The organism is Buttiauxella noackiae ATCC 51607 (genome assembly GCF_001654865.1).
Classification (GTDB): domain Bacteria; phylum Pseudomonadota; class Gammaproteobacteria; order Enterobacterales; family Enterobacteriaceae; genus Buttiauxella; species Buttiauxella noackiae.
The window spans coordinates 1-48,065 of record NZ_LXEO01000054.1 but is presented as its reverse complement, the minus strand read 5'-3'; the positions used below and the strand labels follow the sequence as shown (position 1 = coordinate 48,065).

At 48.5% G+C, this 48,065-nt stretch carries 44 protein-coding genes; 26 read left to right on the top strand and 18 right to left on the bottom strand.

The genetic code is table 11. The features are described from left to right. A partial coding sequence (locus M979_RS17910; protein ID WP_167350283.1) for a glycosyltransferase family 9 protein occupies positions 1-697 on the top strand: 697 nt, incomplete at its 5' end. A gap of 1 nt (position 698) precedes the next feature. Continuing rightward, positions 699-1,940 carry an O-antigen ligase family protein gene (locus tag M979_RS17905; RefSeq protein WP_064555929.1) on the top strand — a complete coding sequence of 414 codons (1,242 nt, stop codon included), beginning with the start codon at positions 699-701 and terminating at the stop codon, positions 1,938-1,940. Between the two features lie 71 nt (positions 1,941-2,011). Here the strand turns inward: M979_RS17905 and M979_RS17900 are convergent, their stop codons facing one another. Then, positions 2,012-2,974 carry a polysaccharide deacetylase family protein gene (locus M979_RS17900; protein ID WP_064555928.1) on the bottom strand — a complete coding sequence of 321 codons (963 nt, stop codon included), beginning with the start codon at positions 2,972-2,974 and terminating at the stop codon, positions 2,012-2,014. Between the two features lie 159 nt (positions 2,975-3,133). Here M979_RS17900 and rfaQ point away from each other — a divergent pair, with 159 nt between their 5' ends. The 7 genes from rfaQ (at position 3,134) to coaD (ending at position 10,163) form a co-directional block, all read left to right on the top strand. Then, positions 3,134-4,210: a putative lipopolysaccharide heptosyltransferase III gene (gene rfaQ, locus M979_RS17895; protein ID WP_425338134.1), complete on the top strand. Its 1,077-nt coding sequence runs from the start codon at positions 3,134-3,136 to the stop codon at positions 4,208-4,210. Continuing rightward, entirely contained in the window at positions 4,207-5,334 is a 1,128-nt protein-coding gene (locus M979_RS17890) for a glycosyltransferase family 4 protein (RefSeq protein ID WP_064555926.1), read from the top strand. Before rfaQ ends, M979_RS17890 begins: the two co-directional genes overlap by 4 nt. Before the next feature lie 3 nt (positions 5,335-5,337). Further along, positions 5,338-6,438 carry a glycosyltransferase gene (locus tag M979_RS17885; protein WP_064555931.1) on the top strand — a complete coding sequence of 367 codons (1,101 nt, stop codon included), beginning with the start codon at positions 5,338-5,340 and terminating at the stop codon, positions 6,436-6,438. Between the two features lie 20 nt (positions 6,439-6,458). Then, on the top strand, positions 6,459-7,460 hold the full coding sequence (locus M979_RS17880; protein ID WP_034461460.1) for a glycosyltransferase: 1,002 nt from the start codon (positions 6,459-6,461) through the stop codon (positions 7,458-7,460). A 167-nt stretch (positions 7,461-7,627) separates the two neighbouring features. Continuing rightward, complete coding sequence (gene waaA, locus M979_RS17875) at positions 7,628-8,902, top strand: lipid IV(A) 3-deoxy-D-manno-octulosonic acid transferase (RefSeq protein WP_034461461.1); 1,275 nt, start codon at positions 7,628-7,630, stop codon at positions 8,900-8,902. Then, positions 8,902-9,678: a glycosyltransferase family 2 protein gene (locus tag M979_RS17870; RefSeq protein WP_064555925.1), complete on the top strand. Its 777-nt coding sequence runs from the start codon at positions 8,902-8,904 to the stop codon at positions 9,676-9,678. The genes waaA and M979_RS17870 overlap by 1 nt, the downstream gene beginning before the upstream one ends. Next, entirely contained in the window at positions 9,675-10,163 is a 489-nt protein-coding gene (gene coaD, locus M979_RS17865; protein WP_034461463.1) for a pantetheine-phosphate adenylyltransferase, read from the top strand. Before M979_RS17870 ends, coaD begins: the two co-directional genes overlap by 4 nt. 29 nt (positions 10,164-10,192) lie before the next feature. Here the strand turns inward: coaD and mutM are convergent, their stop codons facing one another. The 4 genes from mutM to radC form a co-directional block, all read right to left on the bottom strand. Beyond that, on the bottom strand, positions 10,193-11,002 hold the full coding sequence (mutM, locus tag M979_RS17860; RefSeq protein WP_034461464.1) for a bifunctional DNA-formamidopyrimidine glycosylase/DNA-(apurinic or apyrimidinic site) lyase: 810 nt from the start codon (positions 11,000-11,002) through the stop codon (positions 10,193-10,195). Between the two features lie 72 nt (positions 11,003-11,074). Further along, positions 11,075-11,242, bottom strand: a complete 168-nt coding sequence (gene rpmG / locus M979_RS17855) for a 50S ribosomal protein L33 (protein WP_002208990.1) — start codon at positions 11,240-11,242, stop codon at positions 11,075-11,077. Positions 11,243-11,255: 13 nt separating this feature from the next. Then, positions 11,256-11,492, bottom strand: coding sequence for a 50S ribosomal protein L28 (rpmB, locus tag M979_RS17850; protein WP_034461465.1), 237 nt, complete (start codon positions 11,490-11,492; stop codon positions 11,256-11,258). 216 nt (positions 11,493-11,708) lie between these two features. Continuing rightward, positions 11,709-12,386: a RadC family protein gene (radC, locus tag M979_RS17845; RefSeq protein ID WP_034461466.1), complete on the bottom strand. Its 678-nt coding sequence runs from the start codon at positions 12,384-12,386 to the stop codon at positions 11,709-11,711. Positions 12,387-12,550: 164 nt separating this feature from the next. On the opposite strand from radC, the gene coaBC reads away from it, so the two are divergent. The 3 genes from coaBC (at position 12,551) to slmA (ending at position 15,047) form a co-directional block, all read left to right on the top strand. After that, on the top strand, positions 12,551-13,762 hold the full coding sequence (gene coaBC / locus M979_RS17840; protein WP_157093269.1) for a bifunctional phosphopantothenoylcysteine decarboxylase/phosphopantothenate--cysteine ligase CoaBC: 1,212 nt from the start codon (positions 12,551-12,553) through the stop codon (positions 13,760-13,762). Further along, positions 13,740-14,198 carry a dUTP diphosphatase gene (dut, locus tag M979_RS17835; protein WP_034461468.1) on the top strand — a complete coding sequence of 153 codons (459 nt, stop codon included), beginning with the start codon at positions 13,740-13,742 and terminating at the stop codon, positions 14,196-14,198. Before coaBC ends, dut begins: the two co-directional genes overlap by 23 nt. A gap of 252 nt (positions 14,199-14,450) precedes the next feature. Further along, the gene (gene slmA / locus M979_RS17830; protein WP_034461469.1) at positions 14,451-15,047 is read left to right on the top strand and encodes a nucleoid occlusion factor SlmA; all 597 of its coding nucleotides are present in this window, start codon (positions 14,451-14,453) and stop codon (positions 15,045-15,047) included. Between the two features lie 30 nt (positions 15,048-15,077). On the opposite strand, the gene pyrE is transcribed toward slmA, so the two are convergent. Next, positions 15,078-15,719 (bottom strand): orotate phosphoribosyltransferase, encoded by a 642-nt coding sequence (pyrE, locus tag M979_RS17825; protein WP_064555923.1) that lies wholly within the window; start codon positions 15,717-15,719, stop codon positions 15,078-15,080. 123 nt (positions 15,720-15,842) lie between these two features. After that, on the bottom strand, positions 15,843-16,559 hold the full coding sequence (gene rph / locus M979_RS17820; RefSeq protein ID WP_034461471.1) for a ribonuclease PH: 717 nt from the start codon (positions 16,557-16,559) through the stop codon (positions 15,843-15,845). A 125-nt stretch (positions 16,560-16,684) separates the two neighbouring features. On the opposite strand from rph, the gene M979_RS17815 reads away from it, so the two are divergent. Both M979_RS17815 and M979_RS17810 read left to right on the top strand, forming a co-directional pair. Next, positions 16,685-17,548, top strand: coding sequence for a YicC/YloC family endoribonuclease (locus M979_RS17815; RefSeq protein ID WP_034461472.1), 864 nt, complete (start codon positions 16,685-16,687; stop codon positions 17,546-17,548). Between the two features lie 236 nt (positions 17,549-17,784). Then, positions 17,785-18,402, top strand: coding sequence for a trimeric intracellular cation channel family protein (locus tag M979_RS17810; protein WP_034461473.1), 618 nt, complete (start codon positions 17,785-17,787; stop codon positions 18,400-18,402). Here the strand turns inward: M979_RS17810 and ligB are convergent. After that, on the bottom strand, positions 18,396-20,087 hold the full coding sequence (gene ligB / locus M979_RS17805) for an NAD-dependent DNA ligase LigB (RefSeq protein ID WP_064555922.1): 1,692 nt from the start codon (positions 20,085-20,087) through the stop codon (positions 18,396-18,398). The two genes, M979_RS17810 and ligB, sit on opposite strands and share 7 nt — an antisense overlap. A gap of 256 nt (positions 20,088-20,343) precedes the next feature. Here ligB and gmk point away from each other — a divergent pair, with 256 nt between their 5' ends. Genes gmk through recG form a run of 5 tightly spaced genes read left to right on the top strand, consistent with a single transcriptional unit; the run spans position 20,344 to position 26,207 of the window. Next, positions 20,344-20,967 carry a guanylate kinase gene (gmk, locus tag M979_RS17800; protein WP_034461475.1) on the top strand — a complete coding sequence of 208 codons (624 nt, stop codon included), beginning with the start codon at positions 20,344-20,346 and terminating at the stop codon, positions 20,965-20,967. Positions 20,968-21,021: 54 nt separating this feature from the next. Continuing rightward, positions 21,022-21,297 (top strand): DNA-directed RNA polymerase subunit omega, encoded by a 276-nt coding sequence (gene rpoZ, locus M979_RS17795; RefSeq protein WP_034461476.1) that lies wholly within the window; start codon positions 21,022-21,024, stop codon positions 21,295-21,297. Between the two features lie 18 nt (positions 21,298-21,315). Then, positions 21,316-23,427 (top strand): bifunctional GTP diphosphokinase/guanosine-3',5'-bis pyrophosphate 3'-pyrophosphohydrolase, encoded by a 2,112-nt coding sequence (gene spoT, locus M979_RS17790; protein WP_034461477.1) that lies wholly within the window; start codon positions 21,316-21,318, stop codon positions 23,425-23,427. A 4-nt stretch (positions 23,428-23,431) separates the two neighbouring features. Continuing rightward, a complete protein-coding gene (gene trmH / locus M979_RS17785; RefSeq protein ID WP_064555921.1) occupies positions 23,432-24,121 on the top strand; it encodes a tRNA (guanosine(18)-2'-O)-methyltransferase TrmH in 690 nt (229 codons plus the stop codon). Between the two features lie 4 nt (positions 24,122-24,125). Continuing rightward, complete coding sequence (recG, locus tag M979_RS17780; RefSeq protein ID WP_034461479.1) at positions 24,126-26,207, top strand: ATP-dependent DNA helicase RecG; 2,082 nt, start codon at positions 24,126-24,128, stop codon at positions 26,205-26,207. A 4-nt stretch (positions 26,208-26,211) separates the two neighbouring features. Here the strand turns inward: recG and gltS are convergent, their stop codons facing one another. Next, on the bottom strand, positions 26,212-27,414 hold the full coding sequence (gltS, locus tag M979_RS17775) for a sodium/glutamate symporter (protein WP_034461480.1): 1,203 nt from the start codon (positions 27,412-27,414) through the stop codon (positions 26,212-26,214). A gap of 230 nt (positions 27,415-27,644) precedes the next feature. Here gltS and M979_RS17770 point away from each other — a divergent pair, with 230 nt between their 5' ends. After that, entirely contained in the window at positions 27,645-29,036 is a 1,392-nt protein-coding gene (locus M979_RS17770; RefSeq protein ID WP_034461481.1) for a nucleobase:cation symporter-2 family protein, read from the top strand. A 125-nt stretch (positions 29,037-29,161) separates the two neighbouring features. Next, a complete protein-coding gene (locus M979_RS17765) occupies positions 29,162-30,844 on the top strand; it encodes an AsmA family protein (protein WP_064555920.1) in 1,683 nt (560 codons plus the stop codon). Positions 30,845-30,866: 22 nt separating this feature from the next. Here the strand turns inward: M979_RS17765 and fabY are convergent, their stop codons facing one another. From fabY to typA, 5 genes are all read right to left on the bottom strand, one after another. Beyond that, positions 30,867-31,808, bottom strand: coding sequence for a fatty acid biosynthesis protein FabY (fabY, locus tag M979_RS17760; RefSeq protein WP_034461483.1), 942 nt, complete (start codon positions 31,806-31,808; stop codon positions 30,867-30,869). 44 nt (positions 31,809-31,852) lie between these two features. Further along, positions 31,853-32,290, bottom strand: a complete 438-nt coding sequence (gene dtd / locus M979_RS17755) for a D-aminoacyl-tRNA deacylase (protein WP_034461484.1) — start codon at positions 32,288-32,290, stop codon at positions 31,853-31,855. Then, positions 32,287-33,159: a virulence factor BrkB family protein gene (locus M979_RS17750; RefSeq protein WP_064555919.1), complete on the bottom strand. Its 873-nt coding sequence runs from the start codon at positions 33,157-33,159 to the stop codon at positions 32,287-32,289. Before M979_RS17750 ends, dtd begins: the two co-directional genes overlap by 4 nt. Further along, positions 33,156-33,752 carry a glucose-1-phosphatase gene (gene yihX / locus M979_RS17745; RefSeq protein ID WP_064555917.1) on the bottom strand — a complete coding sequence of 199 codons (597 nt, stop codon included), beginning with the start codon at positions 33,750-33,752 and terminating at the stop codon, positions 33,156-33,158. The genes M979_RS17750 and yihX overlap by 4 nt, the downstream gene beginning before the upstream one ends. A 153-nt stretch (positions 33,753-33,905) precedes the next feature. Then, the gene (typA, locus tag M979_RS17740) at positions 33,906-35,732 is read right to left on the bottom strand and encodes a ribosome-dependent GTPase TypA (protein ID WP_034461487.1); all 1,827 of its coding nucleotides are present in this window, start codon (positions 35,730-35,732) and stop codon (positions 33,906-33,908) included. Between the two features lie 343 nt (positions 35,733-36,075). Between typA and glnA the strand changes: the two genes are divergently transcribed. The 3 genes from glnA to glnG all read left to right on the top strand — a co-directional run bounded on the left by glnA (position 36,076) and on the right by glnG (position 40,219). Further along, a complete protein-coding gene (gene glnA, locus M979_RS17735) occupies positions 36,076-37,485 on the top strand; it encodes a glutamate--ammonia ligase (RefSeq protein ID WP_034461488.1) in 1,410 nt (469 codons plus the stop codon). Between the two features lie 266 nt (positions 37,486-37,751). Further along, positions 37,752-38,801 (top strand): nitrogen regulation protein NR(II), encoded by a 1,050-nt coding sequence (glnL, locus tag M979_RS17730; protein ID WP_034461489.1) that lies wholly within the window; start codon positions 37,752-37,754, stop codon positions 38,799-38,801. Positions 38,802-38,809: 8 nt separating this feature from the next. Then, a complete protein-coding gene (gene glnG, locus M979_RS17725) occupies positions 38,810-40,219 on the top strand; it encodes a nitrogen regulation protein NR(I) (RefSeq protein WP_034461490.1) in 1,410 nt (469 codons plus the stop codon). Positions 40,220-40,341: 122 nt separating this feature from the next. Here glnG and hemN read toward each other — a convergent pair whose 3' ends face one another. Beyond that, complete coding sequence (gene hemN, locus M979_RS17720; RefSeq protein WP_064555915.1) at positions 40,342-41,715, bottom strand: oxygen-independent coproporphyrinogen III oxidase; 1,374 nt, start codon at positions 41,713-41,715, stop codon at positions 40,342-40,344. Positions 41,716-41,864: 149 nt separating this feature from the next. After that, the gene (gene yihI, locus M979_RS17715) at positions 41,865-42,386 is read right to left on the bottom strand and encodes a Der GTPase-activating protein YihI (RefSeq protein ID WP_034461492.1); all 522 of its coding nucleotides are present in this window, start codon (positions 42,384-42,386) and stop codon (positions 41,865-41,867) included. 586 nt (positions 42,387-42,972) lie between these two features. Here yihI and yihA point away from each other — a divergent pair. Continuing rightward, a complete protein-coding gene (gene yihA / locus M979_RS17710) occupies positions 42,973-43,629 on the top strand; it encodes a ribosome biogenesis GTP-binding protein YihA/YsxC (protein WP_034461502.1) in 657 nt (218 codons plus the stop codon). Positions 43,630-43,725: 96 nt separating this feature from the next. Here the strand turns inward: yihA and spfP are convergent, their stop codons facing one another. Together spfP and polA are read right to left on the bottom strand one after the other, a co-directional pair. Next, a complete protein-coding gene (gene spfP, locus M979_RS24135) occupies positions 43,726-43,773 on the bottom strand; it encodes a small protein SpfP (RefSeq protein ID WP_071892919.1) in 48 nt (15 codons plus the stop codon). A gap of 153 nt (positions 43,774-43,926) precedes the next feature. Beyond that, positions 43,927-46,719, bottom strand: a complete 2,793-nt coding sequence (gene polA, locus M979_RS17705) for a DNA polymerase I (RefSeq protein ID WP_064555913.1) — start codon at positions 46,717-46,719, stop codon at positions 43,927-43,929. 446 nt (positions 46,720-47,165) lie between these two features. Between polA and M979_RS17700 the strand changes: the two genes are divergently transcribed. Beyond that, positions 47,166-48,050 (top strand): acyltransferase, encoded by an 885-nt coding sequence (locus M979_RS17700; RefSeq protein ID WP_064555911.1) that lies wholly within the window; start codon positions 47,166-47,168, stop codon positions 48,048-48,050. The last annotated feature ends 15 nt before the right edge of the window (positions 48,051-48,065 follow it).

Sequence of the window (48,065 nt, the reverse complement as noted above, 5' to 3'; positions counted from 1 at the left end):
GCCTGCCAGTTTGCATTTTCTGCGAAAAATAAAACCCAAAAATATAATTGGTTTTAATAAAGAAAATTATAATATATATAATAAAAATATTCCTTTTGATGGTTATCATAAACATATCAGCGCACGCTATTCACTTCTCATGGAGAATATGAAATTTAAAGGATACTCTATTGATTATGATTTATATATACCTGATAACATCAATACTCAGGTACTCAACTATCTTGAAGAACTCCCGGGTAAATATAATATTATTATCAATCCATTCACGGCTAGTGATAAAAGAGATCTTTCAGACTCGCAACTGCAAGACCTGGTGAACAAGCTTCATAAAAAATATAATCAAGTAAATATATTGGTAATAGGCCTTCCAGAGAGAATAAAAAATATTTCATTGCAAGGCATTTTCATACATCCAAATATGTCTATATATAGTGCAATGAGTTTAATCTATCATGCAAACTTGATTATTTCACCAGACACTTCCATCGTGCATATCGCCGCAGCATGGAAAAAACCCTTGGTAGCGCTTTATGGAAATGACAAGCACGGGATGTTTAATAATAACGATGTCTGGGGTCCTGGATACCCTGAAGCTATTCAAGTAACCACTCAAGACAAATATCACGCAATATCCACGATTTCAACTATTGAAATATTACAGGCTGTAGATACTGTTTTTTTTAAAGAGGATTAATATGTTAACCAACATATTGTTGATAAGTAAAAGAAAAATCACTCTATTAATTTTAGGGCTAATCTCAATTTCCTTAGTGTTAAATTTTATCAGCAGCTCCTGGGGTAGAGTTTTTTTCTTCGTTGCATCTTATCTTTCAATCGTGTCAATAATTTTACATTATAAAATAAAACCAACAAAAAACTTACTACTCCTTACCTGCGCGTTTATTCTGATCGGATTAAGTAAATATCTCTGGTTCTGTTTTGAATATATTGGAAATCCTGACTACAATAAATATAATTCATATTTCAATACCGGGCAAAGACTTATTTTGGGCGGGGTGATTTCCTATGCATTATTTTCCATGGTTGATAAACTCTCATACAGTAAAGCTAAAGTAATAGAATTAACTATTCTTGTCTCATTCTTCATTGCGACTATAATTGGTTTGGTGCAGGCAGTAAGAAGTCCGGGGCGGATAGACTTCTATTTGGGTTTTGCAACAGATAGTGCATATATGTATTCAACCCTATCTATTTGCTCAGTGATTTACTTGCAGCAATATAAATCATTGTTTTATCGGCTACTAACTGTTGCAGTATTGCTTGTATCACTATTCATGATATTTAAGACAGGCACTCGAAATATATTGATTAGCTATCCAATAATACTTACTATCTCTCTGCTGGTATGGAAAAAACATAGCTGGAGAAATATATTTTGGTGCGCGATTTTATTATCCGCAGCATTCGCCGCAGGTTATAATAACTATATTAAGCCGAAAATTAATGTGACGTTAAATGAAATTCAATCATATGAAGTAAATAACGGTAATTTTAACGGTTCGCTTACAGCCCGTCTTGCTATGTGGGCGGTTGGTTATGAAGCCTTTAAACATAACCCATTAAGCATGAGCCTTGAAAAAAGAGAAGATTTTTTCAAAAAAGAAGTCAATGAAACGAATAAAAATTCTTCTGCATTAGCATTTACACGGATACATTTGCACAATGAAATTATTGAAACAGCATCGCTGCAAGGCATTTTTGGCATCATCGCACTACTGCTTACCTATGCTTTATTATTAGCATGTTGCATACGTGATAAAAACAATGTTCTGCTTGGAGTTTCGTTGACAATCATTACAATCGGTTTGACGGACGTTGTATTTATTAGCCGTGAGCAGACCATATTCTTTTCTATTATTATTATTTTCGCTGCCCTACATCAGCATATAAAAAAGAAAGCTCAAGATAATAAATAAGAACGTCCCCCATCTTACTGTTTGGTTGTAAAAATAACCAGACAGCAAGATGGTCGTTGATAACATGCTATTCAGTATGTTTTATTTTTTCTTTCATAATACTCAGCCAGCGTCATTCCCACCGTTCTTTCAGCAAGCCAGGAAAATAACTTATCTAAATCCTTGTATAACTGCTCTATGTCCGCTTCATCTTTGAATGTTGGGCTACCACCGGGCATAAATTCCGACGAATGGAGCATAAACTCCACGTAGTCATTGCCCTCAGCTAATGTTTTTTCCGCAACTGCTATCATTTGCGCGGTATTTCCACCCGATGGGCGCAGCCAATTAACGGAAGGGCTGCGATATTTCCCACGAAGCCGGTCATAGCTTTGTTTAAAGCTATTCATTAACGGACCGTGCTTATATTGAATGCTCATCGGCACTTCGAGTAAATCTGAATGCCCTGGCTGGCTAATATTTCCCAAATCCATGAAATAAGCCTGGGTCGGGAAATGTTGATAATCCGTTCCACCATTGCCTGTTGGGGCGCCCTTAGCATTTCGCCAGTTAATCCTTGGGGTTACCGAACAATCTACCTTATAACCCAACTCTACCAAAAGTTTGGCGTAACGGCTATCAAATGCCCAACGCCCTGCCCTGTGGCTGATCATTTTTGTGCCGAAAGTTTCTTCCAACAGGGTGGTCATATAAACCACCTTCTCGCGCAGGACCTCATCAGGGTACTCAATCAGATAAGGCTGCCAACGCCAGTCATCACCGGTTAAATCATAATCAGGCGGGCTATTCCATGCATGTAAATGCATGCCAACTTCACCCTGGCCACGAGTAATTACATCCTTAGCAAATTCGATGTAATCCGGGTCGATAGCCATTTCATAATTTGTCAGCCAAACCGGTTTAAAACCATATTTCTCACACAATGCCTGGAAACGAGGTAAAAAACGGGCATTCTCAGTTTTGATTTGCCGGTGGTTTTGCCACAGATTATCGCCTTCGGTATCAATAGTAATGATGAATGCAGGTTTAGTCATTTCCGTCTCTGAGCTAACACGAGGTTTACATCATGTTACGCAGCCTGTCTGATTAGGGCAAACCGCTTGCGTTCAAATTTATGGCTTCTGAGCACAAATGTAGCAACCATACTCAAGGTCTATTAGAATCACCCTTTGGTTGATCACCTAAAGATGATAATGAATAACGCCTTGAATTCTCTCGCAAGCGAGCCACCTGCTCGCATTCTACTGATTAAGTTGCGCCATCATGGTGACATGCTGCTCACCACTCCAGTGATCAACTCATTACATCAGGCATGGCCACAGGCAGAAATTGATGTCCTGCTGTATGAAGAAACACGCGATATGCTTGCAGCTCATCCATTCATTCATCGTATTTATGGCATTGACCGTAAGTGGCGCAAACTCGGTACTCGCCAGCATTTATGCAAAGAGTGGCAGTTGCTCAAAACGCTGCGCGAGCAAAAATATACTTTGGTTATCAACCTTGCCGATCAGTGGCGTAGCGCCATTGTGACTCGTTTCACCGGCGCCCATTCACGCATCGGTTTCGATTTCAATAAACGCCGCGGGTGGCTCTGGCAGCATTGCCATACTCAGCTTGCTTCCGTGGCCGGTCATCAGGCACTGCACACCGTTGAACAAAACTTATCCATTCTTGCGCCCCTTGGCATACCTGGCAACAACAACGTCACGATGAGCTATCAGTCTGACGATTGGCAGACTGTGCAAACCAAACTGCAAAGCAAAGGGGTTGAAGGTTCATTTATCGTGGTGCAGCCTACATCCCGCTGGTTCTTCAAATGCTGGGATGAGAGCAAAATGGCGCAAACTATCACAGCGCTACAAAATGACGGCCATACTCTTATTTTGACTTCCGGTCCCGATAAGAATGAAAAAGCAATGATTGAGAAAATCCGCGCATTATGTCCGCCAGAACGCATTCATTCCCTCGCAGGTGAATTAACCCTGCGACAATTAGCTGCACTCATCGATCATGCTCGCCTTTTTATTGGTGTAGATTCGGTGCCCATGCATATGGCTGCCGCACTAAGAACGCCCTGCATCGCATTATTTGGCCCGTCAAAATTAACATTCTGGAGCCCGTGGGATGTCGTCGGTGACGTTATCTGGGCGGGTAACTTCGGTGAGCTTCCCGACCCAGATAAGATTGATACCAATACAAAAGAACGTTATCTCGATGCCATTCCGGTTGATGTTGTTGTGGCCGCAGCAAGGAAACAGTTGTTATGAAGCACTGCCGTCTGGCAATAGTCCGCCAAAAGTATCGCCCGGATGGAGGTGCGGAGCGTTTCGTTTCACGCGCACTTGAAGCATTAAGTGCCCATGACATGGAGCTCAACGTTATCACCCGGCAGTGGGAAGGCGAACGCCAGGATAACTGGCATATTCATATATGTGACCCAATGAAGCTTGGGCGAATCAGCCGTGAAAAAGGTTTTTCTGATGCAGCCAGGAAACTTTGGCAACGTGAAAATTTCGATATTGTTCAGAGCCATGAGCGCATTGCAGGGTGTGATATTTATCGGGCTGGTGATGGCGTCCATCGACGCTGGTTAATGCAGCGAGCCAGAATTTTGCCAGCCTGGCGTGGAAAGTGGTTGTTTTTGGACAGATATCACCGCTATGTCATGCAAGCTGAACGGGCTATGTACCAGGCTCCTGAGCTAAAAGCAGTCATCTGTAATGCCGAAATGGTGAAGCAAGAAATCATCGAAGATTTCTCTATACCTGCTAATAAGATACATGTCATCTATAATGCCATTGACTCCTCCCGCTTCGTTCCAGCGAGTGAAGAACTGAGGAACAAGCTACGCAATGAGATGGCTATCCCGCAAAATGCGGTGGCGCTGGTCTTTGTAGGATCGGGATTTGAGCGCAAAGGGCTTGCCAGTGCGATAAGAGCCATCGCGAATACCGATCGCTATCTTGTCGTTGTCGGACAGGATAAAGCCGATAAACAGTACCAGGAACTAGCACAGTCGTTGGGGTGCCTGAACCGAGTGCGGTTTATGGGAATGCAGAAAAACACACTACCTTTCTATCAAGCTGTTGATGGACTATTACTGCCAACGCTATATGATCCATTCCCTAATGTGATACTTGAAGCAATGGCATGTGGTTTACCGGTTATTACTTCGCACACCTGTGGTGGTGCTGAATTTATTACAACCGGACAAAACGGATACGTTTATGATGCACTCGATATCCCACGATTGTCAGAAGCGGTAATGGCAATACCATCGCGCTTTGTTGATGAAAGTATGGGGATATTTGCTCGTGAACGAGTCAAGGATGCGACACCGGAAAAACTTTCACAGCAACTTATTTCGCTGTACCAAAACATACTGGATTAGATGATGCGTATCCTAATGGTTATTGATGGTTTACCTGGCGGCGGTGCTGAAAAAACCGTTCTAACCTTATCGCAAGGTTTGGTGGGCATGGGCCATCAGGTTTCCGTATTTTCTCTGCGCCGCGTTTGTGACTACGAAATCCCTGAAGGCGTCGACTATCAAGTCATTCTGGATACCTGCAAAAAACCCTGGCGCAAGCTAACTGAGCTCTCTCGCCGTGCAGCTCTGCTCGATAGCACAGTTGAACAAGCGCAGAAAAAAGGGAATTTTGACCTCATCTTTTCGCATCTGCATAAAACCGATCGCATTGTTGCCCATACAAAATCTATACCACGTGAAAAGCTGTGGTATTGCGTGCATGGCATGTTCTCTTTCTCGTATCTCCAACATCGCCATGGCTTCTCCCGCTGGTTAAAACGCAAAAAAATTCAAAGTGTTTACCAGAATAGTAATGTCGTCGCTGTGTCTCAGGCGGTGCTACAAGATATTACTACGGGTTTTGACATTACCCTTACTAAGCAGACCGTCATACATAACCCATTCGACATTGACGGGATTCATTTACGAGCGAAAGAGCCATGTGAGATGGCAGATCAGGACTATCTCATTCATGTTGGTCGTTTCCATGAACATAAGCGCCATGATCGACTCATCAATGCCTATGCACTTAGTGAGATTCAGGCTCCATTGGTCTTGATGGGCAGCGGTAGCGAAGAACGCGTTGCCGATATTAAAGCAATGGCAGCTGCCGCAGGCGTTGCTGACCGCGTCATTATCAAATCATTCGTTCCGAATCCTTATCCGTGGATTGCCAATGCACGCATGCTGCTGTTGAGCTCAGATTGCGAAGGGTTTGGTAACGTATTAGTGGAAGCTCTTATTTGCCAGACACCTGCTGTCAGTACGCGCTGCCCGGGTGGGCCTGCGGAAATTCTTACAGAGGGGCTTGCACGCGGTCTTTCAGGTATGACTGCTCAGGAACTTGCGAATACCATGTTGGATATTTATAACAATCCGCCGATTATTGATTCCACGAAGATTGAGTCTTATAGCATTGGTGCCATCTGCCAGCAGTACTTGTCGCTGGCAGCAGAAGAAAGATAACGAAATTTTCAGGTAATTTTATGCCACAAAACCTACGTCCAATTCTTAGCGTTGTCGTTGCTGTTTATAACGGCGAACTTTTCCTGGCCAAATTTTTTGCCTGCCTTGAAGCTCAGAACATAAACAACATGGAAGTCATTATGGTGAACGATGGTTCAACCGATGGCTCGATGGCGATCATTGAAGCATGGCGCAGCAAATTCCCTGGTATGAAAGTTCTGGAGCAGGAAAACCAGGGCGTTTCGATTGCACGTAATACCGGACTTGCAGTGGCTACAGGCCAATACCTTTCCTTCCCGGACATTGATGACGACTTCAAGCCTGGCATGTACCGCCATCTGCTTGATTTAGCGTTGAAAAACAACCTGGATGTTGTCACCTGTAATGGTAATTACGTCTATGAAAATAATAAGAAACCTTCACGCCCAATTTTCCCGCAGGATAAACTTCAGTCTACTGATGTTCTGACAGGTCCACAGTGGCTGAAGCGCGCTCTGGATTCACGCAAGTTTCTGCATGTCACGTGGCTGAATCTGTATCGCCATGATTTTATTCGTGAACATGGATTTACGTTTGAACCTGGTTTGCGCCACCAGGATATTCCGTGGACAACAGAAGTGTTACTGGCCGCAGAACGTGTTCAATATACTGACGAGCAATACTACGATTACTATATTCATTCAGCCTCGGTTTCTCACAAACCCGATACTGATGACACGTTAATCCGCTCGGCTCGCCACTACATGAAAATTTTGGAAATGCTGGATGCTATTAACCAGCGCTATCCCGAAGCAGTCAAAAACATTCCAGCCTGCAACTGGCAAATTGCAAAAGAAGGCCTTGGGATTCTACATACTTTCAATAACATGAAAGATCCGCATAAAAAGAAGATGATCATCCAGGAGTTTTTTGATCGTGGCATCTGGCGCCTTATCTGGAAAAATGCCCGCGGTTTCCGCCTGCGCTGGCGCCTGGGTCGCCGTTATCTAAAACTGAAGAAAGCAACACGAGTACCTGGTTGAGAAGCATTTCTTTTACGGGTAGTGCTGACTACCCGTCATTTCTGCTACACAAACACAAACTGCTCCGAATATTAAGCAATGCCTCCGCGAAGTTACCAAAACAATAGCTTTAAGCTTCCCGAATGCTTAGAATTTGCCCGCCGATAATGAAAATACGGAAAATTCGCTTGGAATCGTTGTATACCGCCTTGTTCTATCTTATTCAGCCAATTGTATGGCTGCGACTATTACTCCGTAGCCGTAAAGCTCCCGCGTATCGTAAACGCTGGGCGGAACGCTACGGTTATTGCCGTGGAAAAGTGGAGCCCGATGGTATTCTTCTGCATTCAGTTTCCGTAGGTGAGACACTAGCGGCAATTCCGTTGGTGCGAGCCCTACGCCATCGTTACCCGACGATTCCGATCACCGTCACCACGATGACTCCGACCGGCTCTGAACGTGCTCAGTCAGCGTTTGGGCAAAACGTGCATCATGTCTATTTGCCTTACGATCTCCCCTGCGCAATGAAGCGCTTTTTCAACACTGTGCGCCCGAAATTGGTCATCGTGATGGAAACCGAGCTGTGGCCAAACATGATCAACGAATTACATAAACGTAAAATCCCGTTGGTCATTGCCAATGCCCGTCTCTCTGCCCGTTCGGCAAATGGATATAAAAAACTGGGTAATTTCACTCGTCGCCTGATGAGCAAAATCACGCTTATTGCTGCACAAAATGAAGAAGATGGCGGCCGTTTCATCGAACTAGGATTGAAACGCTCGCAACTGACGGTAACCGGCAGCCTGAAATTTGATATCTCTGTGACTCCAGAGCTTGCCGCACGTGCGATTACGCTACGCCGCCAGTGGGCTCCGCATCGCAAAGTCTGGATTGCTACCAGCACCCATGATGGTGAAGAGAGCATTATTCTTGATGCGCATCGCCAGTTACTGGCCAAATTCCCTGATTTATTACTCATTCTTGTCCCGCGCCACCCGGAACGTTTTAAAGACGCACGGGATATGGCTCAGAAAGCTGGTTTCAGTTACATCATGCGCAGCAGCGGAGAAAAACCGTCCAACAGCACGCAAGTGGTGATTGGCGATACGATGGGCGAGCTGATGATGCTGTACGGGATTGCCGATCTCGCCTTTGTTGGCGGCAGCCTGGTTGAGCGTGGTGGCCATAACCCGCTGGAACCCTCCGCTCATGCCATTCCGGTCTTGATGGGCCCACATACCTTCAATTTCAAAGACATATGCGCCAGATTGCAGAATGCTGATGGGCTGATAACCGTCACAGATGCCAATTCACTGGTCAATGAAATCACCACTTTGCTGACTGATGAAGATTATCGTCTTTACTACGGTCGCCATGCCGTTGAAGTGCTTCACCAGAATCAAGGCGCACTGCAACGCTTGCTACAATTACTGCAACCGTATCTGCCGCAACGGAGCCATTAATGCCCAATCGTTTGTCCGTCGTGATGATCGCTAAAAATGCGGCAGACGTATTACCAGAATGCCTGGCCTCAGTCTCATGGGCAGATGAGGTAGTGTTGCTGGATTCAGGAAGTACCGATTCTACCGTCGAGATAGCCCTTGAGGCAGGAGCAAAGGTTTTCATTAATGAAGACTGGCAGGGTTTTGGCAAACAGCGTCAGCTCGCACAGAACTACGCCAGTCACGATTATATTTTGATGATCGATACCGATGAGCGTGTCACACCTGAACTGGCTAGCACACTCAAAGCGGTACTAGAAAACCCTCAGCCAGATACTGTTTACAGTATTGCACGCCGCAACCTGTTCCTCGGGCGCTTTATGCGCCACAGCGGTTGGTATCCGGATCGTGTGACTCGCCTCTATGCCCGTTCACGCTATAGCTATAATGACAATCAGGTTCATGAATCTCTGGAAGCACCCGGCGCAAAAGTTGTCCCACTTAAAGGGGATTTGCTCCATTTGACCTGCCGTGATTTCGCAAGCTTCCAACGTAAACAGTTAAATTATGCGACCGCGTGGGCGCAAGAGCGTCATCAACGCGGCAAACGAGTCTCCATTGCAGGTATTTTCGGTCATACCTTCGGGGCATTTTGTAAAACTCTGTTGTTGCGCGCTGGTTTTCTCGATGGGAAGCAGGGCTGGTTACTTGCGGTCGTCAATGCACAATACACGTTTAACAAGTACGCTGAACTCTGGGCACTGAATCAAAGCTACACGGAAAACAAACCACTATGACCACCCGAGCGATTTACCCAGGCACGTTTGATCCCATTACCAATGGCCATCTGGATATCGTGACTCGCGGTGCGATGATGTTCGATACCTTAATTCTGGCGATTGCTAACAGCCCGCATAAAAAAACCCTGTTCACACTGGAAGAGAGAGTGCAGCTCGCACAAGCCGTTACAGCACATTTGCCGAATGTTGAAGTTGTCGGGTTTAGCGATTTAATGGCAAATTTTGCGAAGACCCAGCAGGCGAATGTCCTGGTCCGTGGACTACGCACAGCGGCTGATTTTGAATATGAGATGCAGCTGGCTCATATGAACCGCCACTTAATGCCAGAGCTTGAAAGCGTATTTCTGATGCCGTCGAAAGAGTGGTCTTTTGTCTCTTCATCGCTGGTAAAAGAAGTCGCCCGCCATCATGGTGATGTCGCTCATTTCCTGCCTGAACCAGTCTGCAAAGCGCTCCTGGAAAAGCTCAAACAGCCTTTATAGCATTCGAGTTGCATGATGACGGGTGATAATTAATGCTGGCAATGGCGGCAATAAAAAGTACTGCGTTGCCCATGTTTGCTGATAATAATTGGCGCGCCGCAAACCCGGCACGGTTCACCTGTCCGTCCGTAAACCTGTAACTCCTGAGCGAAATAGCCCGGTTTACCATCAGATTGAAGAAAATCTTTTAGCGTCGTGCCGCCCTGCTCAATGGAGCGAAGCAGCACCGCTTTTATCGTTTTAACCAGTAAATCACATTCTGTTTGAGACAATGACTGCGCAGCTCTGTCCGGATGGATTCCCGCAGCAAACAGCGATTCACTGGCATAAATGTTACCCACACCCACCACCAGTTTGTTATCCATCAACCACGGCTTAATAGCGATTTTCTTTTTCGCGGATTTTTCACGCAGATAATCAGCTGAAAACTCGTCGCTCAGCGGCTCTGGGCCAAGATGCGCCAGCACATTGCTACCTTCCAGCTCTTTCGCCCACAGCCACGCACCGAAACGGCGTGGATCGGTATAACGCAGGACTTTGCCGTTGCTCATAACCAAATCGACATGGTCGTGTTTTTCAGCGGGATAATCTTCAGGAAGAATGCGCAGGCTACCCGACATGCCAAGATGGATAATAATCCAGCCATCGGGAAGTTCGAGCAGCAGGTACTTAGCGCGACGCTGCACACTTAAAACGGGTTTATCACTCAGAGCATGGATTTCATCGGAGACAGGCCAACGCAGTCGACCATTACGCACGACAGCATGCAAGATGGTTTCACCAACCAGATGTGGCTCTATACCACGTCGGCTGGTTTCTACTTCAGGTAACTCAGGCATCAATCCTCCACACTCAAAGTCCTAAAACAAAAAAACCCCGCCGAAGCGAGGTTTTCATCAAAGATACTAAAATTATTTAATTTTAGCTTCTTTGTACAGTACGTGTTGACGGACAACTGGATCGAATTTTTTCAATTCCAATTTTTCCGGCTTAGTACGCTTGTTCTTCGTGGTGGTATAGAAGTGACCAGTACCAGCAGAAGAAACCAGCTTGATCTTCTCGCGAACACCTTTAGCCATGACTTAGTTCCTCTTAGTACTTCTCGCCACGGGTACGCATATCGGCCAAGACCGTTTCGATACCCTTCTTATCAATTACACGCATACCTTTAGCAGATACACGCAGTGTGACAAAACGCTTCTCGCTCTCAACCCAAAAACGGTGAGAGTGCAGGTTCGGCAGGAAACGGCGTTTGGTCGCGTTCATTGCGTGGGAACGGTTATTACCGGTCACCGGACGCTTGCCAGTAACTTGGCAGACTCGGGACATGTCTATTCTCCAAAAATCAAATTAGCTCGAGCTTCGTATAGGGTTATGGCGCCTCGTCAGGCCGCAAGCCTGGTCCCTGGCGGTTCAATGTGAACCACAGTGCCAGGCGCATAATGCCAAAACCCGAGATTCTCAAAGGTGGCGTAGTATACGCTGCATAACGCATGTGCTCAAGTCCCGAACAGACAAAGATCCCCAAGGATCGCGCAATTCGTCTTAAATCCACCCGCGTTCGGCAAAAGAAACGTACTCTCCACGGCCAATAACAAGGTGATCGAGCACTCGAATTTCCATAAACAGGCAAGCTTTTACGATACGTTCAGTAATAACACGATCAGCTTTACTCGGTTCTGCTCGACCAGACGGGTGATTATGCGCGAGTATTAGCGCCGCTGCATTGGATTTCATCGCTTCACGCACAATTTCTCTCGGATGAACCTCAACATGGTTCAATGTTCCCGAAAACATAGGGCAATGTTTAATCACCCGATGCTGATTATCCAAAAAAATAACCATAAAGATCTCACGTTCTGCTGTGGTCAGTTGGCTTTGGATGAAATCCCTTACGGAATCTGGCCCCTTGAGAGTTAATTCCTCAACACCACGAGAATAGTAATAACGCCTCGCAAGCTCAGCAATGGCATTCAACTGGGTGTATTTAGCGCTTCCGATACCTTTCACATCTTTGAATTGTGAATAATCAGCCGACAACAGCCGGCTTATTGAGCCAAACTGATGCAGTAAGTTTTGCGCAAATGCCATTACATTCGTGTTTCTGCAGCCAGTGCGTAAAAAAAGTGCCAGTAATTCCACATCAGATAATGAGCTAGCCCCAAATTTCAAAAGCTTTTCCCGCGGCATATCCGCTTTGTCTTGCCTCAATGAATCGTCCATCAGAACCTCCCTGCCCTTCGTTACCACTATTTTGCACAACTCAAGCAATACACACGATACGCAGATATTCTCCATGCGGGATGTCTCGCAAACTGCAAAAAGTCGATACCGAATGAGTGTGGTAAAATATTCAGATGACTGTGACTTCTGGTGGAAAAATCATGATTGGGCTTGCTGGCAAAAAAATTGTTCTGGGTGTGAGCGGCGGTATCGCTGCTTACAAAACACCAGAACTGGTACGCCGTCTGCGCGAACGCGGCGCTGAGGTTCGGGTAGTAATGACTGAGGCTGCCAAAGCCTTTATTACGCCACTGAGTTTACAAGCCGTGTCAGGTTATCCCGTTTCAGATAGCTTGTTAGACCCCGCAGCAGAAGCGGCTATGGGGCATATCGAATTAGGAAAATGGGCTGATTTAGTTATTCTTGCGCCGGCGACAGCTGATTTAATTGCCCGCATTACCGCAGGGATGGCAAATGACCTGGTGAGTACAATTTGCCTTGCGACACCCGCACCCGTTGCCGTTTTGCCAGCCATGAACCAACAAATGTATCGGGCAACAGCAACTCAGCACAATCTTGAGGTTTTATCTACGCGCGGCCTACTGATTTGGGGGCCTGATAGCGGCAGCCAAGCCTGTGGCGATGTCGGCCCTGGCCGTATGCTTGACCCGTTGACGATTGTCGAGATGGCAGCGCAACATTTTACTGTCATCAAAGATCTGCAACATCTTAATGTCATGATTACCGCAGGCCCGACTCGTGAACGCCTGGACCCGGTGCGTTACATCACCAACGATAGTTCGGGAAAAATGGGCTTCGCAATTGCGGCTGCAGCGGCAGCTCGTGGTGCAAATGTGACATTAATTTCCGGCCCTGTTTCTTTGCCTACCCCAGCATGGGTAAAACGCATTGATGTCACCACGGCCCTCGAAATGGAAGCCACGGTTCAACAACATGTCCAGGGGCAGCAAATTTTTGTTGGCTGTGCGGCTGTTGCAGACTATCGTGCCGCCGCAGTTGCTGAAGAAAAAATCAAAAAGCAAGGCGATGAAATCACAATAAAAATGATAAAAAACCCAGATATTGTCGCCGGCGTCGCAGCACTGTTAACTCATCGTCCTTATGTTGTTGGGTTTGCCGCCGAAACAAATAATGTGGAAGAATACGCCAGGCAAAAACGCGTGAGTAAAAACCTCGATCTGATTTGTGCGAACGATGTTTCACAAGAAGGTCAGGGATTTAACAGCGAAAACAATGCATTGCACCTTTTCTGGCAGGATGGAGATAAAGTCTTACCTCTTGAGCGTAAGGAACTCCTTGGCCATCTTTTACTGAACGAGATAGTTACCCGTTATGATGAAAAAAATCGACGTTAAGATTCTGGACCCACGCGTTGGCCAACAGTTCCCACTGCCGACTTATGCAACTTCCGGCTCTGCGGGTCTTGACCTCCGCGCATGTCTGGATGAGGCCGTAGAGCTTGCTCCGGGTGTCACCAAGCTGATACCAACCGGATTGGCTATTCATATCGCGGATGCATCTCTCGCGGCGGTGATTCTGCCTCGTTCAGGACTTGGTCATAAGCATGGCGTAGTGTTAGGCAACCTTGTTGGGCTGATAGACTCCGATTACCAGGGCCAGTTAATGGTTTCTGTCTGGAACCGTGGACAAGACCACTTCACCATTGAACCCGGCGAGCGCATTGCACAAATGGTGTTTGTGCCTGTCGTTCAAGCTGAATTCAATCTGGTTGAAGATTTCGACTCCAGTGACCGAGGTGAAGGCGGTTTCGGGCATTCTGGCCGCCAGTAACTTCATTTATACTCGTCACACTTCAAGTTGTGGGGGTGTTGGCTGCACTCACTTACCCCAGTCACTTACTAAAGTAAGCTCCTGAGGATAAGCTCTTTTGCCGCCTACCCACTACCTACAACTCGAATTATTTAGAGTATATAAACGTAACTCCACAGCGTAAAAAATGTGAAAAAACCGCAAATTTTAAGTTTGCGAGCGCTGTGTGGCTACTTGCCTGACAAGTGCGTTATTTCAGGGGTATTTTAGAACATGGCAGAAAAACAAACCGCGAAACGGAATCGTCGCGAAGAAATACTTCAGTCTCTGGCCCAAATGCTTGAATCCAGTGATGGAAGCCAACGAATTACCACCGCTAAGCTCGCGGCGACTGTTGGCGTTTCCGAAGCTGCACTTTATCGACATTTTCCTAGTAAAACGAAGATGTTCGATAGTCTTATCGAGTTTATTGAAGACAGTCTAATTACCCGTATCAATCTCATTTTGAAAGATGAGAAAGACACCCACTCTCGGTTACGTTTGATTGTTTTACTGATTCTCGGGTTTGGCGAACGCAACCCTGGTCTTACACGTATTCTCACCGGTCATGCGCTGATGTTTGAACAAGACCGCCTGCAAGGCCGCATCAACCAGCTCTTTGAGCGAATTGAAGTGCAGTTACGTCAGGTGATGCGCGAAAAGAAAATGCGTGAAGGCGAAGGGTTTGTCACTGATGAATCGCTGCTAGCAAGCCAACTTCTGGCCTTCTGCGAAGGGACATTATCGCGTTTTGTACGTAGCGAATTCCGCTATTTACCTACCGATGATTTTGATACCCGATGGCCACTGGTTGCCTCCCAGCTTCAGTAATTGAAGAGGGCCTTTTAAAGGCCCTTTTTCTTACACACCGTACTGAGTACGGTATTCCTGCACAGCCGCTAAATGCACAGCCATCTCAGGTTTTTCTTCCAGATATTCAACCAAGTCTTTCAGTGTGATGATTGAAATAACTTTGCAATGGTAATCACGCTCAACTTCCTGAATCGCTGATATCTCGCCACGGCCACGTTCCTGACGGTCCAAAGAAATTAGCACGCCAGCCAGCGATGCATTATTAGCGGCAATAATTTCCATGGATTCACGAATTGCAGTACCTGCGGTGATTACATCATCCACCAGCATTACACGCCCTTCCAGGGCGCTACCAACCAGATTGCCACCTTCACCATGATCTTTTGCTTCTTTGCGGTTAAAGCAATATGGCAGATCAAGCTCGTGATGTTCGGCCAACGCAACAGCGGTGGTCGTCGCGATTGGAATTCCTTTGTAAGCCGGCCCAAACAACAAATCAAACTCAATCCCGGAATCCACTAACGCGGCAGCATAAAAACGTCCCAACAGTGCCAGGTCGCGCCCGGTATTGAACAGCCCGGCATTGAAGAAATAAGGGCTGGTACGCCCGGATTTCAGCGTGAATTCGCCAAACTTAAGTACCTGCTTGTTAAGCGCAAACTCAATAAACTGGCGCTGATACGGTTTCATGGATTTGCTCCTTTGCATTTAATTTAGGCATTTACCCAAAATAATTCGAGTGGCATCAAGGTGAGCAGATGCAGCTTGAAATATAACAGGTATAAAAAAGGCGACTCTCAGAGTCGCCTAAAATCAATTTTCTAACGCCGCCTTCTGCGCCGTTACGATAGATTCAATTCCCCCTCGCGCCAGCGCCAATAGCGCCAGTAACTCTTCATGGGTGAACGGCTCGCCTTCAGCGGTGCCCTGAACCTCAATCATTCGGCCATCTTCCATCATCACGACGTTCATGTCGGTTTCTGCAGCAGAATCTTCAACATATTCCAGATCGCAAACAGCAGCACCATTAACGATACCAACTGAGACTGCAGCCACCATCCCTTTCATCGGGTTGGTTTTCAGCTTACCTGCGGCCACCAGCTTGTTCAGTGCATCAGCCAGAGCAACACAAGCACCAGTGATTGACGCTGTACGAGTACCGCCGTCTGCCTGCAGAACATCACAGTCCAGCGTGATGGTGTATTCACCCAGAACTTTCAAATCGACTGCTGCGCGAAGCGAGCGAGCAATCAGACGCTGAATCTCAAGAGTACGACCACCCTGCTTACCTTTTGCTGCCTCACGGAAGTTACGAGTATGCGTTGCACGAGGCAACATACCGTATTCTGCGGTGATCCAGCCCTGGCCCTGGCCTTTCAGAAAACGCGGAACACCTTCTTCAACAGTGGCGGTGCAAAGTACTTTTGTGTCACCGAACTCGACCAGCACGGAGCCTTCTGCGTGTTTGGTGTAATTACGGGTCAGGGTGACTGGACGCACTTGTTCGGCGCTACGACCTGATGGACGCATGGGGTTATCTCCGGGCTAAAACGAATGTGGCTGCGCATTATACGGACTTCACTCGCTTATTCCTATCCTGCAAGTCCAGGCATGGCTATAATCCCCACATCTATTACGCAATACGGTTACGAAATATGATCCGCAGTATGACCGCCTATGCCCGACGTGAAGTAAAAGGCGAATGGGGCAGCGCCTCCTGGGAGTTACGTTCGGTAAACCAACGCTATCTCGAAACTTATATTCGTATGCCGGAACAGTTCCGCAGCCTCGAACCAGTGGCTCGTGAGCGTATCCGCACCCGCTTAACCCGTGGAAAAATCGAATGTAACCTGCGTTTCGAACCTGATGCTCGCTCTCAAAGCTCTTTGCTGCTCAATGAAAAACTGGCTAAACAGCTAGTTGAAGCAGCTAACTGGGTGAAAATGCAAAGTGATGAAGGCGAAATCAATCCAGTTGATATTCTGCGCTGGCCAGGCGTGATGTCCGCTCAGGAACAAGATCTTGATGCCATCACCGCTGAAATTCTTGCAGCTCTTGATGGCGCACTGGATGACTTCATTGTTGCTCGTGAAACCGAAGGCGAAGCTCTGAAGGCGATGATTGAGCAACGTCTGCAAGGCGTCAGTGCTGAGGTCATCAATGTTCGAGCACAGATGCCTGAAGTTTTGAAATGGCAGCGTGAACGCCTGCTGGCAAAACTAGAAGATGCGCAAGTTCAGCTTGAAAACAACCGCCTTGAGCAAGAGCTGGTGTTGATGGCACAGCGTGTTGATGTCGCTGAAGAGTTGGATCGTCTCGAAGCGCACGTTAAAGAGACGTACAACATTCTGAAGAAAAAAGAAGCTGTTGGCCGTCGCCTCGACTTTATGATGCAGGAATTCAACCGCGAGTCGAACACTCTGGCATCAAAATCTATCAATTCAGATGTCACCAATTCAGCTATTGAATTGAAAGTTCTGATTGAGCAGATGCGTGAGCAGATTCAGAACATCGAGTGATGTTCACATTGCCTTTCTAAGCCCGCGTTATGCGGGCTTTTGTCATTTAAGTGACATTAAGCATCAATTTAAATAATCTACTTTAAATAGAAAAACCACAAAAACCCCCTACATTACTGCTAAAGAAAGCACTTAAGCATTAGTAAATGTAATCAAAATCGCTTCGCTTTAAAAAAACTCAATCGTGACATCGTTCACAAAACGTTACCCTCTCAGCGTTTTCACTGGGGGTATCAATGCTATTACATATTCTTTATTTAGTCGGGATTACTGCCGAAGCAATGACCGGCGCACTCGCAGCAGGCCGCCGCCGTATGGATACTTTCGGCGTCATCATTATTGCTACAGCAACTGCACTTGGCGGTGGGTCTGTGCGTGACATTCTGCTTGGGCACTACCCGTTAGGCTGGGTGAAACACCCTGAATACGTCGTGATTGTGGCCGTTGCCGCTGTACTCACCACCGTGTTTGCCCCTGTGATGCCCCATCTGCGCCGCCTTTTCCTGGTTCTCGACGCACTGGGATTGGTTGTCTTCTCTATCATCGGTGCACAAATCGCATTGGATATGGGTGAAGGCCCAATCATTGCCATTATTGCAGCCGTAGTGACCGGCGTATTTGGTGGTGTCCTGCGCGATATGTTCTGTAAACGTATCCCACTGGTTTTCCAGAAAGAGCTATATGCCGGCATCGCCTTTGCCTCAGCTGTTCTTTATATCGTTTTGCAGCACTATGTTTCGAACCAGGATGTGGTGATCATTTCCACACTTATCTTCGGATTCACTACACGTTTGCTGGCATTACGTCTGCGCCTTGGATTGCCAGTATTCCACTACAAACATGCAGATCACTGATCAATAAATCCCCGAATTCCTTGCTGTGTCAGAAAAGCCGCTAGTGCAGCTATTTGGGGATTATTGACAAACTCCACCAGCTTTTTTGCTCTTATAGAACCTACTCCCGGCAGCTTTTGCCAACTAAGCTCATCTCTGGCAACCAAATGTGACCATTGCGAATCGGGCATTATGGAGAGTACCGTCCTTGGTAGCGGCAAACCAAATGCCAGAAGCCATTGCCTGAAGGGTTGCTGCCGGGCTTGCAAGAATTGCTGCCACAGATGTGCAATTCTTGCCACAGACGTATCACTCATCTTAGACAAATCTTCCTGAGTGACTGCCAACCAGGAAAAGATATGTTCCAGGTTGAGGTTTTGTTGGAGCTGCTGCCACGAACGTACACTAACTCCGTTGATATTCAGTATTTCCGGGGAGCTTAACCACGTAAGACGAGCGATAAACTGCTCGCTGCACCAACTCTCAAAATAGAGGCAGCTCAGTGTTGTGGTCTTTTTTTCGGATGGAGGTTGTGGTTTATTCCGTGGATTAATGCGCCACACAACCTCGTCAAAACGAGGAATTCCCTGCCCGGCAAGGCTCACCATTACCTGATCACCTGCGGCAATATCCAACGCCTGCCATTTTCTAACTGAACCGATGTTTACTCGTTTAACCTGTTTATCATCAATCTGTAAAGGATGCAGATTAAGTACAACGGAGACTTTGCCCGTACGCCCCACAGTAAACTGAACGCTTTTAACTTCAGCAATTTGCTGTAACGGCGGATATTTCCATGCAACCACCCATCCAGCCTGTCCCGGAGCCCAGAGCTTTCCAGCAGGTTCACCCCCCTCTCGAACAACCACGCCATCTGTCACAAAGGGTAATGGGGTCGTAAACCATGACTCGCGTTGCTTCGATATCTCATCTATAGAATTAACGGACTTTGACCAGGTTTTAGTCAGCGGAAAACCGGCCTGAGCAAGCACGTTCATTTTCTGGTTCATTTGGATGGGACCGTCTGGCCAGGCCCATATAAAGATCCCCAACTCGTTGAGTAAAGCATTGTCCCCCTTGCGCATCATAGCGCCTGCGGCTTTTCCCCGGGCGTTAATGCTACCCATTGTTTTCTGTACATGATTATCCCTTTTCCAGAAGATCTCACCGTGAAGCACACTATTGGCAAGTGGGCCAGTCAGGGTTTTAGGGATGTCAGGAATCATTTTGGCTTTTGTTGTCCAATCCTGCCCTTTTTCACCATCACCCCGGCTCAGAAGTTGAACGAGCTGGCCTTGGTTATAAACCAATGTCACCGCCACACCATCAACTTTCGGTTGTACCCAAAGATCGGTTTTCCCCTTTACCCATGTTGCAACGGCTGCTCTGTCGGGGAGTTTTTTAACGCCAGTATGGGCAACGGGATGAAGCGCTTTACCCTGTGTGAATAGCCCAGGCTGTTGAGGTTCTTCTGCCGGGCTAAAACACCGCTGCCAATTATTGAACTGCCTGAGTAGGCCATCGTACGTAGCATCAGTGACGATACTGACGCCTTGCTGATAATAGGCTTGATCCCATTCCCCAAGCTTTTCTTTCAATGCCGCCATCTCCTGTTGAGCTTGCTCAGATGACCAGACCGGGCATGATGCTGACGCCATTGCGCTAAACAACCCCAGAACTCCGATAAACTTTGTTATCCACCTCATATGACCCTCCGTGTAGAAGCAAAGAGAGATATAACGCTAAGAAACACGCTGTGCGATTGGGTTTTAAAAAGGATGCGAGGAGCTTTCAGGGGTTTTTAATGTGTTGCAGTAATACGGCATGTTTTTTGGAAATCCTTGCGCAAAATGGCAGAAATATTGCCAAGGAACACGACAAATTCTCCGTGACACGTAGACGGCGTGTATAATAGGCCCGTATACGCATTTCTTTTTATGCTTACCGAATAAGTTAGAACTCATGGCTCAAGGCACGCTTTATATCGTTTCCGCCCCAAGTGGCGCGGGGAAATCCAGCCTCATCCAGGCTTTGTTAAAGACACAACCGCTGTATGACACGCAAGTTTCTATCTCCCATACCACCCGTGGTATTCGTCCGGGAGAGAAACATGGCGAGCACTATTTCTTTGTAGAAAAGGAAGAGTTTAAGCAGATGATTGCTGAAGACGCATTCCTTGAACACGCGGAAGTGTTTGGTAATTATTACGGCACTTCACGCCATGCCATTGAGCAAGTTTTGGCGACAGGTGTAGATGTTTTTCTGGATATCGACTGGCAAGGAGCTAAGCAGATTCGTGAGAAAATGCCGCAAGCTCGCAGTATTTTTATTCTGCCGCCGTCGAAAGACGAGTTAGACCGTCGCTTACGTGGCCGTGGGCAAGACAGTGAAGAAGTTATTACGAAGCGAATGGAGCAGGCTGTTGCAGAAATGAGCCATTACGCTGAATATGACTATTTAATCGTCAATGACGATTTTGACACCGCACTGTCAGATTTAAAAATTATCATTCGTGCCGAGCGTCTACGAATGGGTCGCCAAAAAGCGCGACATGACGCTTTAATCAGCAAACTATTGGCAGACTGAGCCTAGTTTCAGTATCATGCCCAGTCATTTCTTCATCTGTGGAGCATTTTAATTATGGCACGCGTAACTGTTCAGGACGCTGTTGAGAAAATTGGTAACCGTTTTGACCTGGTTCTGGTCGCCGCACGTCGCGCTCGTCAGATGCAAACTGGTGGTAAAGATCCACTAGTGCCTGAAGAAAACGATAAAACGACTGTAATCGCTCTGCGCGAAATCGAAGAAGGGTTGATCACCAACCAGATTCTCGATGTTCGTGATCGCCAGGAACAGCAAGAGCAGGAAGCCGCAGAACTGCAGGCTGTTACCGCTATTGCTGAAGGTCGTCGTTAATTAGCCTGCGGGTAGCCCTTGTATCTGTTTGAAAGCCTGAATCAACTGATTCAACCATACTTGCCCGAGGAGCAGATTAAGCGACTTCGGCAAGCATACCTTGTTGCGCGTGATGCTCACGAGGGACAAGCACGTTCAAGCGGTGAACCCTATATCACCCATCCTGTAGCTGTAGCCTGCATTCTGGCCGAGATGAAACTCGACTATGAAACACTGATGGCTGCACTACTGCATGATGTGATCGAAGACACCCCTGCCACCTACCAGGATATGGAACAACTGTTTGGCAAAAGCGTTGCCGAACTGGTGGAAGGGGTATCTAAGCTCGACAAACTGAAATTCCGCGATAAGAAAGAAGCTCAGGCTGAAAACTTCCGCAAAATGATCATGGCGATGGTGCAAGACATCCGTGTCATTCTGATCAAACTCGCCGACCGTACGCATAACATGCGCACTCTCGGGGCTTTGCGCCCTGACAAGCGTCGCCGCATTGCTCGCGAAACCCTCGAAATTTATAGCCCTCTGGCACACCGTCTTGGTATTCATCATCTGAAAACCGAGCTGGAAGAGCTGGGCTTTGAAGCGCTTTACCCAAACCGTTACCGCGTCATTAAAGAAGTGGTTAAAGCGGCGCGTGGTAACCGCAAAGAGATGATTCAAAAAATCCTCTCTGAAATCGATGGTCGTTTGCAAGAAGCAGGCATTCCTTGCCGCGTCAGTGGTCGCGAAAAACACCTTTATTCCATTTACTGCAAAATGACGCTCAAAGAGCAGCGTTTCCACTCGATTATGGATATTTACGCCTTCCGCGTAATTGTTCACGACATGGATACCTGTTACCGCGTTCTTGGGCAGATGCATAGCCTCTACAAGCCACGTCCCGGCCGGGTTAAGGACTATATCGCCATTCCAAAAGCGAACGGATATCAGTCCCTGCATACTTCAATGATTGGCCCACACGGTGTGCCGGTTGAAGTGCAAATCCGTACCGAAGATATGGACCAGATGGCAGAAATGGGTGTTGCCGCTCACTGGGCTTATAAAGAGCAAGGTGAAAGTAGCACGACCGCGCAAATCCGTGCCCAACGCTGGATGCAAAGCTTGCTGGAACTTCAGCAAAGCGCTGGTAGCTCATTTGAATTTATCGAGAGCGTGAAATCCGATCTGTTCCCGGATGAGATTTACGTTTTCACCCCTGAAGGGCGCATTGTCGAATTGCCTGCTGGTGCGACACCTGTCGATTTTGCCTATGCCGTACATACCGACATTGGCCATGCCTGCGTTGGTGCTCGTGTCGACAGACAACCCTATCCGCTGTCTCAGTCTCTTAGCAGCGGTCAGACAATCGAAATCATTACCGCACCGGGCGCTCGCCCGAACGCCGCATGGCTGAATTTCGTTGTGAGCTCAAAAGCCCGCGCCAAAATTCGCCAGATGCTGAAGAACCTTAAGCGTGATGACTCTGTTAGCCTCGGGCGCCGCCTGCTTAACCATGCGTTAGGTGGTAGCCGCAAGCTTGCCGAAGTTCCGCCAGAAAATATTCAGCGTGAGCTTGAGCGCATGAAGCTCGCCACGCTTGATGATTTGCTGGCTGAAATTGGCTTGGGTAACGCCATGAGCGTGGTTGTCGCGAAAAATCTGCAAGGCGAATCCCAGGCGTCTTTGCAGGCGAATGCTCTACCGCATAGCCATCTGCCTATCAAAGGTGCAGACGGCGTGCTGATTACTTTTGCTAAGTGTTGCCGCCCAATTCCTGGCGATCCGATTGTTGCCCACGTCAGCCCTGGTAAAGGATTGGTTATCCACCATGAGTCTTGCCGTAATATTCGTGGCTATCAGAAAGAAGCCGAGAAGTTTATGGCGGTTGAATGGGATAAGGAAACTGAGCAAGAGTTCCTCACTGAAATCAAAGTGGATATGTTCAACCATCAGGGTGCACTGGCAAATCTGACGGCTGCTATCAACACAGCAGGCTCAAATATCCACAGCCTGAATACCGAAGAAAAAGATGGTCGCGTCTATAGCGCGTTTATCCGTATGTCTGCCCGCGATCGTGTTCATCTGGCTAATATTATGCGCAAAATCCGCGTGATGCCGGATGTGATCAAAGTTACCCGCAACCGAAACTAGTGTTATGAATCCTCAACGTTATGCGCGTATTTGCGAGATGCTCGCCAGGCGTCAGCCTGACCTGACCGTCTGCATGGAGCAAGTCCATAAACCTCATAACGTCTCGGCGATTATTCGCACCGCAGATGCCGTGGGTGTACATGAAGTTCACGCAGTCTGGCCGGGTAACCGAATGCGCACCATGGCCTCTTCTGCTGCCGGAAGTAACTCCTGGGTTGAAGTTAAAACTCACCGCGATATTGGCGATGCAGTTGCCCATCTAAAAAGCAGCGGAATGCAAATTCTCGCCACCAACCTTTCTGATAAAGCCGTCGATTTCCGCGAAATTGATTACACCCGCCCAACCTGCATTTTGATGGGGCAGGAAAAAACAGGGATTACTCAGGAAGCGTTAGCGTTGGCAGACCAGGACATCATTATTCCGATGATCGGGATGGTGCAATCGCTCAATGTGTCCGTGGCTTCCGCACTCATTCTTTATGAGGCACAGCGCCAGCGCCAGAATGCCGGTATGTATCAGCGCGAAAACAGCACCCTGCCAGAGTCTGAACAACAGCGCCTGCTGTTTGAAGGCGGCTACCCTGTACTGGCGCGAGTCTCCCGCCGTAAAGGTTTGCCTTACCCACATGTGAATCAGCAAGGTGAAATAGAAGCTGATGCCGCATGGTGGGCCACCATGCAATCTGCGGAGTAGCCGAATGAAAGGCCGTTTGCTGGATGCCATACCGTTAAGCACGCTTGCCGGAGTGGGTGCCAGCCAGAGCGGCAAACTGGCTAAAATTGGCCTGTATACCATTCAGGATCTTCTGCTTCACCTGCCGCTTCGCTATGAAGACCGTACCCATCTCTACCCTATTAACGACCTGATACCCGGCGTATACGCCACGGTAGAAGGCGAAGTGCTGAACTGTAATATCAGTTTTGGCCGCCGCCGTATGATGACCTGCCAGATTACTGATGGTACAGGCATCCTGACGATGCGGTTTTTCAACTTCAACGCGGCAATGAAAAACAGTCTCGCAACCGGCAAACGCGTGCTTGCCTATGGCGAAGCAAAACGCGGGACGCACGGCGCGGAAATGATTCACCCGGAATACCGTATTCAGGGCGATCTCAGCACACCAGAACTACAAGAAACGCTGACGCCGGTTTACCCCACAACGGAAGGTATCCGCCAGGCTACATTGCGCAAGCTGACCGATCAGGCCCTTGAATTGCTCGATACCTGCGCCATTTCTGAATTGCTCCCGGCTGATTTGAGCAAGGGAATGATGAGCCTGCCAGAAGCATTGCGCACACTACATCGCCCGCCACCAACCATGCAGTTAGCCGATCTGGAGACGGGAAAACACCCTGCTCAACAGCGCTTAATTCTTGAAGAGTTGTTGGCACATAATCTGAGCATGCTTGCGCTACGCGCAGGTGCGCAGCGTTATCACGCGCTGCCTTTGCATAATCATGACGAATTAAAAAACCGCCTGTTGGCTGCCCTTCCGTTTAAGCCGACCGGTGCACAAGAGCGTGTCGTGGCGGAAATCGAACACGATATGGCGCTGGATGTGCCGATGATGCGCCTTGTGCAAGGTGATGTGGGCTCGGGTAAAACGCTGGTTGCGGCACTTGCAGCATTACGGGCAATCGCACACGGCAAGCAGGTGGGTCTGATGGCCCCAACGGAATTACTCGCAGAACAGCACGCTAATAACTTCCGCCAATGGTTTGCACCATTGGGTATTGAGGTTGGCTGGCTTGCAGGTAAGCAAAAAGGCAAAGCGCGAATTGCTCAACAGGATGCGATCGCCAGCGGTCAGGTATCAATGGTGGTGGGAACGCACGCGATCTTCCAGGAACAGGTGCAGTTTTCACAACTTGCACTGGTTATCATTGATGAGCAACACCGCTTTGGTGTTCATCAACGCCTGGCATTGTGGGAAAAGGGCCAGATTCAGGGCTTTCACCCACATCAGCTAATCATGACTGCTACACCTATTCCGCGCACGCTGGCGATGACGGCTTATGCCGATTTAGACACATCTACGATCGATGAACTCCCACCGGGCCGTACACCGGTAACAACCGTCGCGATTCCAGACTCACGCCGCAACGATATTATCGATCGGGTGCGCGGAGCTTGCAGTGATGAAGGACGCCAGGCGTACTGGGTTTGTACGTTAATTGAAGAATCAGAGCTACTCGAAGCCCAGGCCGCGGAAGTCACGTGGGATGAGCTAAAAATCGCCCTGCCGAATCTGAACGTCGGCCTGGTTCATGGCCGTATGAAGCCGCAGGAGAAGCAGGCGGTGATGCAGGCTTTCAAAGAAGGCTCAATTCATCTGCTGGTTGCGACAACTGTCATAGAGGTTGGTGTTGATGTACCGAATGCCAGCCTGATGATTATCGAAAACCCTGAGCGTCTGGGGCTTGCGCAGCTCCACCAGCTACGTGGGCGTGTGGGTCGTGGTGCGGTTGCATCTCACTGTGTGTTGCTTTACAAGTCGCCACTGTCGAAAACCGCACAGCTGCGTTTACAGGTACTGCGCGATAGCAATGATGGCTTCGTGATTGCTCAGAAAGATTTAGAAATTCGTGGTCCGGGGGAATTACTCGGCACACGCCAGACGGGCAATGCCGAGTTTAAAGTGGCTGATTTGCTACGCGACCAGGCGATGATCCCGGAAGTACAGCGCCTTGCACGCCATATCCATGAACGCTATCCGGAACAGGCAACCGCGCTCATTGAACGCTGGATGCCTGAAACGGAACGTTATTCAAACGCCTGATGACTTAGCCGAAGATTGGCAGCATCAGATACATTTTGATCACCAGCGCGTTAACGATATCAATAAAGAACGCACCGACCATTGGAACAACCAGGAACGCCATGTGCGATGGGCCAAAACGCTCGGTGATTGCCTGCATATTAGCGATTGCCGTAGGCGTAGCACCCAGCCCAAAACCACAATGCCCCGCAGCAAGCACTGCCGCATCATAGTTTTTCCCCATCAAGCGATAAGTTACAAAGATCGCATACAGTGCCATAAAGATGGTTTGCACCGTCAGAATCGCAAGCATAGGCAACGCCAGAGATGCCAATTCCCACAGTTTCAGGCTCATCAGTGCCATGGCCAGGAACAACGATAAGCTCACGTTGCCCAACACCGAAACCGCACGCTCAAAGACGCGATAAAAGCCCAGCAACGAGAGCGAATTACTAAGAATAACCCCGACAAAAAGCACACAAACGAAAGTCGGTAATTCAAAGCTAGTGCCCTGAATAAAATGCGCCACAAATTTACCTGCTGTCAGGCAGATGGCAATCATCGCGATGGTTTCAATCATTACCATAGAGGTAATCATGCGCCCTACCGCAGGTTTTTCGAAAGCGGTTGGGTCAATGCTATCTTCAGGTGTGCCGTTCGGTGTAGACGAGTGTTTGACCAGATAACGCGCCACCGGCCCGCCAATTAAACCACCCAGCACCAGGCCAAATGTTGCGCAAGCCATCGCCACTTCAGTGGCATTCTGGAAACCATAACGCTCGGTAAACAATTTACTCCAGGCGGCCCCTGTACCATGCCCACCAGATAACGTTATAGACCCCGCCAGTAAACCCATTAATGGATCAAGGCCTAACAGACTCGCCATACCAATACCAATGGCGTTTTGCATGACCAGCAAACCAACAACCACAATCAGGAAAATACCGACAACTTTGCCGCCCGCACGCAGGCTGGAAAGGTTGGCGTTAAGGCCGATGGTGGCAAAGAAGGCGAGCATCAAAGGGTCTTTGAGGCTCATATCAAATTCAAATTCCCAGCCGACGCTCTTTTTGAGTACCAGCAAGGCAAGGGCGATTAATAGCCCACCCGCTACCGGTTCAGGGATAGTGTATTTTTTTAATAGCGGTATGGTGTGGACCATTTTTCGGCCCAGTAACAACACGAGAGTCGCAGCAACAAGGGTAGAAAGGGTGTCGAGATAAAACATAGAAGTGCTCCTGTTTGCGCATATTTCTCACAGACGCTTTTAATTTATCCTTCACTGGAATTTCAGGTTCTAGAAAAGTCAGCAGCTGGATTTTAACCAAAAAACAGTCGAAAGTTATATAAAAAGCTCGGCATATACACTTTTTATCTTAGGAAACATCCTTGGCAAACGTTTGCTTTTAGCCTTCAGTCCGCTAAAATCACCGTTTTTTCGGCAGGGGATAATTTCTAATGTCTGTTAATGCTGTTGAGTCTGAAGATGCGCAACCGATTGCCCACGCTCGTTCCAGTGAATTGATTTACCGCCTCGAGGACCGCCCACCTCTCCCACAAACGCTGTTCGCTGCTGGTCAGCATTTATTAGCAATGTTTGTTGCGGTAATCACGCCTGCGATGTTGATTTGCCAGGCTCTGGGACTTCCAGCTGAAGATACCCAACACATTATCAGTATGTCCCTGTTTGCATCAGGTGTGGCATCAATTATCCAGATTAAAGCCTGGGGCCCGGTAGGCTCTGGGCTTCTGTCTATTCAAGGCACCAGTTTTAACTTTGTGGCACCGCTGATTATGGGTGGTATGGCATTGAAGAATGGTGGGGCTGATGTTCCGACAATGATGGCTGCACTTTTTGGCACGTTAATGCTCGCAAGTTGCACCGAGATGCTGATATCGCGCTTCCTGCACCTTGCTCGCCGCATTATCACGCCGCTGGTTTCCGGCGTAGTTGTGATGATTATTGGTCTTTCCTTAATTCAGGTTGGCCTGACATCTATTGGTGGTGGCTATGGTGCAATGAGTGACCATACATTTGGTGCACCAAAAAATCTGCTACTGGCCGGTGCGGTGCTGTTAGTCATCATTTTGCTAAACCGCCAACGTAACGCCTACTTGCGTGTAGCTTCTCTGGTTATCGCAATGGCAGTGGGTTATGCACTTGCCTGGGCGATGGGCATGCTGCCAGATGTTGCACCATCAACCAATACAGATTTAATTATGGTGCCAACGCCGCTTTACTACGGGTTGGGTATCGACTGGAATCTGCTTATCCCACTGATGCTGGTGTTTATGGTGACCTCACTGGAGACAATCGGTGATATCACAGCAACTTCCGACGTGTCCGAGCAGCCAGTTTCCGGACCACTCTATATGAAGCGCCTGAAAGGTGGCGTGTTGGCTAATGGCCTGAACTCTTGTGTTTCAGCCGTATTCAACACCTTCCCTAACTCTTGCTTTGGCCAGAACAATGGCGTTATTCAGCTTACGGGTGTTGCCAGCCGTTATGTTGGATTTGTCGTCGCACTGATGCTGATTGTATTGGGTCTGTTCCCGGCAGTCAGTGGGTTTGTACAACACATTCCTGAGCCAGTTTTAGGTGGCGCAACTATTGTGATGTTCGGCACAATCGCTGCATCCGGTGTGCGTATTGTCTCCCGCGAGCCGCTGAATCGCCGTGCGATTATGATTATTGCGCTGTCACTGGCGGTCGGTATGGGTGTTTCTCAACAGCCGCTGATTCTCCAGTTCGCTCCTGACTGGCTTAAAACCTTGCTCTCATCTGGCATTGCTGCCGGTGGTATCACCGCCATCGTGTTAAACCTGATTTTCCCGCCTGAGAAAAATTGATGTACTTCACGCGCTGGTGATTTGTTCGCGCCAGCGCGTGTTACCCCTCCTGACAATCCCATCCTTGAGCTATAACGGTAAATGGGGCATAACACCCTTACCGAAACTTCATGGGATGGAAGACAATGAAATTTCTAGGAAAGCTGATCATAGCTTTATTGGTTGTCATAATAGTGGCACTCATAGCCGCTTATTTATTACTTCAAACTCGTTGGGGAGCATCCCAGATCAGTAGTTGGGTCAACGAAAAGAGTGATTACAATTTCTCTTTTGAAGTGATCGACCACCAGTGGGCATCGCCCACTCATGTCTCGCTGAAAAACGTCACTTTCGGCCGCAAAGGCCAGCCAGCAACACTGGTGGCGCAAAATATCGATATTGGTCTGAGCTCACGTCAGTTTTCGCAGCCTTTGCACGTCGATGCGATTGTGCTGCAAAACGGAACGCTAAATATCAGCCCCAATGCTGCCCCGCTACCCTTCCAGTCCGATATGCTGCAATTGAGCGATATGGCAATCAATAGCCCCAATACTGGGTGGGACCTGCACGCTCAACGCGTCAACGGAGGCGTAAAACCCTGGCAGCCACAGCAAGGTAAGGTGCTGGGTAATACTGCTGATATTCAATTTAGCGCCGGTTCCATGACACTTAACGGAGTACCGGCTACCAACGTCTTGTTGCAAGGTGCGATTAATAACGAACAGGTGACGCTCTCAACTATCGGTGCAGACATTGCACGTGGCTCGCTCACCGGTAATGCAAACCGTCTTGCCGATGGCTCATGGCAGATTGGCAGCTTACGGCTCAACGATATCCGCCTACAAACTAATAAATCCATTACCGATTTCCTGGCCCCTCTTGGCTCTGTCCCTTCATTGAAAATCGATAGCCTCGAGGTGACAGATGCGCGTATGGAAGGCAAAGATTGGGCGATAACCGATTTAGATCTAAGTTTGCGCAACCTGACGCTGGCAAAAGGTGGCTGGCAAAGCGATGACGGGCGTTTATCGATGAATGCCAGTGATTTTATTATTGGTGCGTTGCAGCTAAATGACCCGATCGTAAATATCGATTTTAACCCGCAAACCGCAGTGATACGTCAGTTCACTTCCCGCTGGGAAAGAGGCATGGTTCGCACCTCTGGCATATGGCTGCGCAATGAAAAAAAACTGGCACTCGATGAGTTGGTTTTTGCCGGACTTGAATACACACTGCCTGCTGACTGGAAAACCCGTTGGATAGAGCCTTTACCGGAATGGCTGAATTCAGTCACGATTAAAAAGCTTTCGGCAAACCGTAATTTGATCATCGATATTGATCCCGCCTTCCCGTTCCAGCTCACCGCCTTAGATGGCACGGCGAACAATCTCGAAGTGGTGCGCAATAGCCAGTGGGGAATATGGAGTGGTAACGCCACGCTGAACGCCGCGGCCGCCACGTTTAACCGTGTGGATGTTCGCCGCCCATCCATTTCACTGAATGCTACCGACAGCCAGATATCTATTACCGAACTGAGTGCTTTTGCGGGTGAAGGGATGCTGGAAGCAACTGGCGCTATCTCACAAGCTCCGCAACGCAATGCAGCAATGAATCTTCGCGGGCGCTCGATACCAGTCAACGTGTTGCAACAATGGGGATGGCCTCCCTTGCCGCTGGAAGGCAACGGCAATTTGCAGCTTTCAGTAAGCGGTAACCTTGCAGCTCAAACACCACTGAAACCCACGGTGAATGGAACATTACAGGCGACAAGCGCCGATGGAAAACAAGTACAGCAAACCATGCAGAATGGGGAAGTACCCGGCGCATAAGCGCCGGGCTGTTACTCTTCAACTATTCTTCTTCATTGCCGCCTTCTTCAAGCGGCCCAAAAGGTTTAGCTGGCAACACCAGATACACACCTTCAAAAACAGCACCTTGCTTATCATCACCGTAGAGCTCAACTTGCAGTGCAACACGAGCTTTACGGCCACGCGCCAGACGGTCCAGATCACCGCTCAAAGAGCCTAAGTCAGCAATCGCTCCCGGTCTTCCGGTGATAGGGCTGCTATATCGAATATGCGCATCGGCAAGAATAATCGTGCCGCCCAGGTGACGCTCACGCAGCATCAACCAAATCAGCCCCCAGCCGGTGAGCGTTGCCAGTGAAAACAGGCTGCCTGCGAATAACGTCTGGTGAGGATTTTGATTGCCCGCCTCAGGCATCGTCGTGATGAATTTCTGCCCGGTATATTGCAGGATGCGCACGCCCATCTTCTCGCTAAGCGGAATGTGTTCGTACCACGCCTGTTGTAACTGCCCGCACCAGTCGGCGCGATGAAGAATATCATCCAGCGAGGCGACCGGTTTAATCATTAAAAAGTGACGAATAGGGGTAGTGGAAGGGGTGGTGATTTCACCCTGGTTCTCAAAACCGAGTTTGGCAAAAAACTCGACGGCATCTTCACGTGCGCTACATACCACACGTTTAACCCCTTCCTGGCGCGCAACAGATTCCAGCGTCATCGCCACCAGCGTACCCAAGCCTTTATCCTGCACTGATGGATGAACGGCCATAAAGCGGATCGCTGCTTCGTTATCAGCATTGATGTACAAACGGCCAATTGCAACCGGGTTACCCTCTTCATCCACCACCATTTGGTGATGAGCTAAGGCATCCCAGGCATCGCGTTCGGAGCCTTTGGGTTGATGCAACGGCTTACGTAGCATCTCCCAGCGAAACTGGTAATAGAGCTCAAGCTCTTCTTCGGTTTGCGGTACGCGAAGGTGATACATACATGTACTCTCTCTTGTTACGCGGGACCGTAAAGGCTGCGAATTCAGACCTGTAACCAAAACGTCACCGGGCCATCATTGGTCAGGCTGACTTTCATGTCGGCAGCAAAGCGCCCTGTTTCGGCAACAATGCCCTGCTGTCGACAACGTTGAACAAAGTATTCATATAACTCTTCAGCAAGCTGAGGTGCCGCGCCACAAGAAAAGCTCGGGCGCATACCGCGTTCGGTATCAGCGGCGAGGGTAAACTGCGACACCACCAGCACGCTGCCACCAGCTTGTTGAACGTTCAGATTCATTTTGTCGTTTTCATCGCCAAAAATGCGGTAACCCAAAACCCGTTCGCAAAGGCGATTCGCTTTCTGTTCGTTATCTTCTTTTTCGACACCCAATAACACTAAAAGTCCCGGGCCAATTTCACCCGTAACGACACCGTCCACGGTGACGCAAGCGTGGGTGACACGCTGTATTAATGCAATCATGGTTCTTCCAATTCTTCCTGCTGTGCTTCGACACGGAGTTTGCGGTAATCCCCGAGAGTGACAGTAATTTCGGCGCCGAGCAACACGATACACCAGGTCCAATAAACCCAGACAAATAAAATGGGGATCACAGCTAACACGCCGTAAATCAATTGGTAAGAAGGAAACATAGTGATGTAGAGGGCAAAACCTTTCTTCCCAAGCTCAAACAAAAGAGCGGCTACCAGCGAGCCAATCAGAGCATCTCGCACCGGAACTCGGGTGGTTGGAACGATGCTGTACAACATCCAGAATGACAGCCAGGAAAGCAGCAATGGAAAGATACGCAATACAATATCAATCGTGCTGTTTAAGCCCGTTACCCAGCGCAGTGAAAGTAGATACGAACTTATCGCCAGGCTAGCACCAGCCAGCAGCGGCCCTAGCGTCAAAATCATCCAGTAGACAGCAAATGAGTAAATTTTTGGCCTGGTTCGCGTGCTGCGCCAGATAGTATTTAGTGCGTTATCCACGGCATACATCAGCAGCAGTGCGGTAACGATAAGGCCACAGGCCCCTACAGCAGTCATCTTGTTGGAGTTAGCAACAAACTGTTCGATATAGCGCTGGATGATATCGCCCGTCGCGGGCAGAAAATTTGAGAAAACAAAATGCCGCAGTTGAATACTAACGTCGGCAAACATCGGAAACGCTGCAAATAGCGCAAACACTACCGCAACCAAAGGCACCAGTGAGAGCAATGACACGTAAGCAAGGTTACCTGCAAGCGTGGTCATATTATCCTGGTCAATCCGATGCCAGAGCAATTTACCCCAGGCGATACATGGCCTGAGGTGCTTGCTCGTTTTGCGGTGAACGTCTTTTATCATAGGTTTTTGGCGAAATATCCAGGTATCGTATCTTTTCCAGTCACCAAAATGCTGGTGATACCCAACTGTTGGGCTCCCTTAATATTATCGGCGTTGTCGTCAAAAAAGACCGCCTCACTCGCTGAAAAACCTTCTGTTTCGAGGAGTTTTTGATAGATCTCAGCGTCGGGCTTGCGCATCCCCATTTCCTGGGACAGATAGATTTTATCTGCCGCCAGGGCAATTTCAGGATATTCACCCGGCCAGAAATAAGTGTGTAAACGGTTGGTGTTAGAGAGCACAACGACACGATGTCCCTGCTCACGCAGCTTGTTCATGATGGCAATCACTTCTGGGCGTAAGGCAACAAAGATAGCCTGCCAGCCGGCGGAAAACTGATCAAAGCTCAACGCCATTCCCATTTCTTCGCATACCGCAGCAGCAAATTCTTCGTCGCTAATTTGTCCCCGCTCGTGGCGTTGAAACGCCTCGCCCATTACAAAGCTTTTCTGCAAATTCGCTAGTGGGACACGGCTGTAATCGCTCCAAACCCCCATTACTCGATTGAAGTCGATATCAACGATGACGTTGCCTAAATCAAAGATATACAGCATAAGCCTCTCCTTTGCGCATGGACAAATAACTGTAGCGGTAAAGGGTAGCTTTGACTATCGCTGATAAAAAACTGATCCGGGTTCTGCGAGTTATTAAGCAAAAAAAAGCCCCGCCTAAACAGGCAGGGCTTCAATGCTTTGCAGGAAAGAAACTTACGCTTCTTTGCTACCACGGCCCGCACGTTTGCGGTCGTTTTCAGTCAGGTGACGCTTACGAATACGTACGGAAGTTGGAGTCACTTCTACCAGTTCGTCATCATCGATGAATTCCAGAGCTTGCTCCAGAGACATCTTCAATGCAGGAACCAGAGTCGTTGCTTCGTCAGTACCGGACGCACGCATGTTGGTCAGTTTCTTACCGGTCAGGCAGTTTACAGTCAGGTCGTTAGAACGACTGTGAATACCGATGATCTGGCCTTCGTAAACTTCTGCACCGTGACCCAGGAACAACTTACCGCGGTCCTGCAGACCGAACAGAGCAAACGCAACCGCTTTACCCTGGCCGTTAGAGATCAGCACGCCGTTCTGACGCTGGCCGATTTCGCCTGGTTTCACGTCGTCGTAATGGCTGAATGTGGAGTACAGCAGACCAGTACCAGAAGTCATGGTCATGAACTCAGTACGGAAGCCGATCAGGCCACGTGCTGGGATCAGGTAATCCAGACGGATACGGCCTTTGCCGTCAGGGATCATGTCTTTGACATCGCCCTTACGCTCACCCATCGCCTGCATTACAGAACCCTGGTGCTGCTCTTCGATATCCAGAGTCACGTTCTCGAACGGCTCTTGCATACGACCATCGATCATACGGTTGATTACTTTCGGACGGGACACAGCCAGTTCGAAGCCTTCACGACGCATGTTTTCGATAAGCACGGACAGGTGCAGTTCGCCACGACCGGATACACGGAATGCATCCGCATCTTCGGTTTCTTCAACACGCAGTGCCACGTTGTGCACCAGCTCTTTGTTCAGGCGGTCAAGGATCTGACGAGAGGTAACGTATTTACCTTCTTTGCCACAGAACGGAGAGGTGTTGACGTTGAAGAACATGGTAACAGTTGGTTCATCAACAGACAGTGCTGGCAGCGCTTCAACATTTTGCGTATCGCAAAGGGTGTCGGAGATGTTCAGCTCGCCCAGACCGGTAATCGCGATGATGTCGCCGGCTTCAGCTTCGGTGGATTCAATACGCTCCAGACCGAGGTGAGTCAGTACTTTACCGACTTTACCGTTACGAGTTTTACCTTCGCTGTCGATGATAGTGATTTGCTGGTTAGGCTTCACTTTACCGCGTTTGATGCGACCGATGCCGATAACGCCAACATAGTTGTTGTAATCAAGCTGGGAGATTTGCATCTGGAACGGACCATCAGAGTCAACGTCTGGTGCTTTAACGTGGTCAACGATCGCCTGGTACAGCGGGGTCATGTCTTCCGCCATATCGCTGTGATCGTTACCTGCGATACCCATCAATGCTGATGCATAGATGATTGGGAAATCGAGCTGCTCGTCGGTTGCGTCGAGGTTTACGAACAGGTCGAAGACCTGATCAACAACCCAGTCAGGACGCGCGCCAGGACGGTCAACTTTGTTGATAACAACAATCGGCTTCAAACCATGGGCAAATGCCTTTTTGGTTACGAAGCGCGTCTGCGGCATTGGGCCATCCATTGCGTCAACGACCAGCAGAACGGAGTCTACCATGGACATTACACGTTCAACTTCACCACCGAAGTCGGCGTGCCCAGGGGTATCAACGATGTTGATACGGTAGTCATTCCATTTGATAGCGGTGTTTTTAGCGAGGATGGTAATCCCACGCTCTTTCTCCAAATCGTTGGAGTCCATCACGCGTTCAGTGGCTTCAGCACGCTCGTTACTGAAAGTACCAGATTGCTGCAGCAGCTTATCAACCAGGGTAGTTTTACCATGGTCAACGTGCGCGATGATGGCGATATTACGCAGATTTTCGATCACAACTTTGCCTCAGGCATTAGAAATAGCGCGTTATTGTACACGTATTAATCGAAGGACATAACAGGATCACAAAGAACTTTTACAAACAATGTAAAAAGTAATGGTTTGTGATCGCTTTCACGGAGCAAAAAAGGGAGCCACAACGAAAATTGCACCAATATGGTGCTCAAATCTCAGACTGAAGCACTACATTGGTGCAAACTATCCATCGTGGTGCAGCCCTTTTGCACTATAGTGCGCATGATAGCGCCTTTTTGGGGTAATTTAAAAGTTGGCACAGATTTCGCTTTAATCATTTCAGGGCAACAAGCCAATTCAATGACCAAATCCGGGAGAGTTAAGTATGTCCGCTGAACACGTTTTGACGATGCTGAATGAACACGAAGTGAAGTTTGTTGATCTGCGCTTCACTGACACCAAAGGTAAAGAACAGCACGTCACTATCCCTGCTCATCAGGTTACTGCTGACTTCTTCGAAGAAGGCAAAATGTTTGATGGCTCTTCAATTGGTGGCTGGAAAGGCATCAACGAGTCAGACATGGTTCTGATGCCAGATGCTTCTACTGCTGTCATTGACCCGTTCTTCGCTGATTCTACGCTGATCATTCGTTGCGACATTCTTGAGCCAGGCACCATGCAGGGTTATGACCGCGACCCGCGCTCCATTTCCAAGCGTGCTGAAGACTACCTGCGTTCTACTGGTATCGCCGATACCGTTCTGTTCGGGCCAGAGCCAGAGTTCTTCCTGTTCGACGACGTTCGTTTCGGTAGCTCTATTTCCGGTTCTCACGTTGCTATCGATGATATCGAAGGCGCATGGAACACCGGCACCAAATACGAAGGCGGCAACAAAGGCCACCGTCCTGCAGTTAAAGGTGGTTACTTCCCAGTTCCTCCGGTTGACTCCTCTCAGGACCTGCGTTCTGCAATGTGTCTGACTATGGAGCAAATGGGCCTGGTTGTTGAAGCTCACCACCATGAAGTTGCAACTGCTGGTCAGAACGAAGTGGCTACCCGCTTCAACACCATGACTAAAAAAGCAGATGAAATTCAGATCTACAAATATGTCGTTCACAACGTTGCCCATGCTTACGGCAAAACAGCGACCTTTATGCCTAAACCAATGTTTGGCGATAACGGTTCTGGTATGCACTGCCATATGTCCCTGGCTAAGAACGGTGTAAACCTGTTCGCTGGTGACAAATATGCGGGCCTGTCTGAGCAAGCGCTGTATTACATCGGCGGCGTTATCAAACACGCTAAAGCTATCAACGCCCTTGCTAACCCAACCACCAACTCCTACAAGCGTCTGGTCCCGGGTTACGAAGCTCCAGTAATGCTGGCTTACTCTGCAGCTAACCGTTCTGCTTCAATCCGTATCCCAGTAGTTGCGTCTCCGAAAGCACGTCGTATCGAAGTGCGTTTCCCGGACCCAGCGGCTAACCCGTACCTGTGCTTCGCAGCACTGCTGATGGCTGGTCTAGATGGTATCAAGAACAAAATCCATCCGGGCGAAGCAATGGACAAAAACCTGTACGACTTGCCGCCGGAAGAAGCGAAAGAGATCCCACAAGTTGCTGGCTCTCTGGAAGAAGCACTGAGCTGCCTGAACGAAGACCGCGAGTTCCTGACTGCGGGTGGCGTGTTCACTGATGAAGCTATCGATGCTTACATCGCACTGCGTATGGAAGAAAACGACCGTGTGCGTATGACTCCGCACCCAGTTGAGTTTGAGCTGTACTACAGCGTTTAATCGCTATAAAAACTCAGCGAATTTCGCGTTGCAGCAAGCCGGCAAGAGAATGAATCCCGAATCACTTACTCAAGTAAGTGATTCGGGTGAATGAGCGAAGCTAACGCAGCAGCAACGTGAAAGGCGCGGAGATTTAGTTGCCGTGGAAACTTTTGGCCCATCCTTTGATGGGCTTTTTTATCCACAAATAACCTGTTGCAGCAACGTTTTTTGCCGCCAGGAAACTATAATGCACCATCACAGTGCAAATTATCGGAGACTGCTGTATGGCAACCGGCACACTGCCCGATGCTGGGCAGATCCTGAATTCTTTAATCAACAGTATTTTACTGGTCGATGACGAGCTGGCGGTTCATTACGCCAACCCAGCGGCACAGCAACTTTTAGCACAAAGTTCGCGCAAGCTGTACGGCACACCGCTACCAGAACTGTTGAGTTACTTTTCGCTAAATGTTGGCTTGATGCAGGAAAGCCTGACCGCAGGCCAGGGTTTTACCGATAACGAAGTCACACTGGTTATTGATAGCCGCTCCCATATTCTTTCCCTGACTGCACAACGTTTACCAGAAGGTTTCATCCTGATGGAAATGGCGCCGATGGATAACCAACGTCGTTTAAGTCAGGAGCAGTTACAGCAAGCGCAGCAGATTGCCGCTCGTGATTTAGTCCGTGGGCTTGCTCACGAGATTAAAAACCCTCTCGGCGGGTTACGCGGTGCAGCACAGCTTCTGGCTAAAGCCTTACCGGACCCATCGCTCACTGAATACACCAAGGTGATTATTGAGCAAGCCGACCGCTTACGTAATCTGGTCGACAGGCTTTTAGGCCCGCAACAACCAGGCATGCACGTCACAGAAAGTATTCATAAAGTCACCGAGCGGGTGATGAAACTGGTGTCAATGGAGTTGCCAGCGAATGTCACTCTGATAAGAGATTACGACCCAAGCTTGCCGGAACTGGCGCACGACCCGGATCAAATTGAACAGATTTTACTGAATATTGTGCGGAACGCGCTTCAGGCGCTGGGCAGTGAGGGGGGCGAGATAGTGTTACGTACGCGAACCGCTTTTCAGCTTACTCTGCACGGCACTCGCTATCGCCTGGCTGCACGTATTGATATTGAAGACAACGGTCCGGGTATTCCGGCCCATCTGCAGGACACACTATTCTACCCAATGGTGAGCGGACGTGAGGGAGGGACAGGTTTAGGTCTTTCTATTGCACGCAACTTGATCGATCAGCATTCGGGAAAAATCGAATTTAACAGTTGGCCAGGTCATACCGAGTTTTCGGTTTACCTGCCTATTCGTAAGTAGAGGTCTTTATGCAACGAGGGATAGTTTGGATCGTTGATGACGATAGCTCCATCCGTTGGGTGCTGGAACGCGCACTGACAGGGGCGGGTTTAAGCTGCACCACATTTGAGAGCGGCAATGAAGTTCTGAACGCTCTTGCAACCAAGACCCCGGACGTATTGTTATCTGATATCCGCATGCCCGGCATGGATGGCCTGGCGCTGCTTAAGCAGATTAAACAGCGCCACCCGATGTTACCGGTCATCATAATGACGGCTCACTCAGATCTAGAAGCTGCCGTAAGTGCCTACCAACAGGGCGCATTTGATTACCTGCCAAAACCTTTTGATATTGATGAGGCAGTTGCACTCGTTGAGCGCGCTATCAGTCACTATCAGGAACAGCAGCAGCCGCGTAATGTGCAGGTTAACGGGCCAACCACCGATATTATCGGCGAAGCGCCAGCGATGCAGGATGTGTTTCGCATTATTGGCCGCCTCTCCCGTTCATCAATAAGTGTGTTGATTAACGGTGAGTCTGGTACCGGTAAAGAGTTGGTAGCCCACGCTCTACACCGCCATAGCCCGCGCGTGAAATCCCCTTTTATTGCGCTGAACATGGCCGCAATCCCAAAGGATTTGATTGAGTCTGAACTGTTCGGCCATGAGAAAGGCGCGTTTACCGGCGCTAATCAAATTCGCCAGGGCCGTTTTGAGCAGGCCGACGGCGGCACGCTGTTCCTCGATGAAATAGGTGATATGCCGCTGGATGTGCAAACTCGTTTGCTGCGCGTGTTAGCTGATGGGCAGTTTTACCGCGTTGGGGGCTATGCGCCGGTGAAAGTTGATGTGCGAATTATTGCCGCGACACACCAGAACCTTGAGTTACGCGTGCAGGAAGGGAAATTCCGTGAGGATTTATTCCATCGCCTGAACGTGATTCGTGTTCATCTGCCACCACTACGCGAACGCCGTGAAGATATTCCGCGCCTGGCTCGCCACTTCTTGCAAGATGCGGCCAAAGAATTGGGTGTGGAAGCAAAGTTGCTTCATCCTGAAACAGAAAACGCCTTAACGCGTCTGGCCTGGCCCGGAAACGTGCGCCAACTGGAAAACACCTGTCGCTGGTTAACCGTCATGGCTGCCGGCCAGGAAGTATTGATTCAGGATTTGCCTGCCGAGTTATTCGAGACAACCATTCCCGATAGCCCGGCGCATTCTCAATCCGACAGTTGGGCGACATTACTGGCGCAATGGGCAGACCGCGCATTACGTTCCGGTCATCAGAATCTACTCTCTGAAGCTCAGCCAGAAATGGAGCGCACACTGCTAACAACGGCGTTGCGTCATACGCAAGGCCACAAGCAGGAAGCGGCTCGTTTACTTGGCTGGGGGCGAAATACCCTGACGCGTAAGCTCAAAGAGTTGGGAATGGAATAGAAAAGCCAGGAGTGATAATCCAGCGCCATCCGGTATTTACTGGTGAACGACGCTGGATTACCACCCTATAACGTTAAAAAAATCATCTGTAGGTCGGATAAGCCTGCGCCATCCGACACCAATCAGATAACGCGGGAGAATTGTTGCAGTCGTGCTTTCTGGCGCAAGTAACTATCAAAACACATGCAGATATTACGAATTAGTAAACGACCTTTTGCTGTAACCTGAATGTGTTTTTGATTGATATCCACCAGCCCATCTTTCGCCAGTGGCGCCAACAATTTCAGATCTTCTGCGAAGTACTCGGCAAAATTCAGATCCCAAAGCTGCTCGATTTCCGCAAAGTTGAGTTGGAAGTTACAAATCAGCGCCTTAATAACATCACGGCGAATGCAGTCATCACGGGTTAGCGCCAGGCCACGCCACAACGCTTCGCCCTGGCTATCTACCTGTTGATAATAGGTTTTAAGCTCTTTCTGGTTCTGCGCATAACAGTCGCCAATCATGCTTATGGCAGAAACCCCCATCCCCAGTAAGTCTGTATCGCCCTGAGTGGTGTAGCCCTGGAAATTACGGTGCAACTTACCTTCACGCTGTGCAATCGCCAGTTCGTCATCTGGCCGTGCGAAATGGTCCATGCCAATAAATTGGTATCCGGCATCGGTCAGCGAGCTAATGGTTTCTTGCAAAATATCGAGTTTTTGCTGAGCGCTCGGTAAGTCTTCGTCTTTAATTTTGCGCTGCGCCGCAAACAGTGTCGGTAAGTGCGCGTAGTTAAAGACACTTAAACGGTGCGGGCTCAGTTCTGCAACACGCTTGAGCGTAAAGGCAAAGCTTTCCGGGGTCTGTTTTGGCAGGCCGTAAATGAGGTCGATATTCGTCGAGGTGAAACCAAGTTCACGAGCACGCTGAATCAGCGCGAAGATAAACTCTTCATCTTGTTCACGGTTAACCAGGCGCTGCACTTCTTTGTTGAAGTCCTGCACGCCCATGCTCAGGCGAGTAAACCCTTCCTGACGCAAATGGTCGAGCACATCGAGCTCAATTTCACGCGGATCGATTTCAATGGAAAGCTCGGCATCTTTATCGAAATGGAAATGACCCCGTAGAAGCCCCATCAGACGGCTTATCTGCGCTTTACTAAGATAAGTTGGAGTACCACCGCCCCAATGCAACTGACTGACGTGACGGCCTTTAAAGAGCGGCGCACGGTGGGCTATCTCTTGTTCCAGCGCATCAAGGTATTGATCGGCCTTATGCGTCTGGCGAGTGACGATTTTATTGCAGCCACAGAAGTAGCAAAGCTTGTGGCAGAAAGGGATATGGATATACAACGATAGCGGGCGCTCAGGATAACGAGCAACCGCTTCAAGAAATGCCGCCTCACCGAAGCCTTCAGAGAACTCCAGCGCGGTTGGATAAGAGGTATAACGCGGCCCTGAATAATTATATTTCTGGATCAGGGCCAGATCCCAATCGATTAACTGCTCAGACATTCTCACTTCCTCCGGTGATGCCGCATTCGTTGACGGCGCAACGATTTTTGCAATCGCGACAACCGCCGTAGTTTAACGAATAACCACAGCAGATAACACACCAGCGGAATAACCACGATAAGAACAGGTAATCCCATTGAGGTAGACCGTTAGTCAGTACCTTTGAGTAGACGCATCAAATCATCGCCTTTCTCTTTTTCTTCTTCATCTTCGTCATCTTCATAGGCGATGCCGAGTTCTGCCATCAGCGCATCAATGCGGTCAAGTTTAGCGTTAACCCAAGCCTGCTCTTCTGCGTTGAGTGTTTCACCTTCTTCAAGACGTTCCAGCAGCGCATCCAGGCGCTCATCGTTCTCCAGCAAATCCAGTTCAGCCTGTGGTGTTAGCATAGGTTTCTCGACTTTAGGTTTGTGCTGTTTAGGTTTTTTGACCTGGACTTCAGTTACGCCCAGGGCGATTGGTTTTTTACTGCCAATACGCGGATCTTTAGCCTGAGTACTGCCACTTCCACTTTTTGCCTGGGTGCCGCCTGTTGCGCGGCTACCCGCTGCATGCCCACTGTGTTTTTTATCGCGTTTACGGTCACGAGCTTCGCGATCGATCTCTTCACGTGTTTTGCGACGAGTTTTTGAAGGTTTAGAGCCAGGTGCTGCTGAGTTTTGTTGCTTCATAATAAATTATCTTGAGCCATTTTTATTCAGTATAGAATTGCGGCGGAATCTAGCAGAAAGCAAGCAAAGAAAAAAGGCGGCAGGTTAACCTGTCGCCTTTTTCTTGTCTTTGGACCCTTCATAGGTCACACAATCCCTGTTTGCACTCGACGCCCTGTCTTTCCCTTGCAAACAACTTCCGTGTAATTCCTTGTCCCTTTTAAACGTCTCCTGACGTTGCCTCCTGGCATTTTCCTGGTTCTTCGCCATCCTGGCGATCCTGAACCCTCATCCTGAGTTGCTATCCTTTGTGGCTATCCTTTGCCTGTGCCGCTTACTTTACTCTTAGCGCTTGATTCCACAAGATTAGTATTTGAGTTAAGTCAGTGATGCAATCAAACGATACAACCATAACTATATGTTATGTAAAAACTTTTAATTATGTCTGCATCCTACAACACTGCGTTATCTGTCAATACGAATGGTCAATGTCTTACAAACCTCGGGCGGATTTCTGTAATCCTGTAAGCCTTACCGAGAAACACGGCGTTTTCCCCATGTTCAGGTATAATCCCCCACAATGCTCATCCTGAGGGAGACAACCGTTTTGACAAACTGGAATTATCAACTGACCCACTTCGTGCTTAGCGCACCGGACATTCGCCATTTACCTTCTGATACCGGTATTGAGGTTGCTTTCGCAGGCCGCTCCAACGCAGGGAAATCCAGCGCATTAAATACGCTGACCAACCAGAAAGCACTGGCTCGTACCAGTAAAACACCTGGCCGTACTCAGCTCATCAACCTGTTTGAAGTTGCTGAAGGTAAACGTGTGGTGGATTTGCCGGGTTATGGCTACGCCGAAGTACCGGAAGAAGTAAAACTGAAATGGCAGCGCGCGCTTGGCGAGTATCTGCAAAAACGTAATAGCCTGAAGGGATTAGTTGTCCTGATGGATATCCGTCATCCACTGAAAGACCTTGATCAGCAAATGATTAACTGGGCTGTTGCGAGCAACATTCCAGTAATGCTGCTGTTAACCAAGGCTGACAAGCTGGCATCTGGTGCTCGTAAAGCACAGCTAAAGATGGTTCGCGAAGCGGTGGTAGATTTTGGCGGCGATATTCAGGTAGAAGCGTTTTCGTCACTGAAAAAGATCGGTGTCGATGTACTGCGTCATAAGCTTGATGGTTGGTATAACGATATTCCACCAGCAACCGAAGAAGATGATGTAGAAGAAGACGACGAAACATCCGGCGAATAAAAAGATGCATGGGTTCGCCCGTGCTTTTCCTTATTTTCCTGACTTGCGCGCAATAAAAAACGCCCCAGTCATTACTGACTGGGGCGGCTAAAATATTCAGCCAAATCCGATTACGTGAAGTAAAAGGTCTGAAAGATAGAACATCTTACCTCTGTACCCTACGCAAATAACTCTACTCCTTTTTATTCGGTTGAAAAAGCATTTTTTGTAGTTTTTTTTCACCCTTTACACTCCGATATTGAAGCGTCATCACAAAAAGCTATGAGTTATGTTGCTTAGTTACATAAATCGCCTTATTTAGTGAGCCTCATCCCAATTTGCGCCACTTCCAACTTCCACCAGCAATGGCACATCTAGCTTCATACTGCCTTCCATCAGTTCGTGGATTTTCTTCGAAACCACTTCCAGATCGTCCTGATGAACTTCAAACACCAGTTCATCGTGTACCTGCATGATCATTTTTACACGCGGCTTTTCTGTTTCCAGCCAGGCATCAACGGCAATCATTGCGCGTTTGATAATGTCTGCCGCCGTACCCTGCATTGGAGCATTGATTGCCGCACGTTCAGCACCAGCACGACGAGCAGCATTACTGGAATTGATATCCGGTAAATACAAGCGGCGGCCATCCAGCGTTTCGACATAGCCTTTATCTTTCGCCTGCATACGGGTGCGTTCCATATACTCGAGCACTCCCGGGTAACGTTCGAAATAGAGATCCATATACTTCTGTGACTCTTTACGCGGGATATTGAGCTGGCGTGACAGACCAAACGCGCTCATACCATAAATCAGGCCAAAGTTAATCGCCTTAGCGCTGCGGCGCTGTTCGCCTGAAACGCTATCCAACGGCAGTCCAAATACTTCTGCGGCTGTCGCGCGGTGAATATCTTTACCTTCCGAAAATGCAGTTAGCAGCCCTTTATCGCGGGATAAATGCGCCATGATGCGCAGTTCGATTTGCGAGTAGTCGGCAGAAACAATCAGATAATCTTTTGGCGCAATAAAGGCCTGACGAATACGGCGACCTTCTTCATTACGCACCGGAATGTTTTGCAGATTCGGCTCTGTAGAAGAAAGACGACCGGTCGCTGCTACAGCCTGATGATAAGAGGTATGTACGCGCCCGGTTTTCGGGTTAATCATCAGTGGCAGTTTATCGGTGTAAGTCGATTTCAGTTTTGCCAGGCCACGATGCTCAAGAATAACTTTAGGTAGCGGGTAATCCAGAGCGAGCTCTTCCAGCACTTCTTCAGAAGTCGACGGTGCACCACCAGGCGTTTTCTTCAGCGGCTTAATACCTTGCTTTTCAAACAGAATAGTTTGCAGCTGCTTTGGAGAAGAGAGGTTAAAGGCTTCGCCCGCGATTTCATGAGCGGTGATTTCCAGCTCCGCAAGGCGTTTGGTGAGCTGCTCAGAATGTGTATGCAGCACGGCTGGATCGATTTTCACGCCATTGCGTTCAATACGGGACAGCACTGGCACCAATGGCATCTCAATATTTTTAAAGACGCTAAGTGGCCCTTCGCGCTTTTCGAGTTGCGGCCACATCTTCAGGTGCAGCTGCAAAGTAACATCCGCATCTTCTGCGGCATAACGCCCAGCCTGTTCCAGATCTATTTGGTTAAAGGTCAGCTGCTTTTTACCCTTGCCAGCAATCTCTTCAAAAGTGATGGTTGTGTGCTTCAACCAGCGAGAAGACAAGCTATCCATATCATGGCGTCCCGCGACGCTATCAAGAATGTAAGACTCGAGCATGGTATCGAAGGCAATGCCACGCAGTTCGATATCATAGTTTTGCATGATGCCACGGTCATACTTGAGGTTCTGCCCGACTTTAAGAACGCTTTCGTCCTCAAGCAATGGTTTCAACAGCTCAAGCGCTCGCTCACGTGGAATTTGTACTGGAGCATCTAAATAGTCATGTGCGACAGGGATATAGCAAGCAACGCCCGGCTCAGTGGCAAATGAAAGGCCGACCAAATTCGCACTGACGTTGTCCAAGCTGTCGGTTTCGGTATCAAAGGCAATAACTGGCGCTTTTTTCAGGCGGGCAATCCACTCTTCGAGCACGCTTTCTTCGAGAATGGTGACGTAGTTTTCATAAGAAAGCGCGTTTGCAGGCTCTTCCGGTTCAACTTCAGCTTCAATCTCTATCGGTTTCGTGGATTGTGTTGCAGGTTTTGCCCCCTTAACTTGCATCCACTTGCCTGCTTCAACGTCAGTAATCCAACGTTTAAATTCATATCGTTTGAACAAGTCGAGAAGCTCTTCATCTGCCGGTTGCTGCACTTCTAACTGTTCACAGCCCAACTCAAGTTCTACATCTGTTTTGATGGTGGCCAATTGATAGGAGAGGTAAGCAAGATCTTTGCTTTGCTCAAGCTTCGCTGCCATGGTTTTCGCGCCACGGAATGTCAATTCTGCGATTTTTTCTGGGTTGGCATATAGCGTATCCAGGCCACCTAAACCTTGCAGCAGTGCCTGAGCAGTTTTCTCACCAACACCCGGCACACCAGGGATGTTATCTGAGGAATCGCCCATCAATGCCAGGAAATCAATGATCAGTTCTGGGGGAACGCCATATTTGGTACGGACTTCATCCGGACCAAGAATGGTGTTGGTCATGGTGTTGATTAGCGTAACGCCCGGCGTAACCAGTTGCGCCATATCTTTGTCGCCGGTACTGATAAGCACAGGGCGACCAACGCGTTCGGCTTCCAGCGCCAGCGTACCGATAACATCGTCGGCTTCCACGCCTGAAACAGCAAGCAGCGGCAGGCCCATGGCTTTCACCATGGCGTGCAGGGGTTCTATTTGCGCACGAAGATCGTCTGGCATTGGCGGACGGTGAGATTTGTAATGCTCGAACAGCTCATCACGGAAGGTTTTGCCTTTAGCATCAAAAACCACTGCCGCGTGGGTCGGTTGATACTGCAACAACAGACTGCGCAGCATATTCAGCACACCGTACATTGCCCCGGTCGGTTCACCTTTGCTATTGGTCAGCGGTGGAAAGGCGTGATAGGCACGATAGAGATAAGATGAGCCATCAACGAGGATAAGTGGGTTTTGCGCGATCTGAACCATAATGTTCCGTTCCGTGACTGGTTTTTTAGTTTATGGCTAAAGGATGCCATAGCCTGGCTGAAAACATGAACTTTTGAGGAAGATAAGGTGAAAAGTTTTGTTGATCTTCGAGATCGCCCTCAAGATCAATATTGTGGATAAGTTTGTGCATAATTCTTTAAGCAATTGATTTCGTAGCTCAGAGCAAATCCAAACAACAGTAAATAATGTTAATTTTCAATCAATTAAATTTCAATCGTTCTCTCAGGTGGTATTTATTGCGTGATCGATAAATGTGGATATAAAAATTAATTATGTTATAGATCGATAATATTGAAAACCGATAGTACCGCGTTTATTAATCCACTTATTAGTTACCTCATTCGAGATAATTTTCTGATAAAATTCACCATCTATTATTCTTCCCCCAGCATCTGACTCTCTCTAACCACCTGAAAAATTTACTTATGTCGAGATTATTCGCCGCGATAACGTTGATTCTGAGTGTCGCTCTTACCATTCTGGTCACTATAGGCTGCTCAGTTCCGATTATTGTCGCTGGCATCATTAAGTTGCTACTACCTGTTCCCGCCATCTGGCGCTCAATCTCGGTATTTGCTGATTTTATGATGTACTGCTGGTGTGAGGGTTTGGCTTTCCTACTCAAGCTGAATCCGCATTTGAAATGGGATGTGGAAGGGCTGGACGATCTCAGTAAAAAAAACTGGTACTTACTGATTTGCAATCACCGGAGCTGGGCAGATATCGTCATTTTGTGCGTGCTGTTTCGTAAACATATCCCGATGAATAAGTACTTTTTAAAGCAGCAACTCGCATGGGTGCCGTTTATGGGTCTGGCTTGCTGGGCTTTGGATATGCCTTTTATGAAGCGTTATTCGCGCGGCTATCTACTACGCCACCCGGAACAGCGTGGTAAAGATGTTGAAACAACCCGCCGTTCTTGCGAAAAATTCCGTTCTCATCCAACAACGATTGTGAACTTTGTCGAAGGCTCAAGGTTTACTAAAGAGAAACGTTTACAGACCCGATCAGCCTTTCAAAACCTACTTCCACCTAAAGCTGCTGGTATCGCAATGGCGCTCAACGTATTGGGGAAACAGTTCGATAAGCTGCTCAATGTGACGCTCTGCTACCCTGAAAATTCGCAAAGCCCGTTCTACGATATGTTAACCGGCAAAATGACCCGGATCGTAGTGAGAGTTTCGCTTGTGCCGATTGCAGAGGATCTGCATGGAGACTATGTGAATGACAAAGGGTTTAAACGGCGCTTTCAACAATGGTTGAATGCGGTGTGGCATGAGAAAGACGCTTTACTTACGAGTATCAAATGACTAGTCCTGATATAA

Bases quoted from the DNA above. Each gene is read 5' to 3' on its own strand.
- M979_RS17905 (WP_064555929.1), top strand. From the start codon at position 699: ATGTTAACCAACATATTGTTGATAAGTAAAAGAAAAATCACTCTATTA.
- M979_RS17900 (WP_064555928.1), bottom strand. From the start codon at position 2,974: ATGACTAAACCTGCATTCATCATTACTATTGATACCGAAGGCGATAAT.
- rfaQ (WP_425338134.1), top strand. From the start codon at position 3,134: ATGAATAACGCCTTGAATTCTCTCGCAAGCGAGCCACCTGCTCGCATT.
- M979_RS17890 (WP_064555926.1), top strand. From the start codon at position 4,207: ATGAAGCACTGCCGTCTGGCAATAGTCCGCCAAAAGTATCGCCCGGAT.
- M979_RS17885 (WP_064555931.1), top strand. From the start codon at position 5,338: ATGCGTATCCTAATGGTTATTGATGGTTTACCTGGCGGCGGTGCTGAA.
- M979_RS17880 (WP_034461460.1), top strand. From the start codon at position 6,459: ATGCCACAAAACCTACGTCCAATTCTTAGCGTTGTCGTTGCTGTTTAT.
- M979_RS17870 (WP_064555925.1), top strand. From the start codon at position 8,902: ATGCCCAATCGTTTGTCCGTCGTGATGATCGCTAAAAATGCGGCAGAC.
- coaD (WP_034461463.1), top strand. From the start codon at position 9,675: ATGACCACCCGAGCGATTTACCCAGGCACGTTTGATCCCATTACCAAT.
- mutM (WP_034461464.1), bottom strand. From the start codon at position 11,002: ATGCCTGAGTTACCTGAAGTAGAAACCAGCCGACGTGGTATAGAGCCA.
- rpmG (WP_002208990.1), bottom strand. From the start codon at position 11,242: ATGGCTAAAGGTGTTCGCGAGAAGATCAAGCTGGTTTCTTCTGCTGGT.
- rpmB (WP_034461465.1), bottom strand. From the start codon at position 11,492: ATGTCCCGAGTCTGCCAAGTTACTGGCAAGCGTCCGGTGACCGGTAAT.
- radC (WP_034461466.1), bottom strand. From the start codon at position 12,386: ATGGACGATTCATTGAGGCAAGACAAAGCGGATATGCCGCGGGAAAAG.
- dut (WP_034461468.1), top strand. From the start codon at position 13,740: ATGATGAAAAAAATCGACGTTAAGATTCTGGACCCACGCGTTGGCCAA.
- slmA (WP_034461469.1), top strand. From the start codon at position 14,451: ATGGCAGAAAAACAAACCGCGAAACGGAATCGTCGCGAAGAAATACTT.
- pyrE (WP_064555923.1), bottom strand. From the start codon at position 15,719: ATGAAACCGTATCAGCGCCAGTTTATTGAGTTTGCGCTTAACAAGCAG.
- rph (WP_034461471.1), bottom strand. From the start codon at position 16,559: ATGCGTCCATCAGGTCGTAGCGCCGAACAAGTGCGTCCAGTCACCCTG.
- M979_RS17815 (WP_034461472.1), top strand. From the start codon at position 16,685: ATGATCCGCAGTATGACCGCCTATGCCCGACGTGAAGTAAAAGGCGAA.
- M979_RS17810 (WP_034461473.1), top strand. From the start codon at position 17,785: ATGCTATTACATATTCTTTATTTAGTCGGGATTACTGCCGAAGCAATG.
- ligB (WP_064555922.1), bottom strand. From the start codon at position 20,087: ATGAGGTGGATAACAAAGTTTATCGGAGTTCTGGGGTTGTTTAGCGCA.
- gmk (WP_034461475.1), top strand. From the start codon at position 20,344: ATGGCTCAAGGCACGCTTTATATCGTTTCCGCCCCAAGTGGCGCGGGG.
- rpoZ (WP_034461476.1), top strand. From the start codon at position 21,022: ATGGCACGCGTAACTGTTCAGGACGCTGTTGAGAAAATTGGTAACCGT.
- trmH (WP_064555921.1), top strand. From the start codon at position 23,432: ATGAATCCTCAACGTTATGCGCGTATTTGCGAGATGCTCGCCAGGCGT.
- recG (WP_034461479.1), top strand. From the start codon at position 24,126: ATGAAAGGCCGTTTGCTGGATGCCATACCGTTAAGCACGCTTGCCGGA.
- gltS (WP_034461480.1), bottom strand. From the start codon at position 27,414: ATGTTTTATCTCGACACCCTTTCTACCCTTGTTGCTGCGACTCTCGTG.
- M979_RS17770 (WP_034461481.1), top strand. From the start codon at position 27,645: ATGTCTGTTAATGCTGTTGAGTCTGAAGATGCGCAACCGATTGCCCAC.
- M979_RS17765 (WP_064555920.1), top strand. From the start codon at position 29,162: ATGAAATTTCTAGGAAAGCTGATCATAGCTTTATTGGTTGTCATAATA.
- fabY (WP_034461483.1), bottom strand. From the start codon at position 31,808: ATGTATCACCTTCGCGTACCGCAAACCGAAGAAGAGCTTGAGCTCTAT.
- dtd (WP_034461484.1), bottom strand. From the start codon at position 32,290: ATGATTGCATTAATACAGCGTGTCACCCACGCTTGCGTCACCGTGGAC.
- M979_RS17750 (WP_064555919.1), bottom strand. From the start codon at position 33,159: ATGATAAAAGACGTTCACCGCAAAACGAGCAAGCACCTCAGGCCATGT.
- yihX (WP_064555917.1), bottom strand. From the start codon at position 33,752: ATGCTGTATATCTTTGATTTAGGCAACGTCATCGTTGATATCGACTTC.
- glnA (WP_034461488.1), top strand. From the start codon at position 36,076: ATGTCCGCTGAACACGTTTTGACGATGCTGAATGAACACGAAGTGAAG.
- glnL (WP_034461489.1), top strand. From the start codon at position 37,752: ATGGCAACCGGCACACTGCCCGATGCTGGGCAGATCCTGAATTCTTTA.
- glnG (WP_034461490.1), top strand. From the start codon at position 38,810: ATGCAACGAGGGATAGTTTGGATCGTTGATGACGATAGCTCCATCCGT.
- hemN (WP_064555915.1), bottom strand. From the start codon at position 41,715: ATGTCTGAGCAGTTAATCGATTGGGATCTGGCCCTGATCCAGAAATAT.
- yihI (WP_034461492.1), bottom strand. From the start codon at position 42,386: ATGAAGCAACAAAACTCAGCAGCACCTGGCTCTAAACCTTCAAAAACT.
- polA (WP_064555913.1), bottom strand. From the start codon at position 46,719: ATGGTTCAGATCGCGCAAAACCCACTTATCCTCGTTGATGGCTCATCT.
- M979_RS17700 (WP_064555911.1), top strand. From the start codon at position 47,166: ATGTCGAGATTATTCGCCGCGATAACGTTGATTCTGAGTGTCGCTCTT.